This is a genomic window from Sutcliffiella rhizosphaerae (genome assembly GCF_917563925.1).
GTDB classification, from domain to species: Bacteria; Bacillota; Bacilli; order Bacillales; family Bacillaceae_I; genus Sutcliffiella_A; species Sutcliffiella_A rhizosphaerae.
Genome location: NZ_CAKJTJ010000003.1, coordinates 115,343 through 173,013, shown reverse-complemented (window position 1 = coordinate 173,013; position 57,671 = coordinate 115,343). Strand labels below are relative to the sequence as shown.

Sequence of the window (57,671 nt, the reverse complement as noted above, 5' to 3'; positions counted from 1 at the left end):
ATTGCTTCGTAATCCCCTGCAGGATAAATAAATTTACCGTACATTTTAGTTGGAAAATCAACTCTTCCGAAATCCACGTTATATGACTGACTCAACCCTTCTTCCGCCATTACTTCTTCCACCAATGATTCTATTTTATCTAGGTTTCCAGTTATGACTTCTCTTGCCTCTTCTCTGGAAGTCAACCCTTCTACCCAAACCGTAATTTCTTCATTCACTCGATCACGAATCTTACGTTTTAGTTCCTGATCTTCCGTACCATCACTGTTAGCAAGAATGCGAAGCCTGATTGCCTCATCAGGAATAACCATGGCACCGTTTTTTACTTCCGCTCCAGCTGTTACTTGCTCTCCTAACAATGATAGGTAAGCCCCCACGAATAGTAATACTATATATAATGTCAGTTTATTTTTCTTAATCATTTCAAGCACTCTCCCCTCTAGGAGACAGTTTGGACAAAAAAGAAAAATCCTAAACTAGTTAGAAAATAAAATTTCACTAGTTTACTAGGCGAGGTTTAACTCTTCTTACTAGAGGGTACAGAAATAAGACGCATTATTATAGAGAAGAAAGGGAAGGTTTTATGAAATCATTCACTTGCAACATAGATTCCTTTCGAATCGGGGAAATGCAGAGCGCTTTTAACCATATCAGTATTCCGATTGCGTTCGAAATACTCGTAGGCGGAAGGTGGATGAAAGGGAAGGTATTTTATCATCATTACCATCGAACTATCTCTTATGACTCTAACCTGTCTGAACTCATACAATTATGCACAAATGAGAAAAAAGAAGAGCTAAGGCAAGCTGTTGTCCAATACGTAGAAGAAAAAACAAATAGAGGCCTGACAATTGCCAGACCTCATATGGAAGACGGAGCAAGGGCAGAAGCTTAATTGCTTCCCACACTCCCAATCAATACCGAACTACCGGTTTTAGTAGGGAAAGCTCCTTCTCCCCCCTTCACAATCCTCATCCAATTTCTGCAAAAACCATTCGATCTTTCCCGTTAATGTCTAACACTACTTCTACAGAGGCCTGTGGGAATGTTTTTTCCAAAAGCATTTTAACTGCCTCACCTTGTCCCATCCCTACTTCAAAAGCAACGATGGCTCGATCTTTTAAAACTTGTGGCAATTCTTCCATGAATCTCTCATAAAACTCCAGTCCAGATACTCCCCCAACCAATGCGCGGTAAGGCTCAAAATCTTTTACGACTGTCGAGAGACCCTTATATTCTTGTTCTGGAATATAAGGAGGGTTAGACACAACAACATCCACTTTTATTTCTTGTTCAATAAATGGCAACAACAAGTCCCCTTGGAGGAACTCTACCTCTGCTTGCAAAGCTTCTGCGTTATCCATGGCAACTTCAAGCGACTCTCCGGCAATATCTGTTGCTTGTACCGAAAGACGGCTGTTTTCCAAAGCTAGCGTAACGGCAATGGCACCGCTGCCTGTACCTACATCGACGACATTTATTTTTTCATCAGTTGGGAAATGCTTGCTTATCCGCTCCAAAACTCCTACCACTAACTCTTCTGTTTCCGGCCTTGGAATGAGCACCTCTTCACTAACAAAGAAATTCCGTCCATAAAACTCTTCTTTTCCCATCAAATATTGAACCGGAATTCCAGCCACATGTTTATGCACACTGAACACAAATGAGCTTTGCATTTCCATTGGCAGCAATTCTTGCATTCTACTAAAAAGCTGAGCACGATCCATTTTCATATGGTGCCGTAGCAATAACTCTCCCGCATTTTCATCACGTTCATTTGTTTTTAAAAAAGAAGAAGCCCAATTTAGGGCTTCGTACACCTTCATGGCCTTCATCATTGCTCCATCTCTTCCATTCGGCGTGCTTGATCTTCCATAATAAGCGCATCAATTACTTCCTGTAGCTTACCTTGAAGAATTTGATCAAGCTTTTGTATGGTTAATCCAATACGATGATCGGTTACACGATTTTGCGGGAAGTTGTACGTACGAATACGTTCTGAGCGGTCACCGGTACCTACCGCTTGTTTACGGTTCGCATCATATTCAGCTTGTGCTTCTTGCTGGAACTTGTCATATACGCGTGCACGAAGAACCTTCATTGCTTTTTCTTTATTTTTAATCTGTGATTTCTCATCCTGACAGGAAACCACTGTGTTCGTTGGGATGTGCGTTAATCGAACGGCAGACATCGTCGTGTTTACTGACTGTCCACCAGGTCCACTTGATGCAAATGTATCTACACGGATATCTTTTTCATGAATTTCAATTTCCACTTCTTCTGCTTCTGGCAATACTGCAACTGTTGCAGTCGAAGTATGAATGCGTCCGCCAGATTCCGTTTCTGGAACACGCTGAACACGGTGAGCTCCATTTTCAAACTTCAGCTTGGAAAATGCCCCTTTACCAGTAATCATGAAGATAATTTCTTTATATCCTCCGACACCAGTTGATGCAGAGTCCATCACTTCTGTTTTCCAGCCATGTGCTTCTGCAAAACGACTGTACATCCGGTATAAGTCACCCGCAAAAAGAGCGGCCTCGTCTCCACCAGCAGCACCACGAATCTCCATAATAACGTTTTTGTCATCATTAGGATCCTTTGGTAAAAGAAGAATGTGTAAACGCTCTGCCAAGGATTCCTCTTGTTCCTCAAGCTCGGAAATCTCCTCTTTCACCATTTCACGCATATCTGCATCCAATTTGTCCTCAAGCATTGCTTTGGCATCCGTTAATTGCTCTTTTACCGTTTTATATTCACGGTACACTTCCACCGTTTCTTGAATATCTGATTGTTCTTTTGAATACTCACGCAGCTTTTTCGTGTCATTAATAACTTCTGGATCACTCAATAGCTCCGTCAATTTATCATATCGTAATTCTACAGCCTGCAAACGATCAAACACTTGCATTCACCTCTATATTGGAGTCTTCTTTATATTCTGACCTTATTATCTGTTTTATCTACAACATTCTAATTATAGTATAGGTTGTGTGGGAGGTCAAAAAAAGAAAATGGCATTGCTATTTTATGTATCCAGAAGAGAAAAGGGGATCCTTTCTTTAAGTCTGATGCTTAGTAAGATAGCCTATAAGCCGGTCTGATATATCGTACATTATTGCAGTTAAATCAACAAAGGAACCTTGTATACATTTTCGGTGGTCGATTGGTGTGGCGAGGACTAGAAAAACGGAAGTTGGTGCGATATTTGTTCGAGTTGGTGCCAAAACTTGGCGAGTTCGTGCCAAAACTTGGCGAGTTCGTGCCAAAATGTGGCGAGTTGATGCCAAAAATAGCAAAGTTCGTGCTAAACGGCTTCATGGCTAAAAGCCAAATGCATTCTAGGTGGTTTAAGCGTGCAATAATCTAAAATGACCAATATTAAATTGGAAAGTACCATTTTCTCATCCGGTATCCACTATATTAAATCCGAAAAGCCCCATATTAAATCCAAAACCGACAACTTTAAATCCAATCCATAAATAGAATTTTTTTCAATAAAAAATAAAAAAAGTACGTGAAGGACTCACGTACTCAGTGTGAAGACAAAGGTACTATTTCTTAAAGTTAATGCAATTCCCATGTTGATCGTAGTGAAAGACGCGAAGACTCCTGCGGGAGGAAGGGACATGGGAAACCCCACAGGACGCAGTCCGAGGAGGTTCCCGGACCGCCCGCGGAAAGCGAAGCGTCTGTAACGAAGATCAACAGTTCAATGCAAAGACTAAAAAAATGGGTTTGTCAACAGTCTGAGTACGTGAACGACTCACGTACTACTCACTGTTAGCTTTTTATCGCTCTTTAATAGTCAGATGTACCTGATAGCGCGGAACAACCTCGATGAAACGTTCTTGCAGTTCTCTTTTCAGACGCTTTTTCTCTCTGCTTGTCATGTCTTTATGAGCATATGCTGTCACCCGTGCAGTGTGGCCAGTTATGTAAACGGGGCCTGGCTCAAGGTCGCTGTTATACTCTATAACTTCTCTGAATTTATTCTGATCGTCTCCGTAATCTGGACGATTTTCAGAAAGGTCAAGGAAGTTAGGATTTTGATTGGTATTGTAGTACTCTGAATTGAGATCTCGTCGGTAAAAGCCTTCTTTATTGTTTACACCGATCAGTTTTTTTCCATCAAAGTCCTCGTCAGCCCCAAAGCGTTGATGTCCACTACAACCACTTATAAAAATAGAGCATACGACTAGGAACAGGATGACATGTTTCATGCCAACACCTCCTGTTTCTTAGCGTATCCTCTTTGCCGTATTTATTACGTATTAAATAAAGGAAAAAATATCTATTTATTCATTTCTTGCAGTACAGACACTTTGTGAGGAACTTCATGATGATGACGACAGCGAGGTTCGTAGGATTCTGAAGCGCCTACTAAAATAATTGGGTCATCGTAACGAGCAGGTTCTCCATTGATTAAGCGTTGTGTACGACTAGCCGGTGAACCACATACAGCACATACTGCCTGCAGTTTTGTGATTGTTTCTGCAATAGCCAATAGTTCTGGCATTTTTCCAAACGGTTCGCCGCGGAAGTCTTGATCAAGTCCTGCCACAATGACACAGTAGCCTCTGTTTGCGAGTTCTTGTACCACTTTTACTATTTGATCATCAAAGAACTGTACTTCATCTATACCTACGACGTCTGTTCCCTCGTTCACTTGATCCAATATTGATTGGGAAGTAGGGACTGGCATTGCAACGATAGAGGTGCCATTGTGAGATACAACTGCTTCATCACTATAACGATTATCAATGGCTGGCTTAAAAACTTGAATTTCTTGTTTGGCGAATTGGGATCGTCTCATACGGCGTATTAGCTCTTCTGATTTACCAGAGAACATACTGCCGCAAATTGCTTCTACCCATCCTGAGTGCTTCATAACATACATGGACGGCCCCCCTTTAATATTTAGGCAATAATCTATAATAATATTTAGCGTTATTAAACGAACGAAATATGTAAATAGAAGTAAAAAAACAGGCAAGATATAGGATAACCTGCCTGTTTTACTTTATTACTTAAGGCCGTATTTTTTGTTGAAACGCTCAACACGTCCATCAGCAGCAGCATGCTTCTGACGACCAGTGTAGAATGGGTGAGAATCAGAAGAGATCTCAACTTTGATTAGAGGGTAAGTAGTACCGTCTTCCCATTCAATAGTTTCGTTTGTTTTCATCGTTGAACCAGTGATGAATTTGAAACTAGTGTTGATGTCCATGAATACAACTTTACGGTAATCCGGATGAATTCCAGCTTTCATTCTTGTCATCTCCTTTTCAGCCCTGAGTCTTTCGAAACAGAGTTATCATTCAAATGATACCTAACCATGTTGGCCGACATCATTTATCTTAAAAACACACTGATGAAATTATATCAACTAATGACGTCTTTTGCAACAATCCTTTTGGACTTATATCGGGTTAGATTTTGTTAATGTTTTCCTTACGCCTGAATGGTAGAAGGATGGTTGGTTGGTCATACAAAAACCGCACCCCACCAGTTGGCAAGGTACGGTGCTAATCTTATATTTATCTTTTGGCAACTCCAGCTTTTTGGTCTTCTTCCAACATTTCGAAGAATTCCTGGTTCGTTTTGGATTGGCGCAGTCTGCGCAGCAGTTTCTCAGCAAAATCCGGTGAATCGGACATGGTTTTGCGAATAGCCCACAGTTTGTCCAAATGATCTTTTGGAATAAGTAATTCTTCTTTCCGTGTTCCAGATCGACGAATATCGATAGCTGGGAAGATTCTTCGCTCTGCAAGCTGACGGTCTAAGTGTAACTCCATGTTTCCTGTTCCTTTGAATTCCTCATAGATGACATCATCCATACGGGAACCAGTGTCAACAAGTGCTGTGGCAAGAATCGTTAAGCTTCCACCTTCCTCAATGTTACGAGCCGCACCGAAGAAACGCTTCGGACGGTGGAAAGCCGCCGGATCGATACCACCAGAAAGCGTACGTCCGCTCGGTGGAATAACTAGGTTATACGCGCGAGCCAAACGAGTGATACTATCCATTAGAATAATAACGTCACGCTTATGCTCCACTAGACGCAGGGCACGCTCCAATACTAATTCCGCTACTTTGATATGATTTTCTGGAACCTCATCAAATGTTGAACTTACTACATCTCCAGCAACAGAACGTTCAATATCCGTTACTTCCTCTGGACGCTCATCGATTAGAAGGACAATGAGTTCTGCCTCCGGATGGTTGGTTGTGATGCTATTGGCAATTTCTTTAATTAACATCGTTTTACCTGCTTTTGGAGGTGCCACAATTAGCCCACGCTGTCCAAAGCCCACAGGTGCTATTAAATCCATGATCCGGGTAGAAAGACCCTTGGGTTTTGTTTCCAAAACTATTTGGCGATCTGGATATAATGGGGTTAATGCAGGAAAGTGAACACGTTCCTTCGCAGATTCAGGGTCATCTCCGTTTACTGCTTCAACATGTAACAGTCCGTAATAGCGCTCATTTTCTTTCGGAGGACGCACTTTACCTGATACCTTGTCCCCATTTCTAAGGTCAAAACGGCGAATTTGGGAAGCGGATATATAGATATCCTCTGAGCTTGGAGAGTAATTGATTGGACGCAAAAATCCAAAGCCTTCCGATTGGATGACTTCCAATACTCCTTCCATGAAAAGTAAACCGTCCTTTTCTGCCTGAGCTTTTAAAATAGCAAAAATAAGTTCTTTTTTTGTGAGTTTACTGTAATAAGAAACTTTATGCTGACGTGCAAATTCGTATAGTTCTTTTAGTTTTAAATTCTCTAAATGTGAAATAGTTAAATCCATAAAAAGAAAACACCACTCTATTCGTTTAATTAGTCAGGTCAACCCTGAATTTTGTCTTCCAAAACTGATTCAAGCTGAATTTAAGTTCGAAGGATGGGAATATGCTAAGTCTTTCTCTGCAAAATTAGCAAATGTAAAAATGTAAGCAGTGAGGACTAATCCCCGTAAATGTGGGATAAACTCTCCTTATGAAGAAAATGTAGAAGAATCGCAAGGAAGATATAAGGTAGAATTACAAATTACTCGTAGTATAGATTAAAGAATAAGAAAGTATAAGTTTTTGAAGTTAGAACAGTATCTAGTTCCAGACTCCAACAAAATGCTTCACACTTTACTTATTTTACCCACATTTTGTTCTTTTAAGCAACTATTTTTTGTAGACAAGCTTTGAGTCATCTTGATATTTTCTGGGGAATAATCTTATTTTTTGTCGACTAACTTTCTTTCACTACCATACTATTCGTACTACCTAGTAATTTTATGACCTTTTACTTATAAAAGCGATCTTACTACCATCAAATCTTATAGCTCTAGTAGGACTTTTTAAAACCTTCCTCCAAGAAAAAACCGTAGACGATTAGTATCTGTCTACGGCATTCTTTCAACTATCAAGCTTTGATTACTAGGTTCGGTTTCTTTTTAATGTTATGCTGCCCATCAATAAATCTCACAGTCCCTGACTTTGCTCTCATGACAACTGAATGCGTGGTAGCATTGGTGCCACGGAACTGGACGCCACGTAAAAGTTCTCCGTCTGTTACACCTGTTGCTGCAAAAATGGCGTCATCTCCTCTTACAAGGTCTTCCATACGCAGGACCGCATTCACATCGACAATCCCCATTTTATGACAACGTTGCAATTCCTCATCGTTTTGTGGGAGCAGCTTTCCTTGTATCTCCCCACCTAGGCATTTCAAGGCAACTGCTGCAATTACACCCTCTGGTGCTCCACCTGATCCGAATAAAATATCGACACCAGTATGATCGAATGCAGTGTTAATCGCCGCTGCCACATCCCCATCATCAATCAGCTTGATACGGGCACCGGCTTCTCGCAACTCCGCAATGATTTTTTCATGGCGAGGCCTGTTTAGTATAACAGCGACCACATCTTCAATTTCCTTATTTTTTGCTTCTGCCACTGCTTTTAAGTTGTCTGTTACAGAAGCATTAATATCAATTTTCCCTACTGCTGCAGGTCCAACAGCAATTTTGTCCATATACATATCAGGAGCATGAAGAAGGTTTCCATGGTCGGCAATTGCAAGTACAGCAAGTGCATTCCACCCTCCCGATGCGACGATGCTTGTCCCTTCTAGGGGATCCACTGCAACATCCACTCTCGGACCGTAACCAGTTCCAAGTTTTTCACCAATGTATAGCATTGGGGCTTCGTCCATTTCCCCTTCGCCAATAACTACGGTTCCTTTCATCGGTACAGTATCAAATACATCACGCATCGCAGAAGTTGCTGCTCCATCTGCGCTGTCTTTCTCACCGCGTCCCATCCAGCGTGCAGAAGATAGCGCTGCCGCTTCTGTTACACGAATAAGTTCCATAGATAAACTTCTTTCCAAATGTCCCACTCCCTTTTTCCATCTAGCAAACTAGTATTTGACTATGGTAATTTTCTATTGTTACATTATACAAATAGCTATTGTGATATACTTTTCGTTAATAGTATATCACATTTATCGAAATAAAAAAGAGAAAATAAAAGAAATGCTCACATCGAGCTATACCCTTTCTAACTTCAAAAAAGGATGTATATTTCATCGTAATCGTTACTACCCACCTTTTTAGGGCAGTTTTAAAAGAAACATGGCATGGAAATGCAACCATCTATTAAAAATGAGCCAAAAAAAAACAGAACTTCAACTTAGGAAGTTCTGTTTTCATTTGATTCGTTATGAATTCTGCATTTGTTCTATTTCTTCTTTTGTTAAGGACTCGCGCCACACAGTTGCACCAAGTCCTTCAAGTTTTTCGACTAGATGACTGTACCCACGGTCGATATGCTCAAGACCGGTAACTTCTGTCAGTCCGTCTGCTAGTAATCCTGCGATAACTAGTGCAGCTCCAGCACGTAGGTCACTCGCCTTGACTTTAGCACCTTGGAGTTGAATTGGACCATTTATAATAGCTGAACGGCCTTCCACTTTAATTTGGGCGTTCATGCGACGTAATTCGTCCACATGCTTAAAGCGTGCTGAATAGATGGTATCTGTAACGATACTAGTCCCCTCTGCTTTTGTAAGCAGGGTTGTCATCGGCTGTTGTAGATCAGTTGGGAATCCTGGGTGAACGAGCGTTTTTACATCAACTGCTTTTAACTTTTCACCTGGAACCACAAGCAACTGGTCCTGATCGTTATTAATATCTACCCGGACACCCATTTCACGGAGCTTCGCAATTAGGGGTTCTAAGTGAGTTGGAATAACGTTGTCAATGATTATCTCTCCACCGGCTGCTGCTGCCATAACCATGTATGTACCAGCTTCAATTCGGTCTGGAATAATCGTGTGTTTGCATCCATGGAGGCTATCGACACCATCGATACGGATGACATCTGTACCAGCACCTTTGATTTTTGCCCCCATACTGCTAAGTAAGGTTGCCACATCAATGATTTCCGGTTCTTTTGCCGCATTTTCAATTATAGTTCTTCCTTTAGCCTTAACGGCTGCAAGCATAATATTGATTGTAGCCCCAACACTTACTACGTCTAAATAGATTCGTGCTCCTCTTAGTTCATCGGCACGAAGATAAATAGCCCCTTGTTCATTGGTTATTTCTGCACCCAATGCTTCAAAGCCTTTAATGTGCTGATCAATCGGTCTTGGACCAAGATGACAGCCTCCAGGCAATCCTACCACTGCTTTTTTGAAGCGACCGAGCATTGCGCCCATTAAGTAGTAGGAAGCGCGAAGTTTTTTTACTTTTCCACTAGGAAGCGGCATTGAAATCATCGTAGAAGGATCGACTGTCAGATCTTCGCCATCTAGATTAACTTTCCCACCAATTTCTTCTAACAAACTGCTAAGTATTTCAACATCAGATATTTTTGGTAGTCCTTCAATTGTTACTGGAGTATCCGCTAAGATGGTTGCAGGAATCAGAGCTACTGCACTATTTTTCGCACCACTTACGCGAACTGTTCCATTTAACTTATTTCCACCAAGAATTTTTAACTTTTCCATATAGATCTCCCTTCAAGGCGAGGTTGGTTTATATCTTTCTTTTTCGTAAACTTTAGTGACATCTACAAAATTTAAGATTGATCATGGCGAGCTTATTTTCTGTAAAAGAAAATAAGCATCTCCAAAAGTGCTATTCTTTATTATACACAATTATTACCAATCATAAAAATTTCGTTACCTACTAGTTTACACGAAAGTTTTTCTGACATATATGGAAAAACATGATTCTTTATGAAATCGTAATATTTGATACTTTATATCTTATTTCGACACCTTCATTTTGTCGAATGTTATGAATTATTGCTGGCGGTTATTCCAATCTGCCAAGAATTTTTCAATTCCTTGATCTGTTAAAGGATGGTTGAAAAGCTGCATCAACACTTTAAATGGAACTGTGGAAATATGCGCTCCCTTTAAAGCTGCCTCTGTAATATGCATAGGGTGGCGAATAGACGCAGCAATAATTTCTGTTGGGATATCGTGAATAGCGAAAATATCCGCAATATCGGAAATAAGGTCTAAACCATTTTGTCCGATATCATCCAGACGGCCAAGGAACGGAGAAACGTAAGTTGCCCCTGCTCTTGCAGCAAGCAAAGCTTGATTTGCATTAAATATAAGCGTTACATTTGTTTTAATATTCAATTCACTGAAAACCTTTACTGCCTTTAGACCTTCAGGTGTCATTGGCACTTTAACCGTAATGTTTGGAGCGATGGCAGCCAATGTTTTTCCTTCTTCAATCATTCCCTCTGCATCTAGGGCAATTACTTCTGCACTTACGGAACCTGCTACAAAAGAAGTAATTTCACGAAGGCGATCTTCAAAAGAAATGTTTTCTTTTGCAACAAGACTTGGATTTGTAGTTACTCCGTCAAGAACTCCTAATGCGTGAGCTTCCTTAATTTCTTCTAGATTTGCAGTATCGATAAAAAATTTCATGAATATCTCTCCTTTTTGTGTTTGAATAACTGCCTTATGTAAAAGTACTTCAACGTAATATTCGTTTCAATCAGGCTTTTTTCCTGTTTGAACTTTTTAACTTAACTCAAGAAAAAACGCTTTCACATGAAAAGAAATAAAACCGCCGGGTATGGCGGTTCTGTTGTTGTCTTGTTGGTTGAGGTTATTATCTTGTTTTAAAAATGAAAAATTACGCTTTGTTGGAAGAACCAAATTCGCGCATTTTGCCTTTTACTGTTTCTTTAATTGCTTCACGAGCAGGTCCTAAGTATTTACGTGGATCGTACTCTTCTGTTTTTGCAGCAAGTGTTTCACGTACTGCTTTTGCAGATGCAATTTGGTTTTCTGTATTTACGTTGATTTTAGCTGTTCCAAAAGAGATTGCTTTTTGGATGTCATGAGTTGGAATACCAGTTCCACCGTGTAACACTAGAGGAACTCCCGCACGGTTGTTGATTTCTTCCATCTCTTTAAAGCCAAGGTTTGGTTCACCTTTGTATGGTCCGTGTACAGATCCAAGTGCTGGAGCTAGACAATCAATACCTGTGCGTTTAACAAGCTCTTCACACTCGTTAGGGTCTGCATAGATTACGCCTTCTGCGATAACATCGTCTTCTTGTCCACCTACCACGCCAAGCTCTGCCTCAACAGATACTCCGTGGAAGTGTGCTAATTCTACCACTTTCGTAGTAGTTTCGATGTTTTCCTCAAATGGGTGGTGAGAAGCATCGATCATTACAGAAGTGAATCCTGCATGGATCGCTTTTGCACAAGATTCAAAGCTGGAACCGTGGTCTAAGTGAATTGCTACAGGGACAGTAATCCCATAATCTTTCATTAGCGCTTTAACGATCGCTACAACTGTATGAAAACCTCCCATATAACGGCCTGCACCTTCAGATACACCAAGAATAACCGGTGAATTTTCCTCCTGTGCTGCTTGAAGAATCGCTTGTGTAAACTCAAGGTTGTTCAGGTTGAACTGACCTACTGCGTATCCTTCTGCATTAGCTTTTTTTAGCATTTCTGTCATAGAAACTAAAGGCATAATAACACCCTCCTTATTTTATACTCACTCCGAAAAGTATTTCCCGCTCTTACAAGAGAATATAATTATTCATACATATCAAAACTAGCTTGACCAATAAGAAAAGCAGTTATGTATCAGCATGAAACAATCTGTAAAACTTTACGGAAGATTTTTATCCAGTTCCTAGCATATCAACTATGCAGAAAAACGGCAACTATTGAAGTCTGCCGTTTTTCGATGAAAGCGATAACAATTAAAATGTTCTAATATTCAGTTAGATAGCAGCTTTTCAAACAGAATGTCTTGGCATATTTTTTCGTACTGCTTCTCGTATTTCATCGATATCAAATGGCTTAGCGAAATGAGTTATCGCACCTAAGTCCTTTGACTCTTGAATCATATCGAGCTCTCCGTAAGCTGTCATTATGATAACTTGGATATCGGAATTGAATGCCTTTAATCTTTTTAAAATTTCAATTCCATCCATCCCGGGGATCTTCATGTCCAACAATACCAAGTCTGGTGAATGCTTTTCGACGATATCCAATGCCTGGTATCCATTTGCCGCCTGAAACGTCTGATAGCCCTCTTTTTGAAAAACTTCATTTAGCAAAATCCGTATTCCATATTGGTCATCTACAATCAGTAATTTTTGCCCCACCTTTACACCCCTCTTCAAAAAATTATCATTCCGTTTCCATCCTCCCACCTAATTCTACTATAATAGTCTTATTTCCTCCTTTTTCGACCGAAAATATTTTTTCAAATTGTAAATTACTTACTGAAAACGTTTTGGATAGAAGCATTTTTATTTCGGGATAGGAAATAATAATTAGGACATTAGGAGTGTGATGTTTTATGTTGAAAATTTTCACCACGCAGCTTCAAGGAATCTATAATAAAATGGGCAATGAAGAAGATTTAGCACTAGAAGATGGGGCAAGAATGCTAGCCCAAGCCGTGGTTGGGGAGGGTCGTATTTACATTTACGGAGTCAAAGAGATGAAAGCGGTGGAAGCCGAAGCAATAGATGGAGCAGAACCAATGGATACAGCTACTTTGTTATCCGATCTCGATAACTACCATGACCTCACAGATACAGACCGCGCCTTAATCGTCAGTCGGTTTTCCACTGACAACGAAGCAGTAAGTACTGCGAAAGCATTAAAGGAGCTTGGAATTGAAATGGTCGGTATTTCTACAGTCGTGGATGGAGACAGTGCTGCGGAAACATTAGAGTCTATAGTGGATGTACACATTGATTTAAAATTAAAAAAACCCCTTATTCCCGGAGATGATGGTGAAAGATATGGATTCCCAAGCAGTATGGCGGCTCTATATGCCTACTTTGGTTTATCGTTTACGTTGCGTGAAATGCTAGAAGAGCAGGAGTAAAGTTGAACTTTGTGGCAAATCTCCAAATAACCAGATGAAATCATCAAATAACGACGGTAAATCTTCAAATAACACGGTGAAATTTTCAAATAGCGCTTGCAAATCTCCAAATATTTTTTGAGAAACTTTATATGAACGTTGGAAGGAAACCCACTCTCAAAAGGCGAATCTCTCTTATGGGATACGTTTAAGGAGGATATTATAGGATGAACAACACACTAAGCAAATGGGGTATCGAACAGGCTGGCCATCAAGACGGTGAAAGTATTTTAACATTATTAAAAGAGAGAGCGAGTTACCTCAAAAGCAAGGGTTCAGAGCAATGGAGTTTCCTCCTTACAGGAAATGAAGACGATGAACTACTCGAGCTTATAACTAAAGGTCTTTTTTATAAAATGACGATAAAAGATGACCATGATCTTGTGGCAACGTTTATGCTTTCTTCTGTACAAGAGGATTGGGATGTACATTTATGGGGTGAGAGTATAGAGGTTGACACGGTTTATCTTCATAAACTTGCAGTTGCTCTGAAGTACAAGGGAAATGGAATTGGGGATATTCTCCTGAATTGGATTATCCAGCATGCGATTGAACTAGGCAACAGACGTATCCGTTTGGACTGTGTTGCAGGTAGTATGAAGCTACGTAGGCTTTACGAGGAAAACGGCTTTAAGCTTATAGAAGTGGTTCATGATCATTGCTTGTATGAGCTGGAGCTCAGATAAATGTTTAAAATAAGTTAGTAAAAAGATTGTTTTGTAAAAAAACGGGGCGCACTGTTTATTCGAACAGTGCGCCTTCTTTTTTATGCTAGTACTTCCGCATTTTTTAAGGATGCTTCTACAAAGTCGCGGAAAAGCGGCTGTGGACGGTTTGGTCTGGAAGTAAATTCTGGATGGAATTGAGATGCAAGGAACCATGGGTGATCCTTGATCTCGATTACTTCAACCAAGCGGCTATCTGGGCTTGTACCGGAGAAGATGAATCCATTCTCTTCCATTTGTTGACGGTATTGATTGTTAAACTCATAGCGATGACGGTGACGCTCATATACTACTTCATCTGCATAAGCTTTTTGTACGAGTGAATCATCAATAAGTTTACAAGGGTAAAGGCCTAGGCGCAATGTTCCACCAAGATCTTCGATGTCTTTTTGCTCAGGCAACAAATCAATAATTGGAAAAGGCGTTGCTGGGTTCAATTCTGCAGAATGTGCCCCTTCATAACCTAGTACATTTCGCGCAAATTCAACTGAAGCAAGCTGCATACCAAGGCAGATTCCGAAGAATGGTACTTTGTTTACGCGTGCATAGCGGATTGCTTCAATTTTCCCTTCCACTCCACGATCTCCAAAACCACCAGGAACTAAGATTCCATCTGCGCCTTGAAGAAGCTCGTCCACATTTTCTGCTGTTACATTTTCAGCGTTAATCCAGTTGATTTTCACATCTGCATCGAACTGGTATCCAGCATGGCGCAACGCTTCAGCTACAGATAGGTATGCATCTTGAAGCTCGACGTATTTTCCAACTAGCGCAATTGTCGTTTTCTTCGAGAGATTTCTTACCTTGTCCACAAGCTTTGTCCACTCTGACATGTCAGCAACCGGTTGTGCGTCAAGCTTTAAATGGTCTACTACGATGTTATCCATATTTTGTGCCTGGTAAGCTAGTGGCACTTCATATAATGTATCTGCATCAATGGATTCGATAACTGCTTTTTCATCAATATCACAGAACAAAGCAATTTTGTCTTTCATATCTTGGGAGATCGGCATTTCCGAACGTAATACAATAATGTTTGGCTGAATTCCAAGTCCACGAAGTTCTTTTACACTATGTTGAGTTGGCTTCGTTTTCAGCTCGCCAGCAACACGGATGTATGGGACAAGTGTACAATGGATATACATTACATTGTCACGGCCAATATCACTCTTGATTTGGCGAATCGCTTCAAGGTATGGTAAAGATTCAATATCCCCAACTGTTCCCCCGATTTCAGTGATAACCACATCTGCGTTCGTTTCGCGGCCAGCGCGGAAAACACGCTCTTTAATTTCATTTGTTATATGTGGAATTACCTGTACCGTGCCACCTAAGTAATCTCCACGGCGCTCTTTTTTCAAAACCGTAGAATAAATTTTTCCTGTTGTTACGTTAGAGTACTTATTTAAGTTGATATCAATAAAGCGCTCATAGTGACCAAGATCCAAGTCTGTTTCCGCACCATCATCTGTTACGAATACTTCCCCGTGCTGATACGGGCTCATCGTACCTGGGTCTACGTTAATGTACGGGTCAAATTTTTGGATCGTTACATTTAACCCGCGGTTTTTTAATAATCTTCCTAAAGATGCAGCAGTAATCCCTTTACCAAGAGATGATACAACGCCACCTGTTACAAAAATATACTTTGTCATGCTGTCTCCCCCTCGAAATAATTTATTTGAAATATAATGAACTAACCAATGTTGAGAGGCTTTAAACATTTTTATCATTAGTCAAAACCTTGAAAATCATTAATAAAAATAATGAAGCTGTCCCAAAATCCTCAGGCACAGCGAAAATACAGTTATGAGCTAAAAAATAAAAAACGCCCCACTTGCCGCTGTTTGGCAGCAAGGGGAGCGTGTATATGATAGCTTATTATACGTGTCCTTTTTTAAGGAGCCCAAAAAAGATTCTACCTAGTTGTACCGGAAAAGTCAAGGACTAGAATTGACTTGCGAATTTTCATTCTTTTTTGAAAGGCATGATTCGAAAGGTTTGCAAGGTACAAACTTTGTCGAGTTGCAGCGAAAACAAAAAACACCCCAAAATCGGAGTGTTTTTCAAAAAATTAAAGGTCCTCTTCCTCATCTTCCTCTAATTCATCTTCTTCATCAAGTTCCTCATATTCATCGTCTTCTTCGATTATGTCCTCTTCGAACTCCTCGTCGTCGTCATCTGAATCGTCATCTGCATCGAAGTCTTCCTCTTCTTCTGCATCATCATCTTCTTCGTAGTCTTCAAGGTCATCGAATTCCAACTCTTCTTCATCCAAGTCTTCAAACTCATCTGACTCGAGTTCCTCATCGACCGCTTTTTTCACTTTCTTTTTCTTCGTTTTTACTTGAGGTGTTGTTTCCTCTTCTATTTGATCGTAAGGATACCATGCACGAAGTCCCCATTGGTTTTCGCCAATACAAATAAAACGGCCGTCGATGTTCAGATCAGTGTAAAATTGGGATATTTTACCCTTTAGATTTTCATCCGTAAAGCCAGTAAGTTCCTTGATTTCCGTTAATAATTCTGAGAAAGTAACAGATTGCTTTTTCTCCGCAAAAATCCCAGTTGCAATCTCGATCAATGACATTTCCTTAATATCTTCTGCCGTTAAATGGTCTAATGCCAATGTCTGCACATCCTTTCTATATATGTATAAAGACATTATTCATAGCAATTCCTAGAAAAATCCATACCATTCATTATAAACAAATTCCTATTGTTTAATCCAGCATTAAATAAATCTTTCTTGAAAAAATACTTCTTTTTTCCTTAGGTAGTCCACGTTTCCTATTCTCTGCTCATTTTACCGTCACAAAAGTCCAAAACTTGACAATATCCGCTAATTTTCAACATTCGGAAAAAAGGGGGTGGCCAGAAAGTGAATACTTTTCTCTGGCAGTCCCCTATTAATTAGAAATACTCTATAAAACGACGCTGTTTATCTCCGCAAAAGCCACAGGAAGGTCTGTAGCCTACCACTACATCCCCCCTGAACAAGGATGGATATGGCAGTATTTCATCGCACGCAGGAAACGCCTGCCTTTATCTCCAATAAACATCCAGAACAGTATTATATACTTTTCGGACAACCGCTAAAAGCATTTACATATTCCTTCTAAATTGTCCACCAACTTCGTAAAGGGCAGTCGTAATTTGTCCAAGGCTTGCTACCTTTACTGTTTCCATGAGTTCTTCAAATATATTTCCACCGCTTATGGCAGTTTGCTTTAAATTCGCCAATGCTTTTTCCACTTTATCTTCGTTTCGTTCACAGAAAACAGCCAAGTTGTGAATTTGAGTTTGTTTTTCTTCTTCGGTAGAACGAGCAAGCTCAATATCATTCAATTCATCCTCTGATGGAGGATTAGGATTTTGATAGGTATTCACACCGATAATCGGCAGTTCCCCTGTATGCTTTTTCATTTCATAGTACATTGATTCGTCTTGAATCTTTCCGCGCTGGTATTGTGTCTCCATGGCACCGAGAACACCACCTCTGTCGTTCAGTCGCTCAAACTCCTGTAGAACCATTTCCTCCACAAGGTCTGTCAGCTCTTCCACAACAAACGAACCTTGCAACGGGTTTTCATTTTTAGCGAGTCCATGCTCTTTTGTGATAATCATTTGAATTGCCATCGCACGGCGAACCGACTCTTCTGTTGGTGTTGTAATTGCCTCGTCATATGCATTAGTATGAAGCGAATTACAGTTATCCTGCAAAGCCATCAGCGCCTGGAGGGTAGTACGGATATCGTTAAAGTCGATTTCCTGAGCATGCAGTGAACGACCTGATGTTTGAATATGGTACTTAAGCTTTTGGCTGCGTTCATTTGCAGCGTATTTATTTTTCATCACCGTAGACCAGATTCGACGAGCCACACGGCCAATGACGGTATACTCCGGATCAAGTCCGTTACTGAAGAAGAAGGACAAGTTCGGCGCAAAATCATCAATATTCATTCCACGACTTAAATAGTATTCCACATAAGTGAAGCCGTTTGCCAGGGTGAATGCCAATTGGGTGATTGGGTTGGCTCCTGCTTCCGCAATATGATACCCCGAAATGGAAACGGAGTAATAGTTACGCACTTTTTTATCAATAAAATATTGCTGGATATCCCCCATTACGCGAAGGGCAAATTCTGTCGAGAAAATACAAGTGTTTTGACCTTGATCCTCTTTTAAAATATCTGCTTGCACTGTACCACGAACGGTTTGCAACGTCACTGCGCGAACCTCTGCATACTCTTCTACTGTCAGGATGCGACCGAGCTCTTCTTCCCTCTTTTGCACCTGCTGGTCAATCGCTGTGTTCATGAACATGGCGAGGATTACTGGTGCCGGTCCATTGATGGTCATGGATACAGACGTACTAGGTGCACAAAGATCAAAGCCTGCATAAAGCTTTTTCATATCATCGAGCGTACAGATGCTCACACCACTGTTTCCTACTTTTCCGTAAATGTCTGGTCTTTCAGCTGGGTCTTCCCCGTATAAGGTAACCGAGTCAAATGCTGTACTTAATCGCTTTGCATCATCATCTTTACTTAAGTAGTGGAAACGACGATTTGTTCTCTCTGGAGTTCCTTCTCCCGCAAACTGACGCTTAGGGTCTTCTCCTTCTCGCTTGAATGGAAACACCCCTGCTGTATAAGGAAATTCACCTGGTACATTTTCTCGATATACCCACTTAAGAATTTCTCCATAGTCAACGTATTTCGGCAGTACTACTTTTGGAATGGATAGCCCAGATAAGCTCTTTGTCGTAAGCTTCGTGATGATTTCTTTGTCGCGGATTTTAGTGACAAATTGATCACCTGAATACTTTTCCTTTTTCTCTTCCCAGCCAGCTAAAATTTTTCTAGATTCACTCGTTAACTTTTCTTCATATCCTTGTCGAAGCTCAGCCAAAGCGGCAACAAGCTCTTCGTTTTCCACATTACTTGCTGCTTCCATCGCACCATCCAACTGGAACAACTTGCGAGCAAGTTCCACCTGCTCCCCTGCAGTCCGATGATAGTTTCGAACTGTCTCACTAATTTCCCGTAAATAATAACGGCGGTCATTCGGAATAATGACATTCTGTTTTTCAACATCCTTCGAAACCGGCAGACTGGAGCTGTAGCTAGACCCTGTTTTTTCATTAATCAATTCTATCAATGCTGCAAAAAGGGTATTTGTTCCAAGGTCGTTAAATTGACTGGCAATCGTGCCATATACCGGCATATCGTCAAGCTCTTTATCCCAAAGAAGGCGGCTGCGTTGATATTGCTTTTGAACCTGTCGCTTTGCATCCTCAGAGCCCTTACGTTCAAACTTATTAATAACAATCAAATCCGCGTAGTCAATCATATCTATTTTTTCAAGTTGAGAAGGTGCACCAAATTCGCTTGTCATGACATACATGGAAAGGTCACAAATTTCTGTAATACCTGCGTCACCTTGCCCAATTCCTGACGTCTCGACAATGATCAAGTCAAAGCCAGCTGCTTTTGTTACTGCAATGGCATCCGTAATAGCAAGGGAAAGCTCTGAACGAGAACCACGCGTTGCTAAAGAACGCATGTAAACCCGAGAATTGAAAATGGCGTTCATGCGAATTCGGTCTCCGAGGAGTGCCCCACCTGTTTTTTGTTTCGTTGGATCAATAGATAAAATGGCAACTTTCTTATCAGGCACTTCATTCAAGAAGCGGCGGATCAGTTCGTCTGTTAGTGAGCTTTTTCCAGCTCCTCCAGTTCCGGTAATACCTAAAACAGGGACCGTTTGTTGCTTTTCCTTCACTTTAGCGAGGGTTGCCTGGGCAGCAGCTGCAACCTCTTCATTAGTGGTAACCTGTAACTCAGCTAAAGAAATCAGTTTCGCAATTGCTTGATGGTCATCTGCCTTTAAGCGATCCACTTCCCCATCAAGTGATTTCACCGTAATAAAATCACATTCCTTCAGCATGGAGTTAATCATACCTTGAAGGCCTTGCTCTCTTCCGTCTTCTGGTGAGAAAATACGGGCGATTCCATATGCATGTAGTTCTTTAATTTCACTTGGAATAATAACGCCCCCACCGCCACCATAAATACGGATGTGAGAAGCATTTTTTTCTTTTAACAAATCATACATATATTTAAAATATTCGACATGTCCTCCCTGATAGGAGGAAATCGCTATTCCCTGTACATCTTCTTGAATGGCTGCATTCACAATTTCCTCAACGGAACGGTTGTGACCAAGGTGTATAACCTCCGCTCCACTAGCCTGAATAATTCGACGCATGATATTGATGGAGGCATCATGTCCGTCAAAAAGACTTGAAGCTGTCACAAAACGAATATGATTAGTTGGACGATAAACTTCCATTATTCACACTCTCCCCTTTTGTTAGTCCGTGCAATAATAATTCGATTTGACCTTCCATGTAGGATTCCAAGTCGAATTGCTTGTGTAGCACCCAACGCCGGAATCCCCACATTTGGCCTTGAACAAAAATATTATGCGCGACAAGTTGAATTTCCTGTTCCTTCAACGCCATTCCTTCAGCAATCATACAATTGCGGATGACTTGCTCAAACATGGCTACCATCGCAAGTTCTTTATTTAATACGTACGGCAGGGCATCCTTCGATAAGGACTTTGCCTCTTGATACATGACCAATACTTCATCCTGCATCTCATCCATTACCCTAAAGTAATAGCGGATGGCTGATTTTAAACTATCAAGATTTCCTCTTTTCATATCCATTTCTTGTTGAAGTCGCTCTCCTACCTGGTCGTAGATACGATCACATACTAGATAGAGAACATCTTCTTTAGTCCGAATATATTCATAAAGGGTCCCGATGCTAAACCCTGCTTCTTTTGCTATTTCCCTTGTCGTAGTACGGTGGAAGCCTTTTTCTTTAAAAAGACTTACCGCGCCTTTAATCATTTGGTCGCGACGTTTTTCAATGAGCCGCTCGTCTTTAACGGATGCATGTACTTGACGTTTTTTCATCCTGTCAGTCACCTCACTTACTTTGTAAGCATTCTAGAGATAACGAGACGTTGAATTTCCTGTGTTCCTTCATAAATTTGCGTAATTTTCGCATCCCTCATATAACGCTCAACCGGATAATCCTTCGTGTAACCGTAACCACCGAAAACCTGGACAGCCTCTGTTGTCACCTTCATCGCTGTATCCCCTGCAAATAACTTCGACATCGCTGACTCTAAGCCGTAGCTCAACCCTTCAGACTCTCTCCATGCTGCCTGATACGTTAATAATCTGGAAGCCTCTATCGTAGTTGCCATATCTGCTAGTTTAAAAGAAACACCCTGTTGTGCAGCAATTGGCTTTCCAAACTGAACTCGCTCTTTCGCATAAGCCGTAGCTGCATCCAACGCACCTTGGGCAATCCCTACCGCCTGTGCAGCAATTCCGTTACGGCCCCCATCTAATGTCGTCATCGCCACTTTAAAGCCTTCTCCTTCATTGCCAAGCATGTTCTCTTTCGGCACTCGGCAGTCCTCAAACATAATTTCTGTTGTTGGCGAAGAGCGAATTCCTAGCTTTTGTTCCTTTTTCCCAACGCTAAAGCCTGGAAAATCAGCTTCAATGATAAATGCACTCGTACCTTTATGCTTACTTGTTGGGTCGGTTACCGCGAATACCACATAGATATCTGCAATCCCACCGTTTGTGATGAAAATTTTAGATCCGTTCAAGATGTAATGGTCTCCATCAAGCTTAGCAGTTGTTCGCATGCCACCCGCATCTGAGCCTGAACCTGGCTCTGTTAACCCGTAGCCGCCAATGCTCGTTCCTTGTGCAAGCGGAACTAAATATTTTTGCTTCTGCTCTTCTGTACCATATTTATAAATCGGCCAGCTAGCAAGTGAGGTGTGAGCTGATAAGGTTACCCCGGTAGAGGCACACACTCTGGATAGCTCTTCTACAGCGATACAGTATGCTAAATAATCACTTCCGATTCCACCGTACTCTTCTGGAAACGGAATTCCCGTTAGCCCAAGATCCGCCATTTTTTTGAAAATCTCCATATCAAAGCGCTCTTCTTCATCACGCTCTGCTGCTGTTGGTTCCACTTCGTTTTTTGCAAAATCACGTACCATTTTACGAATCATTTCATGCTCCTCTGAAAGTAGAAAATTCATTAGGTTCCTCTCCTTTATGTCGGGAGGTGGTGGTCCTCCCTTTCTTTTTTTCCACCATATGTCCGATAAATTGTAAGTATTGTCCGAAATAATTCTGCGGGTAGTTTTCAAGTCAGAGACTAGCAAACTACTTATGAAACCCTAATTCATTAAATGCTTTCCAATGACAATCCGCTGAATTTCACTAGTACCCTCATATATTTCACATACTTTCGCATCACGGAAGAAGCGCTCTACAGGATAATCCTTCGTGTAACCGTAACCACCAAACACCTGAACTGCTTCAATTGCCACATTCATCGCAGTTTGAGAGGCAAAGAGTTTTGCCATGGACGCCTCTTTTCCACAAGGCTTACCTAGAGCACGTAAGTTCGCGGCTCGATAAGTTAGTAATCTAGATCCTTCCACTGCTGTCGCCATATCTGCTAGCTTGAATGAAACTCCCTGCTGAGCGGCAATTGGCTTTCCAAACTGGACCCGTTCTTTTGCATAATCCGTGGAAGCTTCTAAAGCTGCTTGGGCAATACCAAGTGACTGCGCAGCAATCCCGATACGACCAACATCAAGGTTAGCCATAGCAATTTTAAATCCTTCCCCTTCTTGACCTAGCAAGTTTTCCGCAGGTACCTTCATGTCTTCAAAGGTAAGCTGCAACGTTTTAGAACCATGCAATCCCATTTTGTGTTCATCTTTCCCGATGATAAATCCAGGGGTATCTTTTTCTACGATAAATGCCGAGACCCCTTTGGATCCCAATTCCGGATTAGTAGAGGCGAATACAATATACGTGTCTGCTACCCCACCGTTTGTGATAAAGACCTTCGAACCGTTGACCACATAGTGATCTCCCTGCTTTACCGCACGGGTTTTCATACTTCCTGCGTCAGACCCCGCACTTGGCTCTGTCAGACAGAAAGCCCCAAGATACTCTCCGGACGCTAGCTTTGTTACATACTTTTGTTTCTGTTCTTCTGTTCCAAAGTAAAGAATCGGGTTTGTGCCCACTGATGTATGAACAGATAAAATCACTCCAATTGTTGCACTTACTCGTGACAATTCGTTAATCGCAATAATATAAGAGATAAAATCCATCCCTGCTCCACCGTATTCCTCCGGTATGGTCATTCCCATAAGTCCAAGATCCGCCATTTTTTGCAAGATCTCATGAGGAAACTCACCCTCCTCCATTTCCTCCACAAACGGTGCTATCTCTGTCTCTGCAAAATCCCGCACCATTTTACGGACCATTTCCTGTTCTTCCGTAAATCGTATATCCATGCTAGTGACCCCTCTCCTGATGACAATGAAAGTACTATGATTTTTTATGTTAATTTCAGCTTTTGAGTAGATGAAAATTTTGAAGCTAGTGTCTAAAATGAAGATCTTTTTATTGGCTTTTTTGATTTTTTGTTCTTCATCTGGTTTATGAAGGCCGTTTTTTCGAGTTTTTGGATTTTCGGGCATTCAACTGAGCTTTTATGTGCCCCAATTTTCAGGTTTTTGGATTTTCGGGCATTCAACTAGCTTTTATGTGCCCCAATTCTCAGGTTTTCGGATTTTCGGGCATTCAACCAGCTTTTATGTGCCCCAATTTTCGGGTTTTTGGATTTTCGGGCATTCAACCTGCTTTTATGTGCCCCAATTATCAGGTTTTCGGATTTTCGGGCATTCAACTAGCTTTTATGTGCCCCTATTTTTAGGTTTTCGGATTTTCGGGCATTCATCGAATTAAAAAAAAACATAATAACCGCTACAACAAAAAACCTACTCCCTCAAATCTAAAAAACGTATCACCCGTCGTAACGATAGAATCCGCGGCCTGTTTTGCGGCCTAACCAGCCGGCTTTTACATATTTTCTAAGTAGTGGACAAGGACGGTATTTATCATCACCAAATCCTTCGTGCAGTGTTTCCATGATATAAAGGCAGGTGTCTAGTCCGATGAAGTCGGCGAGAGTGAGTGGTCCCATTGGGTGATTCATTCCGAGCTTCATGACTTCATCTACTGCTTCTGGGGTAGCTACTCCCTCATAGACGGTATAGATAGCTTCATTGATCATCGGCATCAAAACACGGTTCGCGACGAATCCAGGAAAATCATTTACTTCAACGGGCACTTTGGTTAATTTTTTGGTCATATCTTCAATTGCGCTGTAAACTTCGTCAGCTGTTTGTAGCCCACGGATGATTTCTACCAGTTTCATAACGGGGACCGGATTCATGAAATGCATGCCGATCACTTTTTCTGGTCTGTTCGTTGCTGCAGCAATTTCTGTTATTGGAAGAGAGGAAGTATTCGTTGCTAAAATAGCGTGAGCCGGTGCATGACGGTCCACTTCCGCAAAAATTTTCGTTTTAATTTCCATGTTTTCGACTGCTGCTTCAATGACAAGATCCACATTCTTTGCGTCTTCTAGCAAAGTCGTTGTTTGTATTCTTGCTAGCACGCCAGCTTTTTCCTCTTCTGTCATCCGGCCTTTTTCGACAGATCGCATTAAGTTTTTGGTGATACCACTTAGTCCTCGTTCTAGAAATGCCTCTTTCAAGTCATTGATGTATACATCGTAACCGGCCATTGCACAAACCTGTGCGATTCCGGATCCCATTTGCCCTGCCCCAATTACCATTACTTTTTGAATTGTCATGTTCTTACCTCCCCAATTTTAAACCTGGATTAATATTGCGTCGCCTTGACCGCCGCCTGAGCAAATAGAAGCTATGCCAAGTCCTCCGCCACGTCGCTTTAACTCATGAATTAAGGAAACAATAATACGGGCTCCACTAGCTCCTATTGGATGTCCGAGTGCTACTGCTCCGCCGTTCACATTAATTTTTTCCAAGTCTAGATCTGCCAAGTTTGCAGATGCCAGTGCGACTGCAGCAAATGCTTCATTTATTTCAAACAAATCTATATCTTCTAATGATTTCCCTGTCTTTTTCAAAAGTTCTGTAATAACTAGTCCAGGTGTTTTTGGAAAGTCCTTTGCTTCGACTGCAATCGATGCATGACCTAATATAGTGGCAAGTACTTGTTTACCTTCTTTGGCGGCACGCTCTTCACTCATTAACACGAGTGCGCTTGCTCCATCATTTACTCCAGGAGCATTTCCTGCTGTAATCGTGCCATCATGGTCAAAAGCTGGTCTAAGTGTGGAAAGTTTCTCTAAAGATGTATCCTTGCGCGGAGATTCATCTTTCTGAACGACAATTGGGTCCCCTTTGCGCTGAGGAACAGATACTGGCACAATTTCTTCATCAAAATAACCATTTTCCGCGGCCTCAATAGCTCGTTGATGACTTCTGTATGCCCACGCATCCTGGTCTTCTCGACTGATAGCCATTTCTTTTGCCACGCCATTTCCGTATGTCCCCATGTGGACCCCTGTAAATGTGCATGTTAGTCCATCGTGTACCATCAAGTCCTGAATGCTGCTATCCCCCATGCGAAGTCCCCATCTCGCTTTTTGCATCATATAAGGCGCATTACTCATGGATTCCATTCCGCCTGCAACGATCACTTCTTCTTCCCCAGAGCGAATCAAAATGTCTCCAAGTGTTACAGATCGCATACCAGATGCACACACTTTATTTATGGTTTCAGTACGAACTTCCCAAGGTAAACCGGCTTTTTGTGCCGCTTGACGTGAAGGAAGCTGACCTTGCCCTCCTTGCAAAACCGTCCCCATCAGAACTTCTCCGACTTGGTCCCCAGCAACATTCGCCCTTTCCAAAGCCTCTTTTATCGCAACTGCTCCTAAGTCAGAAGCTGTGAGTGTGCTTAGTCCTCCTGCAAAACGGCCAATTGGGGTACGAACTCCACTAACAATTACGGTTTTTCCCATGGTTGAATTCCTCCTTTATTCTTTAAAAAGGTAAACGCTTTCAAATTTTTGACTGAACGCTCGCTCAATACAATGGAAAAGCATTGGGTGCACGCAGAGTTCTACGTACACCGTGACTAGCTATATTTTTTATGAAACTAGTTCCTGCTTTTCGCCAATACAGGAGCGTTCGAGCAATTCCGCCACATCATACGTTCCAACTTCTTCTTCGACTTCTTTTGCTTTCGTTCCATCTGAAAGCATCGTTAAGCAATATGGACAACCAGAGCTGATGACACTTGGTGCGACCTCAAGAGCCTGTTCGGTACGGGCCACATTAACTCGTGTACCAGAGTCCTCTTCCATCCACATGAGTCCTCCACCAGCTCCACAGCACATTCCGGTATCGCGGCTTCGGTGCATCTCCACTACTGTCACGCCCGGGATGGCTTTTAAAATGTCTCGAGGTGGCTCATACACTTCGTTGTATCTTCCTAAATAACACGAGTCATGATACGTAATGGTTTCTTTTACCTCATGAATCGGTTTCAACCTGCCTTCTTTTACAAGCTCTGCCAACACTTCTGTGTGGTGATAGACCTCTGCTTCCAAACCGAAATCTGGATACTCATTTTTGAAAATATTATAGGCATGCGGGTCAATGGTAACGATTTTCTTGATTTCGTTTTTCTCAAATTCGGAAATGTTGCTTGTAGCTAGCTCTTGGAAAAGAAATTCGTTACCTAGACGACGTGGTGTATCTCCAGAGTTTTTCTCTTTGTTGCCAAGAATTGCGAATTTCACGCCAGCTTCATTTAATAATTTCGCAAAAGAAATGGCGATTTTCTGAGAACGGTTGTCGAACGATCCCATAGAGCCAACCCAGAAGAGGTATTCGAATTCCTCACCAGCTTTTTTCATTTCTTTTACAGTAGGAATGGTTACTTCCGGTGCTGCTTCACGCCAGTTTTCACGTTCTTTACGGTTTAGCCCCCACGGGTTACCTTGACGCTCGATGTTTGTCATCGCACGTTGAGCATCAGCGTCCATCTTCCCTTCTGTTAGAACAAGGTAACGGCGAAGATCTATTATTTTATCTACGTGCTCATTCATAACTGGGCATTGATCTTCACAGTTACGACAGGTTGTACAGGCCCAGATTTCTTCTTCAGTGATAACATCACCAATCAGGCTCGGGCTGTATTCGACGGCTGCCGCACTTTCCTTTACCCCTTGGCCAGCAGATGCCATTGCCAGCTGGTTTCCATTGGTGTGTTTAAAGGCATAGGTTGGTACCCAAGGAGATTTCGAAGTAATGGCAGCCCCTTTGTCTGTTAGATGATCACGAATTTTGATTATCAAATCCATAGGTGAGAGCATTTTTCCTGTACCTGTTGCCGGACACATATTTGTACAGCGTCCGCATTCCACACATGCGTACATATCTATCAATTGGTACTGAGTGAAATCCTCCACTTTTCCAACACCAAAGGTTTCTTGTGTTTCGTCTTCAAAATCGATTTTTTCAAGCTTTCCATTGTTCGTTGTACGGTGGAAAAATACGTTCACAGGTCCTGCAATTAAGTGCGCATGCTTAGATTGCGGAACATATACCAGGAATGTAAGCAGGAGCAATAAGTGTATCCACCAACCAATATAAAATAAGGCAATGGCAGCCGTTTCATTAATCCAGCTAAACATCAAGGCAAATACGGACGCAACTGGTTCACTCCAGGTTAATCCATGATCATGCCAGATAATCCCCATTCCGTTAGAAAATAGGACAGAAAGCATTAATCCTCCGATAAAAAGAAGCACTAATCCCGACTTAAAGCCCCTTTTCAGACGAACAAGCTTTTCTACATAGCGGCGATGGAAAGCCCAGACAACCGCTACTAATATCATTAGAGTCACTAGTTCTTGAAAGAAAGTAAAGGCTGGATACAGTGGGCCAAGAGGCAAACGGCCATCAGGAACTAGACCTTTAATAATGAGATCAATCGCACCTAACTGCACCATAATAAAGCCATAAAAGAACATAACGTGGATGATCCCACTTTTTTTATCTTTTAGGAGCTTTTTTTGCCCAAATACATTAACCCACACTTTATTTAGTCGTTCTTTTACTTTGTTATCGAATTCAATTTTTTTCCCAAGCTTGATATATTGAATTCTCGTTCTGATTAAATAAAAAAATAACGAAATTGCGTAAGCGGTTACAATTATCGTCAAAATCCAATTTGCAATTAGCAAACCGTTACTCACATCTCTCCACTCCCCTCATGTCATATCCCTTTTCCTGTCAATTTTCTCAGCAGAAAACGCCTTAATGTTTGGAAAGAATATAATTTTCAGAACTTTGGTAATTTACCCTTATCTTATTACTGAATGAGCATTCAGTCAACAGATTTCCTAAAATATTTTTTGGTTTTTCTAGTTGTTGATTCCGAGCAGAAGACTCCGCTTATAACTTCAAGCTAGACATTGTTCAATGGTCACTATCGTTTGCTTCCAATCAATCTCTTAACAGGATAAGATGGCTTATTTTCGTAAAAGCTATAGGCACTTATATTAGGAGGGAATGGAATGAACGTTGTATTATACACAATCCTTGTAATAGTGCTTATTTTTATTTGGTTAGGATTAGATCTATATTTCGGTCGCATGAAGCATATCAAGGAAACAAGGACATTGAGCTTCCCAAAAAGGCAAGGGGAAATAAATCTCTATGCAGATGGGAATTTGTTGTTCAAAGACCTGTATAACGATATGCGTCAGGCAAAACACCATATCCATTCCCTTTTTTACTTGGTAAAGGAAGACCATGCCAGCCAGGAGTTCTTTAACATTCTCAAGGAAAAAGCGGAACAAGGAGTAGAGGTCCGCCTTCTCCTTGATTTTATGGGCTCTTTCGGGATTAAAAAAAGGACCATAAAAGAATTAAAAAAGCACCGCGTTCAGGTCGAATTTTATCATAAGCCTGCTTTTCCATTCTTTTTTTTCAGCATTAATCAACGGAATCATCGCAAGATTACTGTGATAGATGGAAGTATTGGGTATGTGGGCGGATTTAATATTGGAAAAGAATATTTAGGGCAGGATCCGAAATTTGGTGTATGGAGGGATTACCATTTACAGCTTATTGGAGAAGGGGTTCAAGATCTTCAGACCCAATTCCTACAAAATTGGGAGTTAGCAGGTGATTTTTCTTCTCTCGATTGGGGTAAAGATTATTACCCGGTATCTGAAAAAGGACCTCACACACATCAGCTAGTACCTACAAATGGTACACAGCTTAGCGAGATTTTTTTAAACCTCATAAAGAGAGCGGAGCATTCCATCATTATTTGTACCCCTTATTTTATTCCTAGCGACCTGTTGCTTGTTGAACTATTAGACGCCTTGGGGCGCGGGGTGAGTGTCACCGTGCTTGTTCCTGCAAAAGCTGACCATCCTATCGTCATGGATGCGGCGTTTCCTTACTTTTCCACTATTATTGAAGCTGGAGCAGAGGTTTATCGATTTTATCTTGGTTTTTATCATGCAAAAGTTATCGTTATTGATGACCATACTTGTGATATTGGTACAGCTAACTTCGATAAGCGGAGTTTGTTTTTAAACAATGAAATAAATTGTTTAATATATGATAAGGAATTCGTGCAAAAAACGATTCAGGAAATTTATAAAGATATTCATCATTCAGAAAAGTTGACGTTGGAATTTATTAAGAACCGTTCCTTATTTGAAAAAAGCAAGGAACAGTTTTCCAAATTAATTTCTCCGTTGTTGTAAAGGAGGGATTTTTATGAGGATACGGATAGGTTTCGTATCTCAGTCATGGAGCCTTTGGGAAGCTTCTCCTGCCAGGGCTTTAACTTATACACGTTACAAACAAATGTCGGTGGATGAAAGGGTTGAAAAGCTTCACTCTGTGACAAAAGAAAATTTACAAAATACATTGCGAACGATTTACTTTTGTATCGCTCATGGTATCCAAGTGTTCCGGTTCTCCTCTTCCATTGTACCTCTTGCCACTCACCCTGAGGTAAAGTGGGATTTTGTCAAACCGTTCGAGCATGAATTCAAGGAAATCGGGCAACTGGTGAAGCGATATGGCATTCGTTCAAGCTTTCACCCGAATCAATTTACCTTGTTTACAAGTGATAAACCGCATATCTCTGAGAATGCGGTCATGGACATGGCTTACCATTATGACATGCTGCAGGCTATGGGGTTGGAAAAGGAAGGGACAATCAATATCCATGTTGGTGGAGCATATGGGAACAAAGAGCTAGCGATAGAGCGTTTTCGTGAAAACATTAAGTTGCTCCCAGAGAACATTAAACAGAGGATGACCTTAGAAAACGACGATAAAACATACACGACAGAGGAAACACTGATTCTATGTGAGGAGTTAGGTGTTCCGTTAGCATTTGATTATCATCACGAATTTGCAAATCCGAGTAGTATTTCTTATGAGGAGTTGCTCCCTAGGGTTTTTGCGACATGGAATGATATTGGCATCATACCAAAAATTCATATCTCCTCCCCTCTTTCTGAAAAGAAATTACGCCACCATGCCGATTATGTAGATGTTCAATTTATTATGGAATTTATAAAAGTAGTGATGAAGCTTGGCCAGGATGTGGATTTCATGGTAGAGGCAAAGTACAAGGATGAAGCGGCACTACAGCTCGTAGAAGATATCGCAAAAATACGCGGAGTAAAGCGTTTGAGTGGTGGAATGGTTGAGTTGTAAGTTCCATACTACTAATACTATTTGAGGGCTGTCCAACGAGTGAATACTTTTCGGACAGCCCTCTATTTGGATTCAGTTGCTTGATTGGAAAATTGGGGCAATCCACATAAAAAGACGGTACCCAAGGTAAATCCCGACAATCCCCACGATACCTGAAAAAACAGGCGGTGCAGGTATAGGCAGTCTGAATAACGCAAAGAGGAATCCAACGACCATTCCTGTTGCAAGTGCTAATAAACTTTCTTTCATAGAAAAAACTCCTTTGTTCGTAATTCTTAAGTTGTTGTTATTTTAGCCAAAAGAAAGCTCTCTACTCCAAATAAGTAGAGAGCTTAGACTGGTGAAATCTTCGTAACACTTCCTTGTTGAGGTGATCATTACCTAATGCGGTAACTCCTCTCCTTCCTAGGATTCATGCCACTACATTTTTTCAGGAGCAGATACTCCGATAAGTTTTAACGCATCTTCAAGTGTAATTTGGACTGCTTTCATGAGACCAAGGCGTGCTTTTGATTTTTCTAGGTTATCAGCATCAAGTACTTTTTCTGCGTTATAGAAGCTATGAAGAGCCGATGCCAAATCAAATATATAGTTCGTAATGCGATGAGGTATCCGCTTTTGTGCCGCCTCTGCTACTGCTAATGGGTAATCGCCAAGTTTTTTAAGAAGGTCAATTTCTTTTTCTGAAGCGATATAATCCAATGCAAAGTCACCCTCTAGGCTAAGTCCTTGTTCTTCCCCTTGACGAAGCATGCTGCAAATACGCGCGTGAGCATATTGGGCATAGAATACCGGGTTTTCGTTGGATTGGGAAACGGCCAAATCCATGTCAAAGTCCAAATGTGTATCTGCGCTGCGCATTGCAAAGAAGTAACGCACTGCATCAAGTCCTACTTCTTCCATCAAGTCTCGCATCGTTACGGCTTTACCTGTACGTTTGCTCATCTTCATTTTTTCACCGTTTTGGAAAAGATGTACAAGCTGGATAATTTCAACTTCCAGCGCCTCTTTCCCGTATCCTAATGCCTCTATTGCAGCTTTCATACGTGGTATATAACCGTGATGGTCCGCACCCCAAATATTAATAAGCTTATCATGACCGCGTTTAATTTTATCCTGATGATATGCAATATCCGGTGTTAAATACGTATAAGAGCCATCATTTTTTATTAACACTCGGTCTTTGTCATCCCCGAAGGTAGTGGAGCGAAACCAGGTTGCCCCCTCTTCTTCGTAAATATGACCTTGATTACGTAAGGTCTCGAGCGCATCATCAATTTTTCCATTGTTGTATAAAGAGGTTTCTGAATACCATACATTAAAGCGAACCCGGAATTCCTCTAAATCCTGTTGAAGCTTTTTCATTTCATATTTTAGCCCATACTCACGGAAGAAGCTGCGGCGATTATCTTCTGTTTCATGAACAAACTTATCGCCAAACTCTTCCGCAAGTGCTTGTCCAATTCCGATAATATCTTTACCGTGGTAACCATCTTCAGGCATTTCTACTTCCTGTCCAAGAGCTTGTAAATATCTTGCTTCAACAGAGAGCGCAAGATTGTTGATTTGGTTTCCAGCGTCATTAATATAGTATTCACGTGTAACCTCATAACCCGCTTTATCCAGTACGTTACATAACGAATCTCCGACAGCAGCTCCGCGGGCATGCCCAAGATGAAGATCACCTGTAGGGTTTGCGGATACAAACTCGACATTAACTGTTTCTCCCTTGCCAACATCAGAACGACCGTAATCCGATCCAGCCTTAATGATGGTAGGAATCAATTCTGTTAAGTAGGAGTTATTCATATAAAAGTTAATGAATCCAGGTCCAGCAATATCGATTTTTTCGATAGATGCTTTTGATTGATCGAAGTTTTTTACAATTTCTTCGGCAATCATACGTGGCGCTTTTTTGGCAACCCGCGCAAGCTGCATGGCCATGTTGGTAGAATAATCCCCATTTATTTTATCTTTAGGTGTCTCAAGTAGTACCTCTGGAATCTGCTCCTCTGTTGCTAATCCTGCTTTTATGACAGAGTCTTTAATCTCTGCTTTCAGGCGCTCTTGTACTTGTTCCACAATATTCATATTGCCTATTCCTCCTCAAAATTAATTGTTATCAAGTATTGACCTGTTATGTCATCCTGAATCTTCAATTTATAATCAAGCTGTAAGGATCCTCTATTCTTGTTAGGATCCTTCATCAAAATTACCTTATTGGTTTCAGTTTCAAACTGAAAAATAGCTCCTGCACCGTGATAGGATCCTTCTGTCGTTTCACCCGCCCGGAAGGACTGCGACATCTTGATGTCCCCAGAACGCTTCAATCTTACTTCCTGATTGTTTATTTTATAAAAGCAATGGACCTTCTCTTGTCTTTCCAGCTCTTCAGCGAAAACGATGTATTCCGATTGACCCTTTATGTAATACTGTCCTACTGTATTAAATGAAACCTGTTCCCGTTCATTATTGGCATGAATGATTTCCGATTGGAAGTTAACCCTAATCGGCATTTTGATGTCCTTTTGATTGTCTGCCATCGGGATGCACATCCTTTTTTATCAACTAGGAAAAGTCGGGCTTCGCCTAAAACTTTCCCTTTATTTTTATCATATTGCATAATTACGAGTTTCTTATAAAGTTTGCGTAAACAACCCATATATACAATTCTATAACCTTAATAGTATAAAACAAGTTGATTGAGGAATTCAAGGGGACGTAAGTTTGTGTATGTGTGCTTTTTAATTTTTGAGGTTTTGGGCGTCATCGGCATTAGATCTAAGAAAAACCCCGCCTCCTTAACAAGGAAACGGGGCACCACAACTTGATGGGTTATTTTACCCAACCTAAGATCATTTCACGAATGAGCTTACTTGCTGTGTTAGCAGTTTGTTCGGAATTATCATAAATTGGTGCTACTTCTACAAGGTCTGCTCCAACTACATTCACACTAGAGCCTGCGATAGCATGAATGGAGGCAAGTAGTTCACGGGATGTGATACCGCCACAATCGACAGTACCTGTTCCTGGCGCATGTGCAGGATCCAGAACATCAATGTCGATTGTTACATATACCGGACGTCCAGCTAGTGTTGGCAGGATTTCCTTTAGCGGCTCAAGCACTTCGAATTTGGAAATGTGCATGCCGACTTCTTTCGCCCATTGGAATTCTTCTTTCATGCCAGAACGAATTCCGAATGAGTAGACATTGGTAGGTCCAATTAGGTTAGCTGCTTTCTTGATAGGTGTGGAATGGGAAAGCGGTTCACCTTCATAATCATCACGAAGGTCTGTATGTGCGTCCATATGAATGATGGCTAGGTCGGGATATTTTTTGTACATAGCTTTGATTACTGGCCAGGATACAAGGTGTTCTCCTCCGATACCAAGTGGAATCTTCCCACTATCCAACAAATCGTCCACATACTCTTCAATCATCTCTATGCTTTTTTGTGGATTGCCAAATGGAAGGGGAATGTCACCCGCATCATAGTATTTGACTTCCTCTAACTCACGATCTAAATATGGACTGTATTCTTCAAGTCCGATAGATACTTCACGAATACGTGCCGGGCCAAAACGAGAGCCTGGACGGTAGCTTACTGTCCAATCCATCGGCATGCCATATATAACTACCTGACTTTCTTCAAAGTTAGGGTGACTTTTGATAAATACATTACCAGAATAAGCTTCATCAAAACGCATGGTGATTTCCTCCTTCAATAAAGGAGACTGGTCCCTCTGTATGCTGGGTCAGCCTCCCCATCTACATTACTTCACTAAGTCAGCTACAAACTTTGGCAATGCAAAGGCAGCTTTGTGTAATTCTTTCGTGTAATATTTTGTATCGATTTCATGAAAGCGGTCTTCACTTACTTCTAAAGGATCATGCTTTTTGGATCCGATTGTGAATGTCCACATTCCGCTTGGGTAAGTAGGAATGTTAGCAATGTAAAGGCGCGTTATCGGGAAGATTTCGCGAACATCACGTTGAACATTTGTAATCAACTTTGGGGTGAACCAAGGGTTGTCTGTTTGTGCAACAAATACGCCATCTTCTTTCAAAGCTTTAGAGATTCCTGCATAAAATCCTTTTGTAAAAAGATTAACAGCCGGTCCGACAGGTTCTGTGGAGTCTACCATGATTACGTCATATTTATTGTGGCTTTCTGCAATGTGCATGAAGCCGTCGCCAACCTTCACTTCTACACGCTCATTTTCCAACTCACCAGCAATTTCTGGTAAGTATTTTTTAGAATACTCGATTACTTTTCCGTCAATTTCAACAAGAGTCGCTTTTTTCACGCTAGGGTGCTTTAATACTTCACGGATAACTCCACCGTCTCCACCACCAACAACCAATACGTTCTCTGGGTTAGGATGCGTAAATAATGGAACATGCGCCACCATCTCATGGTAGACAAACTCGTCCTTTTGCGTTGTCATAACCATGCCGTCCAATACTAGCATGTTACCGAATTCTTCTGTTTCTACCATATCAAGTTTCTGGAATTCTGTTTGCTCTGTATGTAAAGTGCGTTTAATTTTCGCTGTGATTCCGAAGTTTTTCGTTTGATATTCTGTGTACCATAATTCCATGTGTACAACATTCCCTTCACATTTAGTGTTCTATCTATTTTGCTGCCAAAAGCGTAAATTGCTTACTTTAAAAAAAGGCTCGTTTTTTATCGTTCCCTAACGGTTAGAAATGAAACATCAAGAAAAAAGTATAGATGATTCTAGCAAAAATACAAGAGAAAAATTAATTTTTTCATAAATGTTTAAAAAGGGATAAAGATTTTCATAATAAGTACTACTAATATGCCACAGATAAGGGGGATAGAGAATAAGATGGAGTTAATGACAAATGACCGTTTTCAACAACTAAAGAAGGTTCTACGTGCAGCCGTTTTTATTGGCGTTATCCTATCAATCTCTTTCTTTCTTCTGATAGGCGGTGTTTGGATATATGCAAAATCAAAGGGTGCTCCTCCCCTTTCTGTCACACAATCCTCGATTATTTATAGCAAAGATGGGGCCATTATTGGGGAGGCCCATAGTGGGGAAAAGCGTTATTGGGTCGAACTTGATGACATATCCCCTTTTTTAATTGATGCCACAGTTGCGGTAGAAGATAGGCGTTTTTTCAGCCACCACGGATTTGATCCAAAACGGATAGTTGGTGCCCTTCTTGCCGATATAAAAGCACGCTCAAAGGTGCAAGGAGCAAGTACGATTTCCCAGCAGTATGCACGTAATCTTTTTTTAGTGCATGATAAAACGTGGAAAAGAAAGCTTGAGGAAGCACTTTATACGATACGGATTGAAGCCAATTATTCCAAAGAAGAAATTCTGGAAGGCTATCTAAATACGATTTATTATGGGCATGGCGCTTACGGCATTGAAGCGGCATCCTATTATTATTTTAACAAACCTGCCAAAGATCTTAGCCTTTCAGAGGCAAGCATGATCGCAGGCATCCCGAAAGGCCCGAGCGTTTTCTCGCCATTCTCTGATGAAGATCGCGCATTATCCCGACAAAAAGTCGTTCTCCAATCTATGGTGGACAATGGTTCTCTGACGAAGGATGAAGCTGCCCAAGCTTTAGAAAAACCACTCGTCTACGGTAATCGCGAACATTTGCCGAAAGAATACATGGCCCCTTATTTTCAAGATGCTGTCAGAGCTGTTGTGCGGCATGAATTGGGCTTGCAGAAAGAACTGGAAATGGGTGGACTTCACATTTACACAACGTTGGATGCCAATCTCCAGGCAATTGCTGAAGAGGAAATAAACAATATATTCAATCCTGAATCGGACATGCAGGTAGGGTTCGTTGCCATGGAACCGAAAACAGGAAGGGTACTTGCCTTGGTTGGTGGTCGAAACTATGAAGATAGTCCATACAACCGCGTCACACAGGCAGAGCGGCAGCCAGGTTCAACTTTTAAGCCACTGCTTTATTATCGCGCACTGGAGGAAGGCTTCACCCCTTCCACCGGGTTTCGCAGTGAAGTGACCACATTCCAGGTGGATGAGGGGCGCTCGACCTATACCCCTCATAATTTCAACAACTACTATGCAAATGATCTGATAACGATGATGCAAGCACTTCCTTTATCTGATAATGTGTATGCGGTGAAAACACATCTTTTGCTAGGAGAAAAAGAACTGACCGATCAAGCTATTGAACTTGGCATAGATTCTAAAATAAAGCCAGTTCCTTCCCTGGCTCTTGGTACCTCTCCTGTTCGGGTACTGGATATGGCAAACGCATATAGTATGTTCGCAAATGGTGGAAAAGAAGTTCAGCCAGTATTCATCGAGAAAATTGTGAACTATCGTGGCGAAATACTTTTTGAACGGGAAAAAAAGACGAAGCAACTATTGGATCCTGATGTGACCTTCGTTCTCAACCACATGATGACTGGGACATTTGATCCTGCGTTAAATGGTTACATGGCTGTAACAGGCAACTCGATTCGTGAGCAACTGACTCGTCCTTATGCAGGAAAATCCGGATCCACAGAAACCGACAGCTGGATGATAGGATACACCCCCCAGCTAGTCAGTGCCGTCTGGACTGGCTACGACAGGGAAAAATCCATCACCCTAACAGCCGAAAAGCACTATGCCAAAGATGTGTGGGCCAGTTTCATGGAACGTGCCCTTGAAAAAAAATCAGTGGTAACCTTTGCTCCCACAGATGGCGTTATCGGCGTTAGTGTCAACCCGCAAACAGGTCTTCTTGCCACAAGCGACTGCCCTGTATCTAGAATGAGTTTCTATTTGAAAGGTACAGAGCCCACAGAGTACTGCATGGCTCATTTGAAAGACATCGAAGAGGATTCATCGCCAACAGAGCCTAACCTTGAGGAAGCTCCAAAGAAATGGTGGAGAAGGCTTGTTCCTTGGTTGTAAGGAATGGTGGAAGGGGCAACACCTGAATATAAGTTAAAAACCCCGGGAGAAATATCTCCCGGGGTTTTTAGTGTCCTAGTTCCCATGTGTTCTACACATGTAGATTTAGTTTACTTTCTTTGTCGAAATAACTCAAGTAGGTAATGACGAACATTCAAAAAAATGTCACATCTTTATTTTCCATAACCCCTTGACAATTTAATTGGTTTCCAACTGCTGTTTAAGGTCATCTGTTGCACGATCCCACATGCCTTGATCATGGCCTACTAAATAGTCCTTCAAAATAGTCTTAGAACGGTCATCCATATGGGCAACCATAATGTGACGTTTCATTGATTTATCCATTTTGTTTACATGCTCCGGCAAAGATTTATACCCTCTCCTAATTTCACGGTCCACTGTCATCTCACAAGCCGTTACTCCAGCATAATATGGTCCCTCTTGCTTGCGGTCGATCGTCACCCATACCAGCCAGTAAGGTTTTCCATTTGGAACATCCTCTTTATTAGGCAAAAATTTTATGCCGCGCTCTACCGAACTTCGTGCATGCATCGCACCGATATCCACAAACGCATCTCCGCCTACAACATCAACGAAAACAGGCGATACATTATCCAGACTAAGAGCACCAATCCCAAAGCCTCCATGACCATCTGTAGGGTCATTTTTTATAATATTAAAACCAATCGGCTTCTTTTTCTTTTCTTGATCCATTTCTCAATTGCCCCCTTACCGTTTATGTACATGACTTTTTCACATATACCTCGCTAAAAAAAGAACCATGTAAACAGAGGCCGGCAAGTCCGGTCTCTCTTGCGCTTTTCCTGTAATTATACAATAATTTATGAGAGATGAAAAAACAATAGAAGTTTAAAGGAGCGAAAAAACATGCCATATGTAACAGTAAAAATGCTAGAAGGCCGCAACGAAGAACAAAAGAAAGCATTAGTAGAAAAAGTAACCGCCGCCGTAAGTGAAACCACAGGTGCCCCAGAAGAAAAAATTGTCGTGTTTATCGAAGAAATGACAAAAGGACACTACGCAGTTGGCGGAAAGCGCCTAAGCGATCAATAAGCGTCCTCTATGCTAGTGATTATCACGGTAAGGTAACGAACGATTTTAGATGGGGATTTTCAAATTAAAAGGACATTTACCGACTGGAGCTCGATGCCCATTAGTCGATGAAGCGGAAGTATCGAAGGTTTCAGGGGAGTTATCGATATTTTGATCATTGAGGTGGCTCATCCATCGGAATTTGAAGTGCCGCAGCTGTTATTTGGAGATTTCGGAAGTTATTTGGAGATTTTGAGTCGGGATTTAGTGATTTCGGCTAATTATTTGGAGATTCTATGCCAGGATTTAGAGATTTCCAATTTTAGTGAGCATTTTTGGGCTGGGGAACGCCGCTCCTGAGCAGATGAAACAGCTGTTTCGATAGTTTCAGAGGAGTTATCGATATTTTTGAGAGATTTTTCGATATTTTCAGAAGGATTTTCGATATTTTCCTGGTGCTTTTGGATAGATTCAACAGATTTTTCGATATATTGATCATTTGGATGGCTCTTCAATTGGAATTTGAAAAGCCACAGCTTCTATTTGGTGATTTCAGATAGTTATTTGGAGATTTCGAGTTAGGATTTAGTGATTTCGACTGATTATTTGGAGATTTTATGCAGGGATTTAGAGATTTTCAATTTTAGTGAGCATTTTTGGGCTGGAGCATGCCACTCCTGAGCAGATGAAACAGCTGTTTCGATAGTTTCAGAGGAGTTATCGATATTTTTGAGATGTTTTTCGATATTTTCCTGGTGTTTTTAGATAGATTCAACAGATTTTTCGATATATTGATCATTTGGGTGGCTCTTCAATTGAAATTTCAAGAGTCGCAGCTGTTATTTGGAGTTTTCATGCTAGAATTCACTCATTTCCAATTAAAGGAATACCCATCACCTAGGGCACGCATCCCTGAACCGCTGATTTTGCTCTATCCATTGAAAGCTACCAATTATAAAAGGCCCGAGAGAATCCCACTATTCTCTCGGACCTTTTGAATTTAATTTTGGATACATGAACGCAGCTGTTCAATGTAATTGTATGCTTCTTCTACTTCTTCTTCTGTGTAGCGTTGTTTGCTTTTAAGGGTGTATACTTTGTCTTTTACTTCGTCCTTTGGCAGGTTTTCAAAGAAAAGTACGGTGGATACTAGCTCTAAGAAACGTGAGCTTTGTTCGTTCATTTTGGTCATGCATTCATTTAAGAATGGCATCTCTAGGTCGTAGTGAGTTAGAAATTCCTCACCATTTTCAGTGAGGCTGTAGCGATATTGGGAATAGCCGCCTTTGTTTTCTTTTAGCTCACTTAGGAATCCTAGATTGCATAGTTCTTCTACTCGCAATGTTACCTCTTCTGAGTATGGTCCATAGAAATGAAAATTGTATTTTTCATAGAATGGGTAGTTTAGCTTTTTTGCGATGTATACCATTTTTTGTAGTTTTTTTCTTCCGATGACTTCTCCTGCTGAAGCAAACACCTTCATTAATTTTGCGTGATCTGTCAACAAACCCCTTCATCTCCTAACGTAAGCCGTTGCCTAAAATCCTAGTATCTCTCTAATTTTATTTTTTGTGGACTTCTTGGTTGAAACATCTTCTAGCATATCTAATGGAAAATAAAGCTTGTGATCGGTTCTTCTTTTTCCTGAAATGGCGTCAACAATCTCTGATTCTCTTGAAAGTTCGCGTACTTCCCCGTTTGGCATGACGAGGTGAATAGGTAAACGTTCCTCTTCTTCTCCAGGACGGTAAAAGTCGTATGGAAGGTCGGAGGAGGAATCAACCACTAAATAATAGGCTGGATCAATGCCTGCCTTTTTAAAGAGACTGGTGAGTTCCATCAAGTCCATCATTTGCTTATTAGGATTAAATTCGACGTATTTAAACAAATTCCTGTTCATAAATCGTCGACATAAGTCACTTAATATCGAATCTTCTTCCTCTTGCCATGACTGGAAATAATACATAATCACTGCTTCATCAAGCTTTATGTAGTCTTTAAGTGAGATTTTTTCATCAAAAAGAGAATAAAAATGAACCGGTTGATATTTAAATGTGTAATTTTCTGCATACAACTGCTTTGCTCTGTGTAAAATTTTCGTCAAAATAACTTCCGCGCTTCTTGTAACTGGATGGAAGTACACTTGCCAGTACATCTGGTAGCGGCTCATGATATAGTCTTCAACCGCATGCATTCCGCTCGATTTAATGACTACCTGATCCTCACGGGGACGCATTACACGAAGTATTCTTTCCATATCAAAATGTCCGTAGCTGACCCCTGTAAAATAAGCATCTCGCTGAAGATAATCCATTCTGTCGGCATCAATCTGACTGGATATCATGCTGACTACCAATTTGTTTTTGTATGTTTTGGCTATAACCTCAGCAACATCTTTGGGAAAATTTTTGTTAACATTACGAAGTACTGCATTTACTTCCGTATCACCAAGAATAATCGCCTGCGTGAAATCTTCATGGTCAAGGTGGAATACTTTCTCAAAAGAATGAGAAAACGGCCCATGCCCTAAATCATGCAAGAGGGCTGCACATAAACATAAAAGTCGATCATCTGGATTCCAATCTGGTCGTCCTTCAAAGCCGTCATCAATTATGCGCCGCACAATTTCATAAACACCTAAAGAGTGGTTCAGACGACTATGCTCTGCTCCATGAAATGTCAAATAGGTTGTCCCAAGTTGACGGATCCGACGCAGACGTTGGAATTCCATGGTACCTATTAAGTCCCAAACAACCCTATCCCGAACATGTACATATCGATGAACGGGATCCTTAAACACCTTTTCTTCACTTAATTTTTCCGTAGCATAACTCATTCTTTTGACCTCTTTATCTTCGGCATAATATTTATCTAGTTTCTATTATATCGTAAAAATTTTACAAGAAAAGAGATGGATTTTTGGGATCCTATTATGTTGGTACCCTTATCGCGAATAAAAAATCACCTTTGCACGAAGACAGAGGCGATTTCCTATTTTTTTAATTTCTTCATGATTTTTTCTATCAGTTCATCTTCTGTGGGAGCAGAAAGCGGGCGATTGTTTACAAATGCAAACGCCTTTTTTCTTCCGGGTCCACAATAGGATTGACAGCCTACTTCCAAACACGCTTGTTCATCCACTTTTTTTAGCTTCGGAACTAACGTTTTCACATTGGTTGCATCGCAGTCATCACAAATGCGAAACTCATTTGCCATGGTTCTACACCTTTCTATCTAAAAAGTGAATATCTTCACTTTGCTCTTTTTTCCAGTTCCTTAAAAACAGTCTTTAACTAAATGGTATTTTACAGGGATTCAAAAAACAATGCAAGTTGATTTACATGTGATAATTGTCTAAAACCCGACAGATAACAATCTAGTAATTTTTTCTATGAATATGTATAAATATGTTTTCTCTCGTCCAAAATATAGACAGAACGAATGATTATAAGGGAGTTGGATTAGAGATGAAAGATCGTCAAGACGCTTGGTCTGAAGAGAATGATTTATTATTGGCAGAAACTGTACTTCGCCATGTGAGAGAGGGCAGCACCCAGCTAAACGCATTTGATGAAGTGGGAGATAAACTGAACCGCACATCGGCAGCTTGTGGATTCCGCTGGAACGCAGTCGTCCGCCATGATTATGAAAAAGCATTACAATTAGCAAAGAAACAGCGCAAACAACGTCAACGAGCCCTAGGACAGCCAACAAAAAAACTGCTATATACTCCACCTGAAACCATCGTGGATGAGGAGTTGCCATTAATCCTAGATAATCCCATATCCGAAGAGCGGCAGACAATATCTGTTCCTAAAACTAGGGTAGAAAGAAAAGCCGCAACATACGGAATGAGAAATAATAGCGACCTGTCACTGGAACAAGTCATCAGTTTCTTACAAACCATGAAACATTCAAACGCTCATTCTACCGCTCTACAACATGAAAACGAGAGATTAGTAAAGGAAAACGAAGGACTTGCACGTACAAACAAAGAACTAGAAGTACGAGTACAAAAGCTGCAGGAAGAGCAAATAACCGTTCAAGAGGATTACGAAACACTCATGAAGATCATGAACCGCGCACGCAAACTCGTATTATTTGATGAAGAAGAACATGTTCCATCTAAGTTCATGATGGACAGAAACGGCAATTTGGAGAAACTGGCGGAATAATATTAAAATACCTGCCCCGACATTTAGTGATGGGGGCAGGTATTTTTTTGTGGGTTGGTTTGGGCCGGAACTCGCGGGAGTTTCGTGCCAACTCTGGACCAACGTCTAGTTCCCTAGTACTTTTTCGTTTCGTTCTACTATTCGCTGGTAGTAGTGCTCATAAAGGTCCAGTTCGTTCCCTTGTAACGTATTTGCAAATATGTGACCACTTGTTTCTTTTAAAGAGGTTAAAAGACGGAGCATCACATCCTGTACGGATAGAGAGTGGCCTGTTAATTCGGTCAGTGATGCCATGACATCCGGGGTAATGGTTGGAAAAGCAAATTTTGTTTGTTCATTTTGTAGGGCTCTTTTGTAAAATTCACCGATGAGTGCCGCACGTTCCGATCCACTACCATCAACACAGAGGTAAATTTGCACAGCAACACCGCCACGAATTCGCCTTTGTGAAATACCTGCAAACTTTTTATCCCCGATACTGAGGTCATAGCTACCAGGACAATACGACCCGACGATTTCCTTCGCCTCAATAATTTGTGGCATATCGCGGAACATATGCTTCGTCAATTCCCACATCGCGTCATACCCACGGTTAATGTCGATAGCCTTCTCTCCTTCCGGGAAAACAAGGGATATATTGAGAATACCCTCATCCAGAACAACCGCCAGCCCCCCTGAGTTACGTACTATCACTTCATACCCCTGACTATTTAAATAATCAATTCCCTGTTGGAGAAATGGCAAGCGAGTATCCTGAATCCCGAGAACAATTGTGTCTTTGTGGACCCAAGTCCGGCAAACTGCACCACTCTCCCCTTTTCCAACAGAGGTGCACAAAGTATCATCCATAGCGAATGATTGCAGAGCATGGAAGCTGCCCCCAAGAGAAGATTGGTCGATGATGCGCCATTGGGGCTGGTTTAAAAGCTGTAATGCAGGTGTGATGGTTGGTTCTGTCGTCATTTCGGTTAACTCCTCTATCTTTCCGTTCTAATTGGCTCTTTTGCATTATATTACATGGCAGGTGGAAAGGAAAGTTTGGGTAGTGATTAAGGCACTTATGTCCGATACAAAATCGGAAATGAGGGGGGAGTCATGATGGCGATTTTGTGGGGGCTTTCTTACTATTTTTGTCTTCATATCGCCTATGAGGACTTTTTCTCATCGGTTCCACTTCTGTTTTTGTCTTCATACCGCTTATGAGAACTTTTTTGCGATGGCTACACTTCTGTTTTGTCTTCATACCCCTTATAAGGACATTTTTGCGACCGCAACCCTACTATTTTTGTCTTCATATCGTCAATGATGACATTTTCTCAACGGCTCTCTTCTGTTTTTGTCCTTATACCATCGAGTTTTACACAAAAAAGGGTTTCATAGTGGTAACAATACCCCAAAATGATGAACTCATAGAAAAATGCGATCTTTCAACATTCCCCCAACACCACAAAAGTCAACTAAAAAAAGGTACAAGCATCCATGCTCATACCTTTTCTTCGCAAAAAGTTAGTTTGACGCTTGTCCAGCAGTAATCAATGCGAGTTTATATACATCTTCTACGCTGCAGCCGCGGGACAGATCATTTACAGGTTTGTTTAAGCCTTGCAAGATTGGGCCTACTGCTTCGAAATTGCCGAGACGTTGGGCGATTTTGTAGCCAATGTTTCCTGCCTCTAGGCTTGGGAATACAAATACGTTGGCGTCGCCTTGGATTTTGGAGCCTGGGGCTTTCTTTTCAGCAACAGATGGAACGAATGCTGCATCAAATTGGAATTCTCCGTCGACAACTAGTTCTGGATTACGCTCAGATGCGATGCGTGCTGCTTCTACGACACGCTCTGTTTCTGGAGATTTGGCAGAGCCTTTCGTGGAAAAGCTTAGCATGGCTACTTTTGGTTCGATGCCGAACATTTTTGCTGTTGCTGCACTTTCGACTGCGATTTCTGCTAGGTCATTGCTATCTGGTGCAATATTGATGGCGCAGTCTGCGAACACGTACTTCTCATCGTTACGAACCATGATGAATACACCAGAGGTTTTGCTTACGCCTTCTTTTGTCTTAATAATTTGAAGTGCTGGACGTACCGTGTCAGCTGTTGAATGGGCTGCTCCACTAACAAGTCCTTGTGCACGATTTACATGTACGAGCATGGTTCCAAAATAGTTTGGAGTCAACAGAATCTTTCGCGCGTCTTCTTCTGTTGCTTTTCCTTTACGGCGTTCTACAAAAGATGCTACAAGCTCGTCCATATGCTCGTAGGTTTTTGGATCGTAAAGCTCGACACCTTCTAACGTTAAGTTTAAGTTAGATGCTAACATGCTGATTTCTTCTTTGTCACCTACTACTATCGGTTTTACCATATTCTCTGCTGCAAGTCGGGCAACAGCCGTTAACACACGCTCATCGTTTCCTTCAGGGAATACAATTTTAATATCTTTACCTGCAACTTTCTCTTTTAGCGTTTGAAATAACTCGCTCATACAAGGTCTCTCCTTCATTAGCTTTTTGCTTTTTTCGTAAACTTTGTTGTTACTGTACAAGTAATTAAGTAAGCAACAATTTTTTGAAAAGAGCCAAGCTTTAATATGCTTCTACTTTTTAGGATACCCCTTAAGTGATGAAAAGCAACCGAAACCCTTTATTGTTATCGCTTACAGATAAAAGTCTTTATTTTCAAAAGGGTCTGTAAAATTACTTTCATCAAGCTTTCACATTTACGAGTTTTACAAACAAGAAGTGATGGGAAAACTGTGATATAGTAAGAGGGGAATACATAGACAATCTTTTCAAGGAGTGATTGCAATGAGTGAAGCAGCTCAAACGTTAGATGGCTGGTATAGCCTTCATGATTTTCGCACAGTAGATTGGGCCCTTTGGAAAACTCTTTCTAGTGAAGAGCGTCAAACGGCTATAAATGAATTTTTAGGCCTTGTAGAAAAGTGGAACAAGGTTCAATTAGAAAAAAACGGAAGTCATGCATTATATAGTGTTGTTGGTCAAAAAGCGGACTTTATGATGATGATTCTTCGCCCTACTTTAGAAGAGTTAAATGAAATAGAAAATGAGTTTAATAAAACTACGTTAGCTCAATATACAATCCCGGTTTATTCTTATGTGTCCATTGTGGAATTGAGTAACTATTTACCGGAAGGCGAGGATCCTTATCAAAACCCGCAAATCCTTGCTAGACTTTACCCAGAATTGCCAAAAGCAAAGCATATTTGCTTCTACCCAATGGATAAGCGTCGATTAGGTGAGGACAACTGGTATATGTTGCCGATGGAAGATCGCCGTCGTATGATGCGTAGCCATGGAATGATCGGTCGCCAGTATGCTGGAAAAGTGAAGCAGGTTATTACTGGTTCTGTTGGTTTTGATGATTATGAGTGGGGTGTAACGTTATTTGCGGATGATGCGTTACAATTCAAGAAGCTTGTTTATGAAATGCGTTTTGATGAAGTAAGTGCACGCTTCGGAGAGTTTGGAGCGTTTTACGTTGGGAATTTACTTGAAGAAGACCAAGTATATTCTTTCTTACATGTTTAAAACAAAGGTCGCTTAGCTATTTTTTAGCTTGCGGCCTTTTTTATCTTTGAGAAAAGAACTACTTTCCATGGTTTCTTGTCATATTCATCATCTAGTCTTCATAAAATCAAGTAGTGCGAGCTAGTATCTATTAATTATGTGCACCATTTTCAGCCCAACCAATATTGATTTTTAAAATGTTATGTCTTTTATTTTTAAGGTTTGAGGTGAGGAAATGGGAGTAATTTCTTTCAATGAAGCAGATGTCAGAACCTTGGCAAGGCTGATAAGAGCAGAAGCTGAAGGGGAGGGCGTCCAGGGCATGTTGATGGTGGGCAATGTTGGGGTCAATCGCGTTCGGGCGGATTGTCTGGACTTTACCAATATTACTAACATCAACAAGATGGTGTTTCAAAGTCCTGGTGGATTTGAAGCTACACAGAAGGGTTATTTTTATCAACGTGCTAGAGAAAAAGAGATTAATTTAGCACGACGTGTCATTAAAGGGGAACGTTTTGATCCGGCTACTTTTTCTTTATGGTTTTTCCGTCCTGACGGGCCTTGCCCTGCACAATGGTACAATCAGCCAAACACAGGCAGGTTTAAGGCACACTGCTTCTTTTCCCCAACTGAGGAAAACTGTGCAAGTGTTTATAGGACTTGGTAAGAGGGCATGATGGGTATTCTTACTTACAAGCTTTTGAGGAGGGAATGACAAAATGAATCAACCATATTCACAGGCAGCAGGAACCCCTTTCTCGGCGGGGTACGGCGCTGATCCTTACACCGCTTATTATCGCAACATGCAACAGCCCCAGTATGGTGGCGGATTTCAAATGGGTGGCCAGCAACCGCAAGGAGGTATGCAACCTATCACTTTTCCAGCACAAGCACCTAAGCAAGCACCGGATGTGCCCGGCATGCTTCCACTGGAACAATCCTATGTAGAAAACATCCTTCGTTTGAATAGAGGGAAGCTTGCCACTGTCTATATGACGTTTGAAAATAACCGCGAATGGAATGCGAAAATTTTTAAAGGGATCATTGAAGCTGCTGGTCGCGATCATCTGATTTTAAGTGACCCGCAAACAGGCAAGCGGTATCTGTTGTTAATGGTGTACTTGGATTACATTACTTTTGATGAAGAGCTGGAGTATGAATATCCATTCGGCGGTGGTCAAGGGTTAAGCCAATATTCACCTAGGTAATTACTAAAAAGAGCTGATAGACTGTTACATCCAACAGTCATATCCGCTCTTTTGTCATGGTTTTTGAAATGATTATTTTACTGTTATCGTGGTATTGCCTTCAAAAACTAGCCCGTTATCCAATGAACCTGTCACTTTTATTGGAATATTTGAGCCTTTTTCTACTTTTTTTGCAAGGTCTTTGACTGAAAATTTGAGAACAAGTTTATTTTTTTCCATTTTCACCTCAACTGGTTGGAGTTGATTATTGAGATAAATGGACTCTGTTTGTATCGAATCCACAGAATATCCTGCTGGAGCTTCCAGATGTACGGTAGCAACCGGACCTTTCCCGTTCCCATTTGCCCCTTTCGTATTAAGAACCTTCGGAGTAAAGGAAATGTTCGCTTCCTCCCCCACTAACTGAAGGAAATCACCGAGTATGATACTTCCATCCTCTGCTCTTTCAAAAGGAAGGACAGGCTCCAAGCTTTTAAAGCTTTCCTCGGATAGAACAACTCCTTTGTTGTTTTCAGAAACAGTCCCATTAAAGAAAAAGTTCTTGTTAGAACGTAGATGAGCTGGATAAACATCTCTTACTTGATAATCTCTTTGAAGTGATAAGAACCCGTTAATGGTAAAGTCTGTTTCAATATGGGAGTAGGTAGTAAAGCTTAGGTTGCCTCCTCCGTTATTGAAGGCAATATTATCGATTGCGATGACGCCAGGATTACTGTTGCTTGTAAAGCCATATGCACCATTACCGAAGGCGATACTATTTTTTATCACATGAGGAACATGGATCCCTTCCCCACCTAGCTTAAAGCCGTTTTGGTCACCTGCTCCAACCGTTCCATCAGTCAAGAATCCATTGTTATATGCGATACTGTCTTCTATCACAACAGCTCCAATTGCACCGGTTCCTGCTTTCGCATACAGATCCCAGCCGTCATCGATATTATTGTGTGCGATACATCCTCTAAAGATATTTCCTTCACCAGCTGTCAACTTTGCTGCAAACCCATCTGCATTGTTGTCGGATGGATCACGGTTATCGAAGGCTGTACTGTTTAGTATAAGATTATGGGATGGCCAATCTGCTTTGTTGTCAGAGCCGTCCGTACGACTTATTTGAAGGCCAGTATCGCCATGTTCATAAAATCTGCTGTTTTCGATGATATTATGGCTTCCACCAACTGTGAATCCTTTCGTATTTCCTGCAGAACGTGCAAAGTCTAGACCCTCAATATGCCAGTAGTTCCCACTAAGTACTACCCCTTCCGTTCTTTTATTAAAATCAATGACTGGCCTTGTACCAGGTGCAGCGACTAGGTGTTTCCTTGCCTCTTTTGTACCGTCATTATACTTCTTAATATCTAGCTTTCCTTTTCTTACATATTGCCCTTCCGTCACAATGATTTTCTGACCTTCTTTTACATAAGCAATTGCCGTATCAAGGTCGAGCGGAAAGCTTTCTGTCCCTGTGCCATTCGGTGTTCCTTGTGGGGAAACGAATATGTCTCCTCCATCCCCAAATGTTTTCATCGCCACTGTAAAATTGGTGATCAATTTTTTATAAGAAGTTAGTAATTCTGTATCATCTGGAAGATAGGTGATCGTGAAATTGGTTTTTCCATTGGCCACAATGTCAGTCGGAACCGTTAGTACCTCACCTGCTACCACTTCCACTTCTTGTGCAATCATATTCAAGCCTTGTCTAATTTCTGCAACACCGTCTACATTGGTTCTTATTTTTAATTCGTATTCCTCTTTTGACGTTTTGTCTAAAGAGAGTATTTCTATTTCTGGAGTAATAGGCTCTTTAGGTGGTGTTACTTTTGGTGCGTCTGATGCAGTTGCTGAAACATTAAATTGAATATCACTCACTTCAATCGTTGCTAGCCGTGCGGCATAAAATCCTACATAAATCTTATCATCCTGCACTTGCAATAAATCAGGTTCATAAAATAATGCTTTTTCTCCATCATTTAATTGGGCTTCATACCCGCTATTTGTTTTAGCTAGGGTGAGTTGATATTCTTTTTCTGGATACGTGTTGTTTGGCTGCGGCTTTTCTGAGTGAAGCATTTTGCTTTGAATACCTTTGCTCCCCGCACCATCAGGCGACTCAACGCCTGTTCGGATGAACCCTTGCGTTCCATTGTCATTTCTCGTACCACCACTGTAGCCTCCAACACCTGCAATGTTAGACGCAAATACGCTGGCGTCTCTCGCCGGACCTATCGCATCACGCGCCATAATACCAAAGGATTCCTGACCATCATGCGGATTTTTTGCATATTCTTTTACATTAATATTGGCTGTAAGATGAAAATTATCTTCTAATGCATCCACTTCTGTATAGTAAAAAATAATGCCATCATGGTCTGCGGTTACTTTTCCCCCACCTTCAAGTGCAGTCAATTCCACCACTCCATTATCTTTTACCTCAAGAAAATTTCGTGCATCTGAAGAAGATTGTCCAAATCGGATAGATTTCCATTCATATACTTGATTTTCCCTTACTGTTACAAGAAAAGTTATTGCTTGAATTGTAGCATCTTGAGAGCTAATGACTACTTCATACTCACCTGGAATACTCGTATTGACGTTGGATGTATCCAAGCCAAATTCATTTCCTGCCAATGTCAGGCGTTCTCCATTGTCAAAAACTCTGGAAACCTCCAACTCATCAAATTCCAACTCCTCCCCTACAAAGTAAGTCGTTTTTGGGTAGGTCGTCACTTCCATTCCTGTAACTTCTTTTTCTTTTACCTGCACTGTAAAGGTGGAAGTAATTCCTTTATGAGAAATCGTAATTTTCTTCTCCCCAGGAGAGGTGGTGTCAAGCTCTGACGTTTGAAATTCTCCTCTCATCAAGCGCACAGCAGAGCCATCACTGTAATGGGCATACACTGTAATCCCATCCAGCTTCAACTCTTCCTCCATAAAATAGAGTTGCTTTTCCGGAAGCTTTCTAATTTCCAAGCTTTCGATAAAAGCATCCTTTACCTCGATATCAAATTCAGTATAAATATTCTCAAAACCTAAGCCAGCTACTCTAACTGTATGTACGCCTGGCTCTTCAAACACATATTCGTCTGCTGCCTCTCCTGAAATGGTAATGGTGAGATCTTCATGAGAAAGAGCTTCTCTTTGATGTCCACTATTATATTCCGCTTCTACTTCTATTCCTTCTGCATCAAAAGAATCTCCCACATAATAAATTGTTTTAGCTGGAAATAGATGATATCAACTGCTGTTATATTCAGAGATAGAATTGTTATATCTAGCGTTGAACTTGCCCCAAGAAAATGGATAGTAACCGTATTCGGACCAGGTGTGATACTATCAAATCCAGATACAATATACTCATCCTCTGTCAGTAGCCTTTCTTCTCCCCCTTCAAAAACGACTGTAACTGCAAGACCTTGAAGGTTTAAACTCTCCCCGATTAAATACTCTTTCTTCATTTCGCTGTCGTTGATAAATAATTCGTTAACCTGCCTATCATCGATTACTATTTCTAAATCTTGAAAAACGACCTCCGCATCCCTCGCTACATAGATACCTGCAAACAGCTGATCTGAGAAAAGCTCTTCTATTGTCACAATTTCACTTTCCCCATTAGACGTTAGGACATACGTCTCACCAGACTTTTTGATAGATAAGTCATAGACCTCGCCTGACAACGGAACAGCATTTTCAGAAAAGGTCTCCAATTTCGTTTGGGTACCTTTTTTATTAAATCCTTTCATCACTGTATCTAATGCCCCTATTGCCATGTAACTAGAAGTGTGGGTACTAGAATCACGATGGCTTCCTATCTCATCCTTTAGCATTAATCCAAATGACTTTTGATTTGGAGTGCTAATTGAACCATTGCTGTTGAAGCTGATTACCTTAGCCTTTGCTCGTAATTCAAAGTTTGTATCTGCTGGAACCTCTTTGAAATAAAAAGACATCCCCTCATCACTACTTGAAATTTTCCCTCCAGTAGCTGTCAAAGTGATTCCATTATCCACAGCTTCCGGTTCTGGGTTCCGTTCCGCACTCGTGTTTCCACCGAAAGCAGAAAAACTCCATTCCTCGTCACTACCATTTACTAACCCTTGTGCTATTGCCTGTCCATTCAAACTAGAAATAATTAATAAGAATGCCATAAAAGATACAAGTCGCCTATAATATTTTCTCTTCAAAAAAGTACCTCCTAGTTTATTTTGTAAACGCTTACAATTACTGCCACACGCCTCCTTTTTCTTTATCTCCTACTATCATAAAGTAAACATAATAATCAGAATATTATGTACCGTCTGCTTTCCTGTACTAATCTAACATGATGATTATAAAAAAAGAATCTGACTATGGTATCGCCATAAGTCAGATTCCTCCCTTCTCTTATCCCTTCACTGCAGCGATGATAATGAGCACCCAACCAATAAGGAAGGCAACTCCACCGATTGGAGTGATTGCTCCTAAAATTTTCACACCTGAAAGTGTGAGAATGTACAAGCTACCAGAGAAAAATATAATCCCGATGAAAAATGCCCATCCAGCAGTTGTTAATAGGCCCGTGCTACTAAATCGATCCATGAGTAGTGCGACAATAAACAATCCACCAGTGTGGAACATCTGATATGTGACCCCTGTTTTCCAAATCTCAATCATTCTTTCCGAAACTTTTCCCTCAAGACCATGAGAGCCAAATGCCCCAAATGCAACTGCAAGAAATGCATTAATCGCAGCAAGTATGATAAATACGTTCATAACAATTAGTCCACCTTTCCAAATACGTTTCTGTAATGAATTATATAGCATTGTGGAAAAGTGACCAAGTATGTATGCAGAATCGTTGCTGATTTGACACAAACGCAGCGTAGAAACCGGCAAAATCTCGTACCTCAACCTGGAAATGCCAGTCTGAAAATATCTAAATCATCGGAGGAAATCTCCAAATCAAAGCCATAAATCCTAAAACTCTCCATAAAAAATACCCCACCGCAAGCTAGGAGCGGTCGGGTATGGGTTATCTGGAATTAAGATAAATTTGCAAAGCGTGTTTCAATTCGCGTTCTTTTTTGGTTGTTTCTATATGAAAATGATCGCCATCTATGTTAGATAAGAAATCGTAATAGCCGTGTGTGTGCAAAAATTCATATACACTTGTGACGTCTTCTCTTGGGGAGAGCAGATACTTCTGCCCCACAAAATCCCCATTTACGTAAATTTCGTAACGATCATGGGAGAGCTTAGTGCTGGAATCAAAGTTGCCATTTAGCATAGCAGCCACTCCAAACATTGAACCCTCTGTACCACCAGGCATGTCAAACACCTCCAATACTATCCGGGGTGTTAATAGTCTTGGTAACTGGACCGTTTTTAATCTGGTACATTAAGGTGGATTTTCCTGCAGCATCTCACCTGACTAGAGGTATTATTAAGACGACGCACTGGAATTTGTTTTCTTCTCTTCCTCTTCTTTATCCTCAAACACTAATCTATCTGTTTGTGTATTCGTTAAATAGGCTGCCCTTGTAATCATATGACCCGCAACTGGAGCAGTTAGAAATACAAAGAAAATTCCTAGCAATAACCGTACACTTAAATATCCGTCGGTCAGTAGAAAATAAAGGAATGCACCAAGCAACGTAAACAACACTCCCAGTGTCGCACTTTTGGTGGAGGCATGTGATCGGGTATATACATCAGGCAAACGGATTAAACCGAAAGAGCTCAGTAAACTAAAGGATACCCCTAATAAAAAGAGGATGGATACACTTACTTCAATTATCACGGTTGCGTTCAATGACAACACCTCTTTCAATAAACCTTGCAAATGCAATGGTTCCAACAAAAGACAGAATTCCGATCAGAAGGATGACCTCTAAGAAAGCATACGTCTTTAACAATACGGAAATAACAGCAACTGCTGCCACTAAGTTAATTCCGATCATATCCAAAGCTATGACACGATCAGGCATGGATGGTCCCTTCACGACCCGATAGATAGCGGCAATAATGGATATGGTAAGGGCAATCAGTACGATCATTAATACCTTCTCAAACATTATCGGGTCACCTCCATTATCGCTTTTTCGAATGTTTCCTTTGTCTTTCTTACACTATCACTGGAAATGGGAATGTCCATGGCATGCATCGTAAATTCCTTGCCGTCCTGTGAAATTTCCAATACAACTGATCCAGGGGTCAACGTGAGGAGCAGTGCAAGTAGGGATACTTCCCATTCCCCCTCTAACTCTGTTTGAATTTTAAAGATGCCAGGAGTTATGTCCAGTTTCGGTTTCATGATTTGCCTAACTACTAGGATACTGGATTGAATTAACTCATAGGTAAAAATCGTAACCAGCTTTAAAATGGCGTAAATTTTTATAAAGTAAAAGGATGTTGAGAAAAATCTCCTCATGGAAAACAAAATTACTAACCCTACGAGATAACCACTGAAAAAAGTGACAGGGTCAAAGGTATCGTTTAAGAACATCCATAAAGTTGCAATTGTTAAATTTATTAGCAGCTGAACGGCCAAATTACTCACCACTTTCCATCACATTATTGTTGATTGGTTTTTATGGGATAGGGTTATTACCAAATACGGCTTCTATATAAATACTTGGATCTAACAAGCCTTCCACCGCGATACTAACATAATCATGAATACCTTCCGCTCCAAATCCAAGAGCGATGGTTAAGACTGTAAGGAAGGCAATTGGGAGAATGACCCTTTTGGTCGAACCCTTCTCCATTTCAATGCTCATGTTCGTTTCACCCCAGAAACCATTCATAAAGATCTTCATGACGGAGTAAAGGACCATTAAACTAGTCATAAAGCCAATTGCTCCTAGCCAGAACAATTCTGCTTCAAAGGTACCTCTTGTAATAAATATTTTCCCTACAAAGCCACTGAGCGGTGGAATACCCGCTAATGATAAGGCTGAAATGAAAAACATCCAGCCAAGGTATGGGTGATTCCGAATAAGTCCACTAAATTCCTTCAGTTTGGCTGTACCTGTAAGTGCGATGACAGTACCTCCAATTAAGAAAATAAGGCCTTTAATAATAATATCGTGGATCAAGTAGTAAATAGATCCCAATAATCCGCTATAAGTAAAAGCAGCAAGCCCTGCTACAATGAGCCCCACTGAAACGATGACATTATACGCCAATATTTTTCTAATATCCCAATAGGCAATTGCGCCAATCGCACCTAAAATCATGGTCAAGGCACCCATTATTCCAATTAACACATGGGTGATCTGTGGTTCATGGTAAAAAATCAGGGTGAAAACTCGGAATATAGCATATATACCAACTTTTGTGAGCAATGCACTGAAAATAGCTGCAACTGCAGTTGGAGGCGCACTGTATGAGCCAGGTAACCAGAAGAACAATAATAACGCTGCTTTAAGACTGAATACTATCAAGAATAGGATAGCGATGGTCGTTAATAATCCATCCTGCCCTGCCTCTGCTACTCTTAGAGATAGGTGTGCCATATTTAATGTTCCTGTTACCCCATATAGGTAGGCAAGTGCCACTAGAAACAAAAAGGAGGAAATGACATTGATCAGGACATATTTAAAGGATTCACGCAGCTGGCCTTTCGATCCTCCGAGTGTAATAAGAACGTAAGAGGAAATAAGCATCACTTCAAAGAAAACGAATAGATTAAACATATCCCCTGTTAAAAACGAACCATTAACGCCAGTCATTAAAAATAGGAAGAAAGGATAGTAATAGTGCTTTTCTTTATCATTGCCAATCGTAAAAAACGAATAAACAAAGCAGGCAAGTGCCACTAGAAATGCGGCTACTAAAAGCAGTGCCGCAAACATATCTGCGACCACTGTAATTCCAAATGGTGCTTGCCAGCCTCCAACTTGAATGGACTGGATGCCTTCTGACTTTATCTGATGCATCAACATCATGGCTACAAAACCCGTTGACAGCAAGGCAATTACTCCAAGCCATTTCTGGAGGGTTATATTTTTCCGGAAAACAACCATAATCATTCCGCTTATAAAAGGTATAATGATCGGTAATATGACTAAGTTATTCATCTTCAGAACCTCTCAATTTATTTAAATCATCAGTCCCAAGCACTTGATAGGTACGAAATGCAAGTACAAGGAACAGGGAAGTAACCGCAAAGTTTATTACGATTGCAGTCAAAATTAATGCTTGTGGCAAAGAGTCTGTAAACGATAGGGTATCCACACCAAGAAGCGGTGGCCCCCCAGATTTTAATCCTCCCATTGTCAAAATAAGAAGGTGGACTCCATGACCTATGATCGCAGTTCCTAATATGATGCGTAGCAAGCTTTTGGTGAGGACCAAATACGTACCTATCGTAAAAAGGACACCAATTAGGAGAGCCATTAATGTTTCCATATCTAATCAGCCTCACTTATGCTTAATATGATAGTTACTGCTGTACCGATAACTGCCATTGCCACCCCGATATCAAACAAGACGGCAGTCGCCAATTCCACTTCACCAAAAATAGGAAGCTCAAAATAATCAAAAGTTTGACTTAAAAACGGGGCATCAAAAAAGAATGACCCCACTCCTGTCAGCACCGCCAAAAGGACCCCAAGTGCTGTCATAAGTTGAAAATCTAACGGCAAATACTTCTTCACCGTTTCCACATCAAATGCTAAAAATAACAAAACGACGACAGAAGCAGTTGCCAATCCTCCAATAAATCCTCCACCAGGATTGTGATGTCCAGCAAAGAACAGGTAGATGGAGAATGTTAAAATAATAAATGTCGCAATCTTTGTAACGGAGTGCAATAAAATATCATTCGGTCTCATTCGTTCCACTTCCCTGCTTTCTTAATTTAATCAACGTATATACACCTAGACCAGCAACACTTAACACAAGTATTTCCAGCAAAGTATCAAAGCCCCGGAAATCAACCAAAATGGCATTTACCATGTTACGTGCACCTGCGAGCTCGTAGGAATTTTCAAAATAACTGGATATTGGTTCAAACAATTTATTTCCTTGAGCAGAAAGCGCAAGCAAGGTTACTGTAATCCCAACACCTAAAGATATGATTAAGTTGGTTATGCGAAATCTAACTCTTGAATGTTCTTTTTTAAATTCGGGTAGATGATAAAAACAGAGCAGGAACAAAGCAACTGTCACTGTTTCTACAATCAATTGGGTCAAGGCAAGGTCAGGAGCCCTGAATATGACAAACAGAAGCGCTATGATGTATCCTAGTGCACCAACAGAAATGATGGCTGTCAACCTAGACTTGGAAAATAAAACTCCTAGAGCAGAGATAACAATTCCAATCACTAAAATTACTTCATAAATACTGATAGGAGCATTATTAGAGATATCTAGTGATACGCCTTTTAATACCCAAACACAAGTCAATAAAGCTATGCTAAAGAACGCAAAAATGTATACTAGATAATCCCTAATAAAGCCTGTCATATAGTTGTTTGTAATTCCACGAGCAACTGTCTCGGATTTTTCAAGAGCAGCATTATACACACTGTTCAAAGAGAACCACTCCGGCAGGGTATAAAATACCGAAGACCACTTCTTATGAGATAAATAAAGCAGGGTTCCAAAAATGACAATTCCAATAGTCATAAATAATTCTGTATTAAAACCATGCCATGCTTCTATTTTTGTAATGAACTCAAAGGCACCATCTTGGGTAAAGCCTGGTAAAATTGCAGCAAGTGAAGGCTTTAGCAAGCTTTGTCCAATGATATTAGGGAAGAAAAAGATAATCACCACTAATGACGATAAAACAATCGGTGGAATAAGCATTCCAACTGGTGCCTCATGAGCCTTTTTCTCCAATCGCTCTGGCTGATGCTTACCAGCGAACGTTCGGAAAATAAGAATCATACAATAAACAAAAGTGAATACAC

The 57,671-nt window shown here is 41.0% G+C and carries 56 protein-coding genes (2 of these 56 running past the window's edge); 13 read left to right on the top strand and 43 right to left on the bottom strand.

From position 1 onward, the window contains the following. Positions 1-422, bottom strand: partial view of a stage II sporulation protein R gene (spoIIR, locus tag LRP81_RS04465; RefSeq protein WP_230500051.1) — the 5' portion only. The gene continues 217 nt to the left of window position 1, outside the view; only the first 422 of its 639 coding nucleotides appear in the window; its start codon is at positions 420-422; its stop codon lies beyond the left edge, outside the window. A 161-nt stretch (positions 423-583) separates the two neighbouring features. Between spoIIR and LRP81_RS04460 the strand changes: the two genes are divergently transcribed. Further along, the gene (locus tag LRP81_RS04460) at positions 584-895 is read left to right on the top strand and encodes a hypothetical protein (protein ID WP_230500050.1); all 312 of its coding nucleotides are present in this window, start codon (positions 584-586) and stop codon (positions 893-895) included. A 76-nt stretch (positions 896-971) separates the two neighbouring features. Here LRP81_RS04460 and prmC read toward each other — a convergent pair whose 3' ends face one another. Both prmC and prfA read right to left on the bottom strand, forming a co-directional pair. After that, entirely contained in the window at positions 972-1,826 is an 855-nt protein-coding gene (gene prmC, locus LRP81_RS04455; protein ID WP_230500049.1) for a peptide chain release factor N(5)-glutamine methyltransferase, read from the bottom strand. Between the two features lie 8 nt (positions 1,827-1,834). Continuing rightward, positions 1,835-2,905 carry a peptide chain release factor 1 gene (prfA, locus tag LRP81_RS04450; RefSeq protein WP_230500128.1) on the bottom strand — a complete coding sequence of 357 codons (1,071 nt, stop codon included), beginning with the start codon at positions 2,903-2,905 and terminating at the stop codon, positions 1,835-1,837. A gap of 266 nt (positions 2,906-3,171) precedes the next feature. On the opposite strand from prfA, the gene LRP81_RS04445 reads away from it, so the two are divergent. After that, the gene (locus LRP81_RS04445) at positions 3,172-3,327 is read left to right on the top strand and encodes a hypothetical protein (protein ID WP_230500048.1); all 156 of its coding nucleotides are present in this window, start codon (positions 3,172-3,174) and stop codon (positions 3,325-3,327) included. Between the two features lie 464 nt (positions 3,328-3,791). Here the strand turns inward: LRP81_RS04445 and LRP81_RS04440 are convergent, their stop codons facing one another. From LRP81_RS04440 to LRP81_RS04400, 9 genes are all read right to left on the bottom strand, one after another. Then, positions 3,792-4,223 (bottom strand): hypothetical protein, encoded by a 432-nt coding sequence (locus LRP81_RS04440; protein ID WP_230500047.1) that lies wholly within the window; start codon positions 4,221-4,223, stop codon positions 3,792-3,794. Between the two features lie 71 nt (positions 4,224-4,294). After that, the gene (locus LRP81_RS04435; RefSeq protein ID WP_230500046.1) at positions 4,295-4,900 is read right to left on the bottom strand and encodes a thymidine kinase; all 606 of its coding nucleotides are present in this window, start codon (positions 4,898-4,900) and stop codon (positions 4,295-4,297) included. 126 nt (positions 4,901-5,026) lie between these two features. Beyond that, entirely contained in the window at positions 5,027-5,272 is a 246-nt protein-coding gene (locus LRP81_RS04430) for a type B 50S ribosomal protein L31 (RefSeq protein ID WP_010200435.1), read from the bottom strand. A gap of 268 nt (positions 5,273-5,540) precedes the next feature. Beyond that, positions 5,541-6,812, bottom strand: a complete 1,272-nt coding sequence (gene rho, locus LRP81_RS04425) for a transcription termination factor Rho (protein WP_230500045.1) — start codon at positions 6,810-6,812, stop codon at positions 5,541-5,543. 608 nt (positions 6,813-7,420) lie between these two features. After that, positions 7,421-8,389 (bottom strand): class II fructose-bisphosphatase, encoded by a 969-nt coding sequence (gene glpX, locus LRP81_RS04420; protein ID WP_230500044.1) that lies wholly within the window; start codon positions 8,387-8,389, stop codon positions 7,421-7,423. A 330-nt stretch (positions 8,390-8,719) separates the two neighbouring features. Then, positions 8,720-10,012, bottom strand: a complete 1,293-nt coding sequence (locus LRP81_RS04415) for a UDP-N-acetylglucosamine 1-carboxyvinyltransferase (RefSeq protein ID WP_230500043.1) — start codon at positions 10,010-10,012, stop codon at positions 8,720-8,722. Between the two features lie 297 nt (positions 10,013-10,309). Continuing rightward, positions 10,310-10,954: a fructose-6-phosphate aldolase gene (gene fsa / locus LRP81_RS04410; RefSeq protein ID WP_230500042.1), complete on the bottom strand. Its 645-nt coding sequence runs from the start codon at positions 10,952-10,954 to the stop codon at positions 10,310-10,312. Between the two features lie 211 nt (positions 10,955-11,165). Next, the gene (locus LRP81_RS04405; RefSeq protein ID WP_230500041.1) at positions 11,166-12,023 is read right to left on the bottom strand and encodes a class II fructose-bisphosphate aldolase; all 858 of its coding nucleotides are present in this window, start codon (positions 12,021-12,023) and stop codon (positions 11,166-11,168) included. A gap of 271 nt (positions 12,024-12,294) precedes the next feature. After that, on the bottom strand, positions 12,295-12,666 hold the full coding sequence (locus LRP81_RS04400) for a response regulator (protein ID WP_230500040.1): 372 nt from the start codon (positions 12,664-12,666) through the stop codon (positions 12,295-12,297). Between the two features lie 197 nt (positions 12,667-12,863). On the opposite strand from LRP81_RS04400, the gene LRP81_RS04395 reads away from it, so the two are divergent. Both LRP81_RS04395 and LRP81_RS04390 read left to right on the top strand, forming a co-directional pair. Further along, entirely contained in the window at positions 12,864-13,400 is a 537-nt protein-coding gene (locus LRP81_RS04395) for a DUF2529 domain-containing protein (RefSeq protein ID WP_230500039.1), read from the top strand. A gap of 206 nt (positions 13,401-13,606) precedes the next feature. Continuing rightward, entirely contained in the window at positions 13,607-14,125 is a 519-nt protein-coding gene (locus LRP81_RS04390; protein WP_230500038.1) for a GNAT family N-acetyltransferase, read from the top strand. Between the two features lie 80 nt (positions 14,126-14,205). On the opposite strand, the gene LRP81_RS04385 is transcribed toward LRP81_RS04390, so the two are convergent. The 9 genes from LRP81_RS04385 to LRP81_RS04345 form a co-directional block, all read right to left on the bottom strand. Continuing rightward, entirely contained in the window at positions 14,206-15,819 is a 1,614-nt protein-coding gene (locus LRP81_RS04385; RefSeq protein ID WP_230500037.1) for a CTP synthase, read from the bottom strand. Positions 15,820-16,238: 419 nt separating this feature from the next. After that, a complete protein-coding gene (gene rpoE, locus LRP81_RS04380) occupies positions 16,239-16,793 on the bottom strand; it encodes a DNA-directed RNA polymerase subunit delta (RefSeq protein WP_399207073.1) in 555 nt (184 codons plus the stop codon). Positions 16,794-17,269: 476 nt separating this feature from the next. Beyond that, a complete protein-coding gene (gene icmF / locus LRP81_RS04375; RefSeq protein ID WP_399207033.1) occupies positions 17,270-20,521 on the bottom strand; it encodes a fused isobutyryl-CoA mutase/GTPase IcmF in 3,252 nt (1,083 codons plus the stop codon). After that, positions 20,499-21,155, bottom strand: a complete 657-nt coding sequence (locus tag LRP81_RS04370) for a TetR/AcrR family transcriptional regulator (RefSeq protein WP_230500035.1) — start codon at positions 21,153-21,155, stop codon at positions 20,499-20,501. The genes icmF and LRP81_RS04370 overlap by 23 nt, the downstream gene beginning before the upstream one ends. A gap of 17 nt (positions 21,156-21,172) precedes the next feature. Further along, positions 21,173-22,312, bottom strand: a complete 1,140-nt coding sequence (locus LRP81_RS04365) for an acyl-CoA dehydrogenase (protein WP_230500034.1) — start codon at positions 22,310-22,312, stop codon at positions 21,173-21,175. 141 nt (positions 22,313-22,453) lie between these two features. Further along, the gene (locus LRP81_RS04360) at positions 22,454-23,590 is read right to left on the bottom strand and encodes an acyl-CoA dehydrogenase (RefSeq protein WP_230500033.1); all 1,137 of its coding nucleotides are present in this window, start codon (positions 23,588-23,590) and stop codon (positions 22,454-22,456) included. Between the two features lie 512 nt (positions 23,591-24,102). Beyond that, positions 24,103-24,957: a 3-hydroxybutyryl-CoA dehydrogenase gene (locus LRP81_RS04355; RefSeq protein ID WP_230500032.1), complete on the bottom strand. Its 855-nt coding sequence runs from the start codon at positions 24,955-24,957 to the stop codon at positions 24,103-24,105. Positions 24,958-24,975: 18 nt separating this feature from the next. Continuing rightward, positions 24,976-26,154, bottom strand: a complete 1,179-nt coding sequence (locus tag LRP81_RS04350) for an acetyl-CoA C-acetyltransferase (RefSeq protein WP_230500031.1) — start codon at positions 26,152-26,154, stop codon at positions 24,976-24,978. A gap of 129 nt (positions 26,155-26,283) precedes the next feature. Further along, the gene (locus LRP81_RS04345) at positions 26,284-28,398 is read right to left on the bottom strand and encodes a heterodisulfide reductase-related iron-sulfur binding cluster (protein WP_230500030.1); all 2,115 of its coding nucleotides are present in this window, start codon (positions 28,396-28,398) and stop codon (positions 26,284-26,286) included. Positions 28,399-28,719: 321 nt separating this feature from the next. Here LRP81_RS04345 and cls point away from each other — a divergent pair, with 321 nt between their 5' ends. Both cls and uvsE read left to right on the top strand, forming a co-directional pair. Continuing rightward, positions 28,720-29,925, top strand: a complete 1,206-nt coding sequence (cls, locus tag LRP81_RS04340; protein ID WP_230500029.1) for a cardiolipin synthase — start codon at positions 28,720-28,722, stop codon at positions 29,923-29,925. A 13-nt stretch (positions 29,926-29,938) separates the two neighbouring features. Beyond that, positions 29,939-30,892, top strand: coding sequence for a UV DNA damage repair endonuclease UvsE (gene uvsE, locus LRP81_RS04335; protein ID WP_230500028.1), 954 nt, complete (start codon positions 29,939-29,941; stop codon positions 30,890-30,892). A 72-nt stretch (positions 30,893-30,964) separates the two neighbouring features. On the opposite strand, the gene LRP81_RS04330 is transcribed toward uvsE, so the two are convergent. The 5 genes from LRP81_RS04330 to speE all read right to left on the bottom strand — a co-directional run bounded on the left by LRP81_RS04330 (position 30,965) and on the right by speE (position 35,494). Continuing rightward, the gene (locus tag LRP81_RS04330) at positions 30,965-31,141 is read right to left on the bottom strand and encodes a XapX domain-containing protein (protein ID WP_230500027.1); all 177 of its coding nucleotides are present in this window, start codon (positions 31,139-31,141) and stop codon (positions 30,965-30,967) included. Between the two features lie 171 nt (positions 31,142-31,312). Beyond that, positions 31,313-32,983: an arginine--tRNA ligase gene (argS, locus tag LRP81_RS04325; RefSeq protein ID WP_230500026.1), complete on the bottom strand. Its 1,671-nt coding sequence runs from the start codon at positions 32,981-32,983 to the stop codon at positions 31,313-31,315. A gap of 5 nt (positions 32,984-32,988) precedes the next feature. Then, positions 32,989-33,435 carry a DUF1934 domain-containing protein gene (locus tag LRP81_RS04320; RefSeq protein WP_230500025.1) on the bottom strand — a complete coding sequence of 149 codons (447 nt, stop codon included), beginning with the start codon at positions 33,433-33,435 and terminating at the stop codon, positions 32,989-32,991. Positions 33,436-33,727: 292 nt separating this feature from the next. Beyond that, entirely contained in the window at positions 33,728-34,600 is an 873-nt protein-coding gene (gene speB, locus LRP81_RS04315) for an agmatinase (RefSeq protein WP_230500024.1), read from the bottom strand. Positions 34,601-34,666: 66 nt separating this feature from the next. Continuing rightward, complete coding sequence (gene speE, locus LRP81_RS04310) at positions 34,667-35,494, bottom strand: spermidine synthase (protein WP_230500023.1); 828 nt, start codon at positions 35,492-35,494, stop codon at positions 34,667-34,669. A 252-nt stretch (positions 35,495-35,746) separates the two neighbouring features. Between speE and LRP81_RS04305 the strand changes: the two genes are divergently transcribed. After that, entirely contained in the window at positions 35,747-37,816 is a 2,070-nt protein-coding gene (locus LRP81_RS04305; RefSeq protein ID WP_230500022.1) for a transglycosylase domain-containing protein, read from the top strand. Between the two features lie 198 nt (positions 37,817-38,014). Here the strand turns inward: LRP81_RS04305 and LRP81_RS04300 are convergent, their stop codons facing one another. Next, a complete protein-coding gene (locus LRP81_RS04300) occupies positions 38,015-38,530 on the bottom strand; it encodes a YwhD family protein (RefSeq protein ID WP_230500021.1) in 516 nt (171 codons plus the stop codon). Between the two features lie 174 nt (positions 38,531-38,704). Between LRP81_RS04300 and LRP81_RS04295 the strand changes: the two genes are divergently transcribed. Continuing rightward, positions 38,705-38,890 carry a 2-hydroxymuconate tautomerase gene (locus LRP81_RS04295; protein WP_010197504.1) on the top strand — a complete coding sequence of 62 codons (186 nt, stop codon included), beginning with the start codon at positions 38,705-38,707 and terminating at the stop codon, positions 38,888-38,890. A 162-nt stretch (positions 38,891-39,052) separates the two neighbouring features. After that, on the top strand, positions 39,053-39,229 hold the full coding sequence (locus LRP81_RS04290; RefSeq protein ID WP_230500020.1) for a hypothetical protein: 177 nt from the start codon (positions 39,053-39,055) through the stop codon (positions 39,227-39,229). Between the two features lie 640 nt (positions 39,230-39,869). On the opposite strand, the gene LRP81_RS04285 is transcribed toward LRP81_RS04290, so the two are convergent. From LRP81_RS04285 to LRP81_RS04275, 3 genes are all read right to left on the bottom strand, one after another. Beyond that, positions 39,870-40,376 carry a YwgA family protein gene (locus tag LRP81_RS04285; protein WP_230500019.1) on the bottom strand — a complete coding sequence of 169 codons (507 nt, stop codon included), beginning with the start codon at positions 40,374-40,376 and terminating at the stop codon, positions 39,870-39,872. Positions 40,377-40,406: 30 nt separating this feature from the next. Then, positions 40,407-41,705: an HD domain-containing protein gene (locus LRP81_RS04280; RefSeq protein WP_230500018.1), complete on the bottom strand. Its 1,299-nt coding sequence runs from the start codon at positions 41,703-41,705 to the stop codon at positions 40,407-40,409. A gap of 155 nt (positions 41,706-41,860) precedes the next feature. After that, positions 41,861-42,085, bottom strand: a complete 225-nt coding sequence (locus LRP81_RS04275; protein ID WP_230500017.1) for a DUF1450 domain-containing protein — start codon at positions 42,083-42,085, stop codon at positions 41,861-41,863. A 251-nt stretch (positions 42,086-42,336) separates the two neighbouring features. Between LRP81_RS04275 and LRP81_RS04270 the strand changes: the two genes are divergently transcribed. After that, positions 42,337-43,044 carry an RsfA family transcriptional regulator gene (locus LRP81_RS04270; RefSeq protein WP_230500016.1) on the top strand — a complete coding sequence of 236 codons (708 nt, stop codon included), beginning with the start codon at positions 42,337-42,339 and terminating at the stop codon, positions 43,042-43,044. Between the two features lie 105 nt (positions 43,045-43,149). On the opposite strand, the gene LRP81_RS04265 is transcribed toward LRP81_RS04270, so the two are convergent. Together LRP81_RS04265 and pta are read right to left on the bottom strand one after the other, a co-directional pair. Then, on the bottom strand, positions 43,150-44,007 hold the full coding sequence (locus LRP81_RS04265) for a lipoate--protein ligase family protein (protein WP_230500015.1): 858 nt from the start codon (positions 44,005-44,007) through the stop codon (positions 43,150-43,152). Between the two features lie 543 nt (positions 44,008-44,550). Beyond that, positions 44,551-45,525 carry a phosphate acetyltransferase gene (pta, locus tag LRP81_RS04260; RefSeq protein ID WP_230500014.1) on the bottom strand — a complete coding sequence of 325 codons (975 nt, stop codon included), beginning with the start codon at positions 45,523-45,525 and terminating at the stop codon, positions 44,551-44,553. A gap of 322 nt (positions 45,526-45,847) precedes the next feature. On the opposite strand from pta, the gene hemQ reads away from it, so the two are divergent. From hemQ to gerQ, 3 genes are all read left to right on the top strand, one after another. Continuing rightward, positions 45,848-46,591, top strand: coding sequence for a hydrogen peroxide-dependent heme synthase (gene hemQ / locus LRP81_RS04255; RefSeq protein ID WP_230500013.1), 744 nt, complete (start codon positions 45,848-45,850; stop codon positions 46,589-46,591). Positions 46,592-46,805: 214 nt separating this feature from the next. Then, positions 46,806-47,237, top strand: a complete 432-nt coding sequence (locus tag LRP81_RS04250) for a cell wall hydrolase (RefSeq protein WP_230500012.1) — start codon at positions 46,806-46,808, stop codon at positions 47,235-47,237. A gap of 52 nt (positions 47,238-47,289) precedes the next feature. Continuing rightward, positions 47,290-47,778 (top strand): spore coat protein GerQ, encoded by a 489-nt coding sequence (gene gerQ, locus LRP81_RS04245; protein WP_230500011.1) that lies wholly within the window; start codon positions 47,290-47,292, stop codon positions 47,776-47,778. Between the two features lie 72 nt (positions 47,779-47,850). Here gerQ and LRP81_RS04240 read toward each other — a convergent pair whose 3' ends face one another. From LRP81_RS04240 to LRP81_RS04190, 11 genes are all read right to left on the bottom strand, one after another. Beyond that, on the bottom strand, positions 47,851-50,976 hold the full coding sequence (locus LRP81_RS04240; RefSeq protein ID WP_230500010.1) for a bacterial Ig-like domain-containing protein: 3,126 nt from the start codon (positions 50,974-50,976) through the stop codon (positions 47,851-47,853). Then, a complete protein-coding gene (locus LRP81_RS04235) occupies positions 50,946-51,956 on the bottom strand; it encodes a bacterial Ig-like domain-containing protein (protein WP_230500009.1) in 1,011 nt (336 codons plus the stop codon). Before LRP81_RS04235 ends, LRP81_RS04240 begins: the two co-directional genes overlap by 31 nt. Before the next feature lie 199 nt (positions 51,957-52,155). Continuing rightward, positions 52,156-52,524: a DUF423 domain-containing protein gene (locus LRP81_RS04230; RefSeq protein WP_230500008.1), complete on the bottom strand. Its 369-nt coding sequence runs from the start codon at positions 52,522-52,524 to the stop codon at positions 52,156-52,158. Positions 52,525-52,783: 259 nt separating this feature from the next. Beyond that, positions 52,784-53,080, bottom strand: coding sequence for a hypothetical protein (locus LRP81_RS04225; protein ID WP_230500007.1), 297 nt, complete (start codon positions 53,078-53,080; stop codon positions 52,784-52,786). Between the two features lie 114 nt (positions 53,081-53,194). Beyond that, positions 53,195-53,563 carry a monovalent cation/H(+) antiporter subunit G gene (gene mnhG, locus LRP81_RS04220; RefSeq protein ID WP_230500006.1) on the bottom strand — a complete coding sequence of 123 codons (369 nt, stop codon included), beginning with the start codon at positions 53,561-53,563 and terminating at the stop codon, positions 53,195-53,197. Further along, a complete protein-coding gene (locus tag LRP81_RS04215; RefSeq protein ID WP_230500005.1) occupies positions 53,541-53,825 on the bottom strand; it encodes a Na(+)/H(+) antiporter subunit F1 in 285 nt (94 codons plus the stop codon). Before LRP81_RS04215 ends, mnhG begins: the two co-directional genes overlap by 23 nt. After that, complete coding sequence (locus LRP81_RS04210; protein WP_230500126.1) at positions 53,825-54,301, bottom strand: Na+/H+ antiporter subunit E; 477 nt, start codon at positions 54,299-54,301, stop codon at positions 53,825-53,827. The genes LRP81_RS04215 and LRP81_RS04210 overlap by 1 nt, the downstream gene beginning before the upstream one ends. 40 nt (positions 54,302-54,341) lie before the next feature. Then, positions 54,342-55,832, bottom strand: coding sequence for a Na+/H+ antiporter subunit D (locus LRP81_RS04205; RefSeq protein ID WP_230500004.1), 1,491 nt, complete (start codon positions 55,830-55,832; stop codon positions 54,342-54,344). Beyond that, positions 55,825-56,163 carry a Na(+)/H(+) antiporter subunit C gene (locus LRP81_RS04200; RefSeq protein WP_230500003.1) on the bottom strand — a complete coding sequence of 113 codons (339 nt, stop codon included), beginning with the start codon at positions 56,161-56,163 and terminating at the stop codon, positions 55,825-55,827. The genes LRP81_RS04205 and LRP81_RS04200 overlap by 8 nt, the downstream gene beginning before the upstream one ends. A gap of 2 nt (positions 56,164-56,165) precedes the next feature. Next, positions 56,166-56,588, bottom strand: coding sequence for a Na(+)/H(+) antiporter subunit B (locus LRP81_RS04195; RefSeq protein WP_230500002.1), 423 nt, complete (start codon positions 56,586-56,588; stop codon positions 56,166-56,168). Beyond that, positions 56,575-57,671, bottom strand: the final stretch of a protein-coding gene (locus tag LRP81_RS04190; RefSeq protein ID WP_230500001.1) for a Na+/H+ antiporter subunit A. Its footprint extends 1,324 nt past the window's final position; only the last 1,097 of its 2,421 coding nucleotides appear in the window; its start codon lies off the right edge, out of view — the gene reads right to left on this strand; it ends in the stop codon at positions 56,575-56,577. The genes LRP81_RS04195 and LRP81_RS04190 overlap by 14 nt, the downstream gene beginning before the upstream one ends.

Bases quoted from the DNA above. Each gene is read 5' to 3' on its own strand.
- LRP81_RS04460 (WP_230500050.1), top strand. From the start codon at position 584: ATGAAATCATTCACTTGCAACATAGATTCCTTTCGAATCGGGGAAATG.
- prmC (WP_230500049.1), bottom strand. From the start codon at position 1,826: ATGAAGGTGTACGAAGCCCTAAATTGGGCTTCTTCTTTTTTAAAAACA.
- LRP81_RS04440 (WP_230500047.1), bottom strand. From the start codon at position 4,223: ATGAAACATGTCATCCTGTTCCTAGTCGTATGCTCTATTTTTATAAGT.
- LRP81_RS04435 (WP_230500046.1), bottom strand. From the start codon at position 4,900: ATGTATGTTATGAAGCACTCAGGATGGGTAGAAGCAATTTGCGGCAGT.
- LRP81_RS04430 (WP_010200435.1), bottom strand. From the start codon at position 5,272: ATGAAAGCTGGAATTCATCCGGATTACCGTAAAGTTGTATTCATGGAC.
- rho (WP_230500045.1), bottom strand. From the start codon at position 6,812: ATGGATTTAACTATTTCACATTTAGAGAATTTAAAACTAAAAGAACTA.
- LRP81_RS04415 (WP_230500043.1), bottom strand. From the start codon at position 10,012: ATGGAAAAGTTAAAAATTCTTGGTGGAAATAAGTTAAATGGAACAGTT.
- fsa (WP_230500042.1), bottom strand. From the start codon at position 10,954: ATGAAATTTTTTATCGATACTGCAAATCTAGAAGAAATTAAGGAAGCT.
- LRP81_RS04405 (WP_230500041.1), bottom strand. From the start codon at position 12,023: ATGCCTTTAGTTTCTATGACAGAAATGCTAAAAAAAGCTAATGCAGAA.
- LRP81_RS04395 (WP_230500039.1), top strand. From the start codon at position 12,864: ATGTTGAAAATTTTCACCACGCAGCTTCAAGGAATCTATAATAAAATG.
- LRP81_RS04390 (WP_230500038.1), top strand. From the start codon at position 13,607: ATGAACAACACACTAAGCAAATGGGGTATCGAACAGGCTGGCCATCAA.
- LRP81_RS04385 (WP_230500037.1), bottom strand. From the start codon at position 15,819: ATGACAAAGTATATTTTTGTAACAGGTGGCGTTGTATCATCTCTTGGT.
- icmF (WP_399207033.1), bottom strand. From the start codon at position 20,521: ATGGAAGTTTATCGTCCAACTAATCATATTCGTTTTGTGACAGCTTCA.
- LRP81_RS04370 (WP_230500035.1), bottom strand. From the start codon at position 21,155: ATGAAAAAACGTCAAGTACATGCATCCGTTAAAGACGAGCGGCTCATT.
- LRP81_RS04365 (WP_230500034.1), bottom strand. From the start codon at position 22,312: ATGAATTTTCTACTTTCAGAGGAGCATGAAATGATTCGTAAAATGGTA.
- LRP81_RS04360 (WP_230500033.1), bottom strand. From the start codon at position 23,590: ATGGATATACGATTTACGGAAGAACAGGAAATGGTCCGTAAAATGGTG.
- LRP81_RS04355 (WP_230500032.1), bottom strand. From the start codon at position 24,957: ATGACAATTCAAAAAGTAATGGTAATTGGGGCAGGGCAAATGGGATCC.
- LRP81_RS04350 (WP_230500031.1), bottom strand. From the start codon at position 26,154: ATGGGAAAAACCGTAATTGTTAGTGGAGTTCGTACCCCAATTGGCCGT.
- cls (WP_230500029.1), top strand. From the start codon at position 28,720: ATGAACGTTGTATTATACACAATCCTTGTAATAGTGCTTATTTTTATT.
- uvsE (WP_230500028.1), top strand. From the start codon at position 29,939: ATGAGGATACGGATAGGTTTCGTATCTCAGTCATGGAGCCTTTGGGAA.
- LRP81_RS04330 (WP_230500027.1), bottom strand. From the start codon at position 31,141: ATGAAAGAAAGTTTATTAGCACTTGCAACAGGAATGGTCGTTGGATTC.
- argS (WP_230500026.1), bottom strand. From the start codon at position 32,983: ATGAATATTGTGGAACAAGTACAAGAGCGCCTGAAAGCAGAGATTAAA.
- LRP81_RS04320 (WP_230500025.1), bottom strand. From the start codon at position 33,435: ATGGCAGACAATCAAAAGGACATCAAAATGCCGATTAGGGTTAACTTC.
- speB (WP_230500024.1), bottom strand. From the start codon at position 34,600: ATGCGTTTTGATGAAGCTTATTCTGGTAATGTATTTATCAAAAGTCAC.
- speE (WP_230500023.1), bottom strand. From the start codon at position 35,494: ATGGAATTATGGTACACAGAATATCAAACGAAAAACTTCGGAATCACA.
- LRP81_RS04305 (WP_230500022.1), top strand. From the start codon at position 35,747: ATGGAGTTAATGACAAATGACCGTTTTCAACAACTAAAGAAGGTTCTA.
- LRP81_RS04300 (WP_230500021.1), bottom strand. From the start codon at position 38,530: ATGGATCAAGAAAAGAAAAAGAAGCCGATTGGTTTTAATATTATAAAA.
- LRP81_RS04295 (WP_010197504.1), top strand. From the start codon at position 38,705: ATGCCATATGTAACAGTAAAAATGCTAGAAGGCCGCAACGAAGAACAA.
- LRP81_RS04280 (WP_230500018.1), bottom strand. From the start codon at position 41,705: ATGAGTTATGCTACGGAAAAATTAAGTGAAGAAAAGGTGTTTAAGGAT.
- LRP81_RS04275 (WP_230500017.1), bottom strand. From the start codon at position 42,085: ATGGCAAATGAGTTTCGCATTTGTGATGACTGCGATGCAACCAATGTG.
- LRP81_RS04270 (WP_230500016.1), top strand. From the start codon at position 42,337: ATGAAAGATCGTCAAGACGCTTGGTCTGAAGAGAATGATTTATTATTG.
- LRP81_RS04265 (WP_230500015.1), bottom strand. From the start codon at position 44,007: ATGACGACAGAACCAACCATCACACCTGCATTACAGCTTTTAAACCAG.
- pta (WP_230500014.1), bottom strand. From the start codon at position 45,525: ATGAGCGAGTTATTTCAAACGCTAAAAGAGAAAGTTGCAGGTAAAGAT.
- hemQ (WP_230500013.1), top strand. From the start codon at position 45,848: ATGAGTGAAGCAGCTCAAACGTTAGATGGCTGGTATAGCCTTCATGAT.
- LRP81_RS04250 (WP_230500012.1), top strand. From the start codon at position 46,806: ATGGGAGTAATTTCTTTCAATGAAGCAGATGTCAGAACCTTGGCAAGG.
- gerQ (WP_230500011.1), top strand. From the start codon at position 47,290: ATGAATCAACCATATTCACAGGCAGCAGGAACCCCTTTCTCGGCGGGG.
- LRP81_RS04230 (WP_230500008.1), bottom strand. From the start codon at position 52,524: ATGAACGTATTTATCATACTTGCTGCGATTAATGCATTTCTTGCAGTT.
- LRP81_RS04225 (WP_230500007.1), bottom strand. From the start codon at position 53,080: ATGCCTGGTGGTACAGAGGGTTCAATGTTTGGAGTGGCTGCTATGCTA.
- LRP81_RS04215 (WP_230500005.1), bottom strand. From the start codon at position 53,825: ATGTTTGAGAAGGTATTAATGATCGTACTGATTGCCCTTACCATATCC.
- LRP81_RS04205 (WP_230500004.1), bottom strand. From the start codon at position 55,832: ATGAATAACTTAGTCATATTACCGATCATTATACCTTTTATAAGCGGA.
- LRP81_RS04200 (WP_230500003.1), bottom strand. From the start codon at position 56,163: ATGGAAACATTAATGGCTCTCCTAATTGGTGTCCTTTTTACGATAGGT.
- LRP81_RS04195 (WP_230500002.1), bottom strand. From the start codon at position 56,588: ATGAGACCGAATGATATTTTATTGCACTCCGTTACAAAGATTGCGACA.